Source organism: Armatimonadota bacterium (assembly GCA_028871815.1).
Taxonomy (GTDB): Bacteria; Armatimonadota; Chthonomonadetes; order Chthonomonadales; family Chthonomonadaceae; genus REEB205.
Genome location: JAGWMJ010000016.1, coordinates 1 through 49,986, shown reverse-complemented (window position 1 = coordinate 49,986; position 49,986 = coordinate 1). Strand labels below are relative to the sequence as shown.

Genomic DNA, 49,986 nt, shown 5'->3' with positions numbered 1-49,986 from the left:
TGCTGAGTATGCCTCCGACCCGCGGAGCCGGCAGTCCTGGCTGAAGCATATTCCGCCTCCGATGCGCTGCCGTCCCGCACGCGAAGCGCATTGCCGTGCTGTTTGCCACACCAAGGTTGGTTTCCTGCGCCGATTCCGTCATCCCGCTGACTTCTATCAGCGCCCTACAGGCACGTGAAGCGCCTGATTGCACGGGGCTGACCGCACATGCACAGTTCGCATGTGTGAGCACGAAAACCACAATTAGTTGGTCGGCGCCTGCGAACACCGGTTTATTAATCATCTAAAAAGCTTGTGATTTTGAGATCGTTTTCTTTTACGGCCAAGACGTATCGCCACAGAGGCGTTCGCATCGGCATAATCGCATTCAGGAGGCGTACCACTGATCCGGACCCCCAAATCACGCGCGCGCCGTGAGCGCGACACGGGCAATAGTCCAGCCTCCGCGGTAGCCGATGAGCGGCCGCCGATTGCTGCAAGGGACCCTGTCGACCCCGTTGACATCGAGGCGGACTCTCAACATATTGACGAATTCGACGCGGACGACCTGGACTTCCTCGCGCCCGCCTCGCCCGAGTGTGTCGGTGATGACGCACTGCGGCGCGTTATCCAGGAAGGCATCCGGTACCACCAGGCGGCAGCCGTGATGCGGCACGTCGCGGGTTGTGAGTTTTGTCAGCACGAATACCGTGAGATAAACAAGCTGCTGGCGCTCGGCGCCGAGAACCGGCTGCGAGAGTCGATCGCGGCCGGACCAGAAAAGATCTTTTCGATCATCCGGACTACCGGTCGAGGCGAGCGCCGTCGCGAGCGGACACGCCGCCTCGGGCAGGCGCTCGGCTACGGTGTGCTGCTGGTTGCCGCCGGCGGCACAGCCGCGCTGTTAGCTATTCACACGTTCCGCGCTCAAGCTCCCGTTCTTCCCGAGACATCCCTGCTGCCCTCCCAGCCATCCGTTTCACCGCTGGTGACCAGGGCGCTCTACCACGCGGAACCGGCGGCGCAGACCGGTCGCGGCATGTCGGTTACGCCGGGTCTCTCGCTGTTCGCCGCGTCACCCAGCGGCACGGCCATCCTAACTACACAGCCTGAGTTGATTGCAACGGCGCCGAAAAAGGCGCCGTTGCTGTTCGTGCTGGAAACACTGCGCGGCCAGCATTGGGAGGTGGTTTTGCGCACCACGTCGGTATCGCACACGTTTAAGGTGGCCACGCCACTCGCCCGCGGCGTCACTTACCGATGGTATGTCCGGGCCGCGAACGGCCAGCGTTCCTCGGACGCCACATTCCTCGTCCTCGACTCGGCCGCTGCCTCAAGAGTTCAGGAAGCCAGGGCCGAAGAGGCAGCGAGCTCCCTACAGATGGCGCTCCTCTATACCTACTATGGCCTCGCAGACGATGCAATCGCGGCAACGGAGCATCCCGGACTGGATCCGACCGCGGCGAGGAACGTAGTCGCCTATGTGCGGCGCCATTTCCACACAAACCTGCCACCTGCTCCTCAGCCACAGGATGAGCCTGCCGGTATTGGGCAGGCGCAACAGCCGCCACACGACACCACCGTACCTCCAACCGGCCAACCGACTCATTGAGCGCGATGGCGCTTCTGAGGCCTCGCCCTGCCGTTCTCGCGTGCGCGGCCAGCCCGATCCACGGCGCCTACCGCCTATAGGTCACAGAGGTCCCAAAGCGCAGAGGTTCAGGCTGCAGCCGCCGCGCGGCCGCAAGCCGCAGCCCGAGGTGCGCGTGAGGCTCACCATCCTTCCAGGCATGCGCGGACTTCCGGAACTGCAGCCAGGACTTGACGTGCCCTCATGACGCCGGATCGAATTGTCGCCGGGTTCATAGGGGGGTTCGCTTGGAGTGAGATCTCCTGGCAGGTCATTTCATAGACTACGTTCCAGGTTAACCACTGGCGGTAGGTCGGATTCTTTATATGAGTGGCTATCAGCTGGACGACTTCATCTGGGTCGGTTTCCTCGCACCGTCGCAACCACCTGGCAAAGTCAAGGGCTTCGAGCCCCTCCGGGCCCAACTCAGCAATCGCGCAGACGCACTCGCTGTGATTCCACTTTTTGTTGGCCCGTGCCGCAGCCGACCGCACCCATCGGCGAAAGTCTACGGTCCAGATGGTCACGTCCAACTGGCGGCTTACCCTTCGGTCCGCCCACGATTGCCAGCGAAGCACCTCGTCGCCGATCCACTCCGCGTGGGCATCCTGGGACCAGCTGACAGATCCGGAGTACGGCGAAAGAATCTTCGTGACGCGCTCCTCGACCGACTTCCAGCCATCCTCGCGCGCGCGCGGGTCGCCGTCACACCACCTTGCCACGAGCGCATTCCAGGCCTCCCATGTCGCCCGACGCTGCTGGTCCTGTAATGTCATGCTGGCCATGCTCCGCTCCGATCGCCTGGCCGCCGACGGACGTACCAGGCCGAGTTGGTCCCACATATAGAAGAAGTCAGCGCGGCGCGCGGGTGTTGCAGAGTCCTGGTCGATCTGCAAATTCGGCGGCGGCGGGCGAATCGGGCTGCTGCAATCGTAACGAGAACCGCAGCACGGGTGGAAGATCAAAGTGCGCTCGCGCCGGCTCACGCGTCACGCGGCGCGGGACCGGAGGGGCCGTGGGAGCGGTGCGCCACTCGCGCCGCGCCGCCGCTGGTCGGCGCGAGACGGGCCGTAACTCGGAGTTCGCCTCCGACAGCCGATCCGCAACCACGATGCGTGCCCGCTCTATAACGCGAGAGATTGCGCTTTGCGAAAGGCCGGCCTCTTGTGCGATCTCGCGGAGCGTCCAGCCCTCTGTTCTCAGAAGCAGCCATTTCACCGATGGCACGCTCTGAGCCAGATCGTGCACCAGTTCGGCGTCCAATGCCATCCGGTCGGCAGCCGGATCCACGTCGTGTTGGCGGCAGCGGTCGTCCATCCATGAGTTAAGGTGTGCGTTCACGAACTCAATGCGCCGCGAGGCCCTGAGCGCGCGATGCCGAACCCAGTTGTCGAAAACCGCCGACCAGGGGTTTACCGGCTTGTCCTTGCGAATGCGCGTGAGCGCCCAGATCACAATCTCCGAGGCGCAATCGTCAATCAAATCGCGCAGTGCCGGCGCTGGAGCTTTGCTGCCGCCAAGGTTCAGGGTACGCGCAGCGATCCGGCGCACACGGCGATCAATGCGATGAGCGACCTGCTCAAACGCCGAGTCGCTGCCCGCTCGGGCACGCTGCAGCAAAACGTCCCATTCGATCTGCTCGGCTGAAGGGGTGTGAGACATTTTCCCGTCCCTGCAAAACCGATCTCCCGTCCGACGCTCAGCGGCCGGCCATAACGCGTCGACCGCAAACTGCATCCCTTATTATACCCCCGTAGTCGATACTCCTACAGAATCTGGCGATAGACCCGCGCGACACAGTCCGACCACGGGCCTATCGACCGGGCTTGACACCAGCCAACCATGCCCGCATTGCCAGCCTGGCGGCAGCGGCCAGGATCGCCCCGACCAGAACGTAGACAACGGCGGCAGACACGATCGACAGGCTCATGGGGAAGCCATGATCCGAGGCAAAGCCGACTGCGACTGTGCCAAGGCCGCCTCCAAACCAACCGATCATGTTCAACAGCCCAACGCCGGCGCCGCGATCTCCGGGTCGGATGACATCAAACAGACCTGCCCATATATTGGCATCATAGCACCCTTTGAAGAAGCCGAAGAGCGTGAGCGCAAGCACAAGCACGGGCACCGATCGGGTAAGCCCTGCCAGCGCAATGAACGGCGCTCCCGCCAACGCAGCAACGGCCTGCCAAGCTATACGGCCGCCGCGATGACGCATCTGGTACCTGTCGCCTATCCAACCGCCGAATGCGCTGCCAAACATACTGCCGACCTGGAGGAACAGCACCGCGCCGATGCCCGCGACCGCGAGGTTGAGGTGAAACTTGTCGTGTAAAAAGGTGGGCATCCACACCAGGAATATGAGCGCCACCAGATTTGCGCCGAAGAACGCGGCTGCCAGCAATGCGGCCGCCAATGGAAGCAGCGTGGCTGGCTCGCTTTGCGCCGTTTCTTCCCACCGGCTTTCCGCGGGCGCCGCCCGGCTGGCTCGGACGGGTTCGAGCAGCATCCTCGCCAGCAGTATGCTGAGAATACCGCCGGCGAACATCAGCAGGAGAAATGGCGAGCGCCAACCGTAGTGCAGCGCCATCCAACCGGCCAGGCCGCCACCGAGGACGGTGCCGGCATAGACACCCGTCTGGTGGATACCCATCGCGCGCGATCGCGTTGAGGTGGGGTGGTAGTCGGCGAGCATCGACATCGACGCCGGAAAATAGAACGTCTCCCCCAGCGCTTCGGCGCCACGAACCACAACAAACTGCCAGACCAGCCGGCACGAAGCCGTCGCGCCGGTTATCGCGCTCCAGATAGCCAAACCCAGAAGGATGACCGGCTTCCGCGCTACGCGATCCACTACCACCCCGGCCAGCGGCGCAGAGAGCGCATAGACCCACATGAAGGCGAGCGAGATGAGACCCAGCGACGACTTCGAAAAGCCGTACCGGGACTCCAGCAGCGGATAAATAGCAAATAACGCTTGACGATCTGCATAGTTGAGCACGCAGATCAGCCACAACATCGCAACCACCATCCACCGGTAGCGGCGATCGCCGCCCAGGCGCATCATCTTGCGCGCGATGACCGGCGGCTAAGGCTCATGTTTCTGCAAGAGCCACGCCTCCGTGAGGCGGACGTGCTTGATCGATTCACCCGCGGGCTTTCCGGTCGCCTGGTCAATGCCCGGCGCATAACTGTACGTTACGTCGATCTGCCCATCACGTTCCTGGATAATCGACGGATAGGAGTACGATCCAGCTCCGGTAGCGCGCGTGTCGTTCTCGATGTGACGCATCACCGGCCACGTACGGCCCTCGTCGTCGGAGACCCACACGGCAAGGCGCCGCCTCGACTCCTGCGTGTCGTTACCCACCAACAGCCACCTTCCGCTCTTCAGAACCACCACATCGAGGCCCGAGCCCGGATTTGGCAGCGATATATCCCGTGGAAGAGTCCAGGTCTCTCCGTCATCCTTCGATTCGCTCATCTGGATGCGTTGAGGCGGAGGTCCGTTGTCGCGCATAAAGGCGACCAGTGTACCGTCCTTCCGTTCAGCAATGGCCGGCTGCACGCCACCGGGTCCGACCAGGGGTTCGCTGTTGTGCCAGGTCAAGCCCCAGTCGTCGCTGATCGCCATCATGGAGAAATCAAACCCATCGGAATAGAGTGGCACGATGAGTCGTTTTCGGTTGGCGACAAACGGATGCGCGCGGCCCATCCAGCCCAGCCGCCGGCTCAACATATTCCCGGCCATGGCGTGGTGCTCTGCAAGATACGTATCGATGCGGGCTTTGTCCCGCGCGTCAGCCGCGGCGCGGTATGGCGCCCATTGAGCGTCAAGGTGAGCCGCAACTGCAGCCTGGAACCGGGGGCCGGGGCGGGTCAGCACGTTCTGCTGCCACTGCCACTTGGGCGGACCACTCCGCTGCTGATAGTCGTCGCTCCACTCCTGCTGCAGCAGAGCGTGCTCCCAGTGGTGATCCAGTATGATGTTCCAGAATAGGTGAAGCCGCCCGCCGGGATCGATGATCATGCACGGGTTGGTGTCAGGGAATCCCGCTGTGTCGGCCATAACAAACGGGGCGGACCAACGCTGACTTCCGGCATGAAGCCGCGCGCCCATGATCCGCACGTCGTCGGCCTCGCGTTCGCCGCTACCACGGTACCAGCAGCAGAGCAGATCGCCGTTGGGGCACTGAACCACGCAGCTGGCATGATTGTGCAGCCGCTGCAGCGGAAATATAAGTTGCGATTGCAGACCGTCAGGCTGAGGCAGCAAAGCGACGAGTACGGCAAACAGCAGCGGCATTCACAGGAACCTCCGTAAAGAGTGGTTCCCGCTGAAGCCCATCAATTCCTTGACCGTGTCGCCGACGCGTCGCCTGGCAGACAACCAGAGCGGCCGGCGGTAAGTAACGGCCTACCAGAAGCCCATATCCACCGTTGGCAGCGCATCCATCTGTGCCGCCTTCAACTCGTGCATCATCGCAATCTCTTTATCGATAAGCTTTCGCAGCGCCTCGTCGATCCGGCCTTCGCGCAGCGCGCGGATAATGTTCAAATCGATCCGGCGCCAGCGATTATCCAGGTACAGCGCCAGGTATTCGGCCGGAGTCTCCGGATCAATGCCGGAGCGCGGGCGTTCCGTGTAGGCGCCACTGCACATCAGTCGTGCACGGTGGCCGCGATAGGTTATCTCCAGGCTCAATCTTACAGGTTCCTTCCACTGGCTTGCCGCGTCAGGGCAGCCCGCTTCCGCCGTGGCGCTTCAGCACCTGGCGCCGGCTCCGTATGGTTACCTGCGATGTGCCGCGGGTCTCGCGCGTCGTGCAGGGTCGCGCTCGGCAATCGCCAACCCGCCTGCGGCCGGGCTACGGTACAGGCGGCTGTGGCGCACCTTCGCTGCCGTGATCCATGCGACCTCGGCGCTTGCTGCCACGAAACAGGAGCGGAAACACCAGCGCGCAGATGACGGTCATGGCGCAGGGAATGAGGAAAATGGTGCGCCAATCGGAGACTTGCTGCATTTTACCGGCGACTAGCCTGCTGTGCGTGAACATGCTCTGAATATTGCCGGCAACAATACTGCCAACGAACATGCTGCCACCAAGCACTACGACGGCCACCAGGGCCTGCGCCGACGCCCGGATATCGGCCGGCGCCACCTGATCCACATAGATGTAACCTACCACGAAGAAGAAGACGTAGCAGAGCCCATGCAGCGCCAGGGCCGGAATCACGAGCCACGGGTACGGGAAAAACGCAAAGATGGCGTAACGGATCGGCCATGCCAGAATACCGATCACGAGCGTCTTCCGTACGCCCCATTTCCGCAGGAACAGCGGTAGGAGCAGCATCACGGTAAACTCGGCAGCCTGGGCCAGGGTCATCACCATCGGCACGAGGTTGGCTGCGATGCCCACACCGTGCTCCGCTCTCGGCGCCCCAAGAAATGGCGATGTGAGCAAGTAGTAGAACATCAGTTCCGTACCGACCACGAATGAGATCGCCATAAAAATCGCGAAATCCCAGTCCAGGAAGAGCGTGAGCGCTTTGAGAAAAGCAAACGGGTCGGTGCCTTCGCCCTTCGGCGGTGTCGCCGGCAGAAACAGGCAGAAAACCGCGAGGACCAGCGCCAGCACACCCGCGAGATAGAATACATCGCCGTTCCCCGATATCCCACTAATCGTTCGCCATCCGGTGAGCATCCAGCCGGCCAGGATCCAGCCGATCGTACCGCCGACCCGGATTCCGCCAAACTCCCGCTCGCTGCTGGAAAGGTGCGAAAAAGTGATCGAGTTGGTCAGCGCGAGGGTTGGCGCGTAGAATATGGATGAAAAGAACATCAGCGCGGCCAGTGGGCCAAAGTGGCGCTCACTTCCCATTACGATGAGCGCTACACCTGCCATGACGTGGCAGAGTGCCAGCAGCCATTCCGTATTCATCCACCGGTCGGCAATCTGCCCGGCGAGCATCGGAGCAAAGATGGTGGCGAGCGGCAGCATACTGAATATCAGGCCGACCTGGGCGCCGCTAAGCCCCAGGCCATGGTCCCGAATAGCGCTGGTCAGGTACAGGCCGCCCGCCGCGGACCATGCGCCCCAAATGGCGTACTCCAGCACCATCATAACGGTAAGCCGCAACCGGATGCCGATGTTCACCGCTAGCTCCTTGTGCCCGTCACTAAGCGAGTGCCCCAAGTCCGTGCCTGCTTTCGCCGGCGCAGTTGTCGCTTCCTGCCGCACACGGTCATCCCACAGTGAGATTCCTCTATGAATGTGATTCTGGTCAGCATGGACACTACCCGCGCCGACCGCCTCGGGTGCTACGGTTACGCGCGGGCTACTTCGCCCGCTCTGGACGCGGTCGCCGGCCAGGGCGCCGTCTTCCAGAACTTTTTTAGTCCATTCATCCCAACGTTTCCCGGCCATACCACGATGTTCACCGGCAAGGATATTTACGCGCATGGCGTCACCTGCCAATCGATCGACCACAAGCCAAGGCCGGGAGTACGGACCATCGCGGAGCTGCTGGCCGAGCGCGGCTACTTTACTGCCGGGGCCGATAACCTTGGGAACTGGTTTCAGCGCGGTTTCCGGCATTACGAAACGTACGAGTGGGAGCGCGCGGTTTCGGGTGGATGGCGTAAGGCCGAGGCGGTGGAAGCTGCCGCCACTCGCGTCGCCGGGCGTATCGCCGGCCAGAACCAGCCATTCTTCTTCTTTATTCACTACTGGGACCCGCACACGCCGTATCTGCCACCGGCGCCGTTTGACCGGTGCTTCTATAACGGTGACGAACATGACCCGGCAAACCACAGCATGGATCCAGTCTGGCAATTTGAGACATTCAAGAACTACTTCGCCGAATGGATGCCCGGGGTGACCGACATCGAGTTTCCGAAGGCACAGTACGATGCCGAAATCGCCTACATGGATGCCAGCCTCGGGCGTATTATCGAACTCTGCAGGACGCTGGGGCTTCTCAATGACACGTTGCTCGCAATCACGGCTGATCATGGTGAAGAGCTGGATGAGCACAGTTACTGGTTCGATCACCACGGCCTGTACGATACCAACCTGCGCATACCACTGGTACTTTCCGATTCCGGAGCGCGGATCCCAGGCGGACGCCGGGTGGCTGCGACTTCAAGTATGCTGGACATCGCACCCACCGTTCTGGACTACTGCGGAGCAGGCGATCTTGCTGCGCGCGAAGGACTGCCCGGTCGATCCCTGCTGCCCCTGTGCAGTGGCGATGTGACCGCCGACACCGCGCCATTCCTGCACATCACGGAAAACACGTGGATGAAGAAGCGCGGGCTTCGAACCGGCCCGTGGAAGTTTATCGTGCCGTTGGAGGTTCCGGATATGCACGGAGCGCGAGACGTGGAGCTATACGACCTGAATGCCGATCCGGGTGAGAGGCAGAACCTTGCCGCTCAACGCCCGGAGATGGTGGCGCGCCTCTCCGCCCAGATGCAGGAGCATGTTGCGGAGCGACTGGAAGCAACCGGACTACCCGACCCTCTGCCGCGGCAGCCGATTCCGCTTCGGTATATTGGCAGCCTGGCTACGGCGGTGCCGCACGATGAAGGACTGCTTCGGGAGCGAGCCAGCATCCTGGATGAGAAGCTCCCAGGCGGCGACTTCATCGGGTACGAGCGCGATGACGAGAACAAATCGAATGCTGGAGGTACGGCGGAATGACGGCTGACAAGCTGCGTTGGGCAATACTGGGCACCGGCCGCATCGCCAACAAGTTTGCGGATGGCGTGGCGCGGTCGCTGACCGGCGAAGTTACGGTGGTCGGCAGCCGGACCGCTGCGAGCGCCCAGGAGTTCGCCTCGCCGCGCGCGATTGAGCATGCTTATGGAACCTACCAGGAGGCGGTTGATTCCCCATACGCTGAGGCCGTCTACATCTCGCTGCCGAACCACCTTCACGCCGAGTGGAGTGTGGCGGCGGCGCGGGCAGGAAAGCACGTGCTGTGCGAAAAGCCGCTGGCGATGAATGCCCAGGAGGCCGAAACCGTGATCGGCGAGGCCCGGCGTGCCGATGTCTTCTTTATGGAGGCGTTCATGTATCGCTGCCACCCACAGATCCACAAGTTGTGGCAGTTGATGCAGGAAGGCGCGATCGGTACGCCACGAATGATACAAGCCACGTTCTCATTCCACATGCGAGACAGGCAGGATGATGTGCGCCGGCAGGCAGCCATAGGCGGCGGCGGCATTATGGATGTAGGCTGTTACACCATGAGCCTCGCCCGCCTGGCAGCCGGCGCCGAGCCGGAATCGATCGCGGGCCACGCTGAGTTTGGACCAACTGGCGTGGATGAATGGGCCACGGCGTCCGTGAAGTTCGCCGGTGGCTGCCTCGCGAATCTTGCGTGTGGGATGAGCGTTGGCGCGGACTCTGAATTTCGCGTGTGGGGCAGCGATGGCTGGATCCGGATACCGCACCCCTGGCTGCCCGGCGAGCAGGGCGAAACGCTCACCGTGATGCGCCTTGGCGCTTCTGCCCCGGAGACACTGGCGGTGGACTCCAACACCCACCTCTTCGCCCTTGAGGCAGATGCCGTTGCGACGCATCTGAAAGACCGGCAGGCGCCTCGCCCGTGGATGAGCTGGCAAGACTCTCTGGGTCAGGCGCGAGCATTGGACTGGTGGCGCCACTCGGCCGGCGTGCTCTGGCCCGGCGAAGCGCCGCACCGGTAGTGGCGGCTCACGCGCATGCCTGGCGCCTCTGGTACCCGATGCCCGCCGAGCAGTGGCTGGAAGCGCTGCCTGTGGGAAATGGTCGCATTGGCGCGATGGTCTTCGGCGGTGTTGCTCATGAGCGGATCGCGCTGAACGAAGAGACTGTTTGGGCGGGCCGACGCAGAGTCCCGATTCGGCCCGAGGCTCGGACGGCCCTCGAAACGGTAAGGGACCTGCTGCGGCAAGGCCGACCCCAGGATGCCGAGGAAGCGGCACGCGCCGGAATGCTGGGTGATCCGCCGGGTGTCGATTCGTACCAAACGCTCGGCGACCTTGAACTTGACATGGAGCTGACGGACGGGGTCGCAGACTACCGGCGCGAGTTGTGCCTGAACACCGGAATCGCTGCTACCACCTTCACAATCGCCGATTCCCGGATCGAACGCGAGACGTTCGTCAGCGCGGAAGCCAACCTGCTTGCCGTTAGGACGAGCACCGGCGGCACGCAGCTACCTGCGCTTGTTGTACGCCTGAGCCGGGCGCGCGATGCGGAGGTGACTGCCGATGAGAACCGGATCTGGATGATGGGCACGGTCTGCGGCCGCAACGAGCCGGCGCCGCCAGCCGATGCCGTGCGCTTCGCAGCCCTGGCTGCCGTGAACACGGACGGCGCCGTGGAGCGGTTCGGTGGCGGTCTCCGCGTCACAGAGGCCACATGGATCGAAGTGCTGGTGGCTGCGGGGACGAGTTTCCGCGGCGGCAGCCCAATCGAGATGTGCATCCAGGCCGTGGAAGGCGGCGCATCACTGGGATTCAGCGCCATCCGGGATCGGCATATAGCCGAGCATCGCACGCTCTTTGATCGTGTGGATCTCTTCCTGGAAGCGCCGACCGGTCGATCCGTACCAGAGATTGCGGCAGACGCCGCCGGGAGCGGTGCGTTCGGGTATCTTGCGGCGCTCTACTTTCAGTATGGGCGGTATCTGTTGATGGCAAGCAGCCGTCCAGGCAGCCTCCCGGCTAACCTGCAAGGCATCTGGAACGAGCACTTTGAGGCGCCATGGAACGCCGACTACCACACAAACATCAACCTGCAGATGAACTACTGGCCAGCTCTGCGCGCCAACCTCGCCGAGTGTGCGGCGCCGCTCGGTGATTTCATCGAGTCACTGGTTGCGTCCGGCGCGGAAACGGCTCGTCGGCAGTACGGATGCCGCGGCTGGGTGGTGCATCACCTCACCGATATCTTCGGCTATACGGCTGCTGCGGATGGGGTGTGGGGCGTGTGGCCAATGGGCGCAGCCTGGCTGTGCCGCCATCTGTGGGAGGATTGGCAATACAGCCAGGACGTGACGCTGCTGCAGCGCTACTGGCCCACCATTCGGGGCGCGGCCGAGTTCATGCTTGGCTTCCTCGTGGAAATGGACGATGGCCGCCTCGTCACCTCCCCATCCAGCTCACCGGAGAATGCCTATCGGCTGCCGGACGGGCGCGCCGCGTCATTTACCATCGGCGCCACGATGGACCTGGAGATCGTGGGCGATCTCTTCACTATGACACTGGCCGCCGGCGAAGTTCTTGGGCGGGATGAGGCGTTCCTCGGACAGGTGCGGAGCGCGCTGCGCCGTCTGCCGCCGCTGCAGATCAGCGCTCGAACGGGCCGCCTGCAGGAGTGGCTGGAGGACTTCGATGAGGTCGAGCCTGGGCACCGTCATGTCTCGCACCTCTACGCGCTCCATCCCGGTGAGCAGATTGAACTGGAAAGTCAGCCGGAGCTGGCGGAGGCGGCCCGCAAATCGCTGGAGTGGCGTCTGGCGAACGGCGGCGCGCACACCGGCTGGAGTCGTGCGTGGATGATCAACTTCTTCGCCCGCCTGGCCGACGGCGACAGCGCCCACGAGCACTTGCGTCAGCTGCTGCTGGCAAGTACGGCGGCAAACCTGTTTGATATGCACCCTCCGTTCCAGATTGACGGCAATTTCGGTGGATGCGCGGGCATCGGCGAGATGCTGCTCCAGTGCCACGGCAGCATCATCCGGCTGCTGCCGGCGCTGCCGGAAGCATGGCCGAGCGGGAGCGTTCGAGGTTTATGCGCCCGCGGCGGCTTTGATGTTTCAATCGGGTGGGAGAACGGGCGCCTCACAACCGCGGAGATACTCTCTCGTGCCGGCAGGAACTGCGTGGTGTGCGCCGACCGCTGGCTGACCGTGCGTCGTGCAGGAAGTTTGTGCCCGACCCACCACTTTGCAACAGGCCATAAGATGCGGAGCTGCGCAACGGAATTTGCCACTGCAGTCGGGGAAGCCTACGTCTTGACGCCAGATCCGTCCGGCACGGCGGAAGCGACACCGCCGCGTTAGTCCGTGGCACGAAACGCCGCCGCCTGGTAACTCGTAGTGCGCGGTAGTGCGGGAACGGAGAATCTATGAGCGCCCAGGGAAAATCTCGAAGCAAACGATCGCGGCCGGCCTGCTGTTCGTGCCTGTTCTGGCTCGTGCTGCTGTTGGCAGGCTTCTATGGCGGAATCCGCGCCACAATTCATACCATCCGTCGTGGGCCAGGTTGGGCTCGCCGCACACTGCACATGGTTGAACCAAACAGCGCCCGGCTCGAAGTACGACATGTTCCGCCGAGCAGACCAACTGCAAGCCCCCAATAGCACAGCCAGTTTGCTGCCGACAACGAGGAAGCTACTGCCCGCGATGGATTCGAACCATCAACATTTCGGTTAACAGCCGAACGCTCTACCGTTGAGCTAGCGGGCAACAACCGCGCCGCACCAGGGCGGCAACAGGGTAATTTAGCACGGTCAGGGACTGGTTGTCAACACGTGGCGCTGCCTCACCTAGATCCTGACCGAGGGCCCAACAGTTTTGTGGCCTTTCCGGAGGAATTACGAGGCAATCGATGAGGCAGCGCTCGAGGCGCGTACGTATGTGCCTGGCTCCGAGGATGCCGAGGTTACGTGACGGCCCGGAGCGCCACGGCAGGATGAGCGTCTCTGCAGAGCGGGCCGCGCGGCGCGCACCCGCCTGGATCGGACAAGAGCAGGCTGCAACGCCGATCAGCACCCGGCAGCCAGCGCGCGTACACCATCGACCGCTCTTGCTTGGTGTGACCATTTACTGAACGTCTATCCAGTTTCCAGCGGTGTTCTCGAACATACCGCCTACGATGCAATTCACCGCACTCTGCACGCACCGTGGGCAGCCGAGGGTCGCATGTGCCGGATTGCCCTTCCTTTTGCCCGCCTCCGGCGGGCCGTGGATACCCGTATGCCGATCTAACCGCGGCTGCCCGCAGTGACCAATCGGAATGAACCACGAACCTCCACGGCGGGGCTTCGCGGGGCCCGTCCTGATCGGCGGGTCCATCGGCCAGAAGCCGGGCCGTAGTACCGATAGCCGAGCAGTTGTAGGCCGGTTTCTGTGTCGCGATAGGTCCAATATTGTGAGCCGAAGCCCCTCGCATTGGCTGCTAACTCCGCGCCTATTGTACCAGTGGCTATGCCGTGACGCCCTCCAAGGGAGGCGGCTCGACGCCGGGCGCCAACCACTCGATGAACCCGCTGTTGTCGTAGGCCCCAAAATAGATCGCGCAGACCGATGTTGTGAGCACCCGAGCGTCCTCGGCGTCGATCTCGGCGCCAACAGCAGCCGCCGGCGCGCGCACGGATATCGGCGGCGCCGAGAGCCAGAAATGCCAAGCTGGGAAGCCCCCCACGGGCCACTCAACCAACATACGCAGTTCCTCGCCGTCGTCAGGGTCGGAGGCCGTGAGATACCACTCTCCTTCGTGGCGCCAGAATTTGCCGCGGACCCTTCCGGCGACCTCGTCGGGCGCAGGCACCGGCGGACACGTCGATCCGTCCTCCCCAACAACACGAGCCGAGCGGCCAGGATAGCCGCCGTCCATGCACGCAGCCGCCACCCAAGCTCGATTGCGGCGCAGGTGGCCCGCAAGCAGCGTGACGAGCAAGTCATCTTTGTGGCCGGGGAACACGTGGTCATCGCGTTCGGCAGGCGTGAGCGCACGCCCAATCACCTTCTCGGGGCTAAATCCGTCGCCAAACCACCAAGCCACGGGTGGCAAGGTGGGCGACCGCAGGTAGGTGGCAAACTGACCGCGGTCCAGAGGCGCGCGCCGGAGTATCTCGGCGGAAAGTGAAGACCCAACGCCGTCCTCGTGGATCGCTTCGTACAGCCAGCCGATCGCGTATAGGTTCAGCGGGTGGCGATAAATTGGTAATCGAACCATGCCATCGTCCTCCGGCGTCGTAGGCGCACCACCCCGTTTGAGGCTCCTCGTCGCGGCGCACCGCGCCGGATCCGGGGACCGTTGGCAGATCCGCGGCAACGGTACGTGTTACTCCGGAATCCACGATCCTTCCTTGTACCACCACCCGCCGTCCGGGTACATCCGCCCAACCCATTTCCTGCCGTTCTTCCTGTCGTAAAAGCAGACGACCCAATGCGGGTCGTCTTCGTGCTCCCCGCCGACGCCGTCAGGAAACATCCACATATTGCCGTCCGGCGACCACCACCTGCGACCCGGTCCTTTCCGGTACCACCCAGGGAACGGCGGCTCATCAGGCTCATTTGGATCGGGTAGCTCCGGACCCGGCAGCAGCGACCCGCGCGGACTGAAAAGATACGGCGGACGCGCCCCGTGCCGATGCTCTGGTGCTCTCGGAAAGACCTCTGGGTCGAGGTCGGAGAAGGGCAGACTTGGCAGCGGCGGATCGTAATCCAGCCCACCATCACCGTCCTCGCCCCCCGGTCCATCTGCACCAAGACCATCGTCCGGTTCGACATCCTCTGCCTGCGTGCCGCGACCGTCCACGAACACGGGCGGGTCGTTACGCACATACCCATACACATTCACCCCGCCGGCCATGCCGATGGGGTCACGGTTTACAAACCGGCCCTCTGCCGGATCGTAGTACCGGTAACCGAGGAGCTGCAGGCCCGTTTCGCTGTCGCTATAGTACCCATATTGCGAACCGAAGCCGGAGTACGGATCGGTTGCCGTACCGGAGATGGAGCGGGCGCCGCGTCAGGCGGCTGGGAGCAGGCGGGCGTCGAGCCGCGAGATGAAGGCAGCCGCCTCGTCTCGAACAACCTCCACATTATGCGTTTCCATAATGCGCGAAGCACGCCGGCGAAATCCGTCGTAATCCTCCTGGCGGACGTAGTCCGCAAGGTCAAAGTTGAAGATGTTTGACAGTATCGACCTGTCACCGCTGCGCATAGCGTGATGCAGTCGGCGCCGCGCGGCGCGGTCACCGTACGTGTAGAGCCCAATACTGATACCGATCCGGGAAAACGCGTTGTGTTCGCGAGCGAGTGCCTCCACCAGCGCTCGGTGCGTGTGCTTCGCGCGTACGGCGACCAGCGCTGCGGCAGCGTTGCGGCGGACGATCGGTGCGCTGTCGTACCGCAGCGCTGCCTTCAAGGCCGGCGCCGCGGACCTGTGCCCGATAGTGCCCAACGCATCCGCGGCCGACGACCGCACGAACCATGACGGGTCGCCGGCGAGTGCGATGGTTAATCGGATTATATCGCGCCCGTCGCGATATAATCCGATTGCATCTGCGGCGGTTGTTCTCACATGTTTGTCCGGATCCGTCATGGCTGCGCGCATAAACGCGCGAATCGCGGGCGTGTCTTGCCGTTCCAGCGCGCACACCGACCGAGCCCGGACAAAGTCATGTGGGTGCTCCAGGAGCACCAGCAACCGTTCCGGATCATCCAGCGATCCGAGGGCAAACTCGTCCACCATCGCCACGCGCTCTGCCTGGGTCGCGGCCTTCCACACCTCCCGCGGCCAGATCGAGTACGTACTGGGCTTAGCCATGGAGATTACCTCGGACTCCTCTACCCGGTCACGGCACCGGCGCCGGCACGCGCGGAGACTCGCCGGCCGGTAGCGTCCATCGTATCGGCGGCACGTCCGGCGAACCTCCGCGTCCAATGAGCTTACCGATTGCCGCGCAGGCTTCAGGCCAGAGCTCAGGCCAGAGCTCGGGATCTGCTATGATGAATATAGGGCCGCCGATGACCTCGGGGGTCTCGTCAACCAGCGGCGGATCATACGGGGCCTTGTCCATGGGCGGATGCTTCACCGGCTCCGGTACGCGGACACGCGCACGGTTGCCCGGGCCCTGGCCGCCCGGCTTCTGGCACCAGTACTTGTAGAAGGCCTTGAGCGCATCTTTACGCGGTCCCGCTGGCAATGTGTCAATAAACGCCCTCAATGCTGCGCAATCGGGGTGCGGTTTCATCTACGGGTCGTTGCCCCTTCCGGGTTGTCTCCCCTCCTTACGCCCGCTACCCTTGCCCCGGCTGTCCTTACTCTGGAGGCCCGTGCCGTCGAAAGCATTCCCCGCATCATTCCCCACGTACCCATAAACATTCACCCCGCCGGCCATGCCGATGGGGTCCCGGTTTACAAACCTGCCCTGCGCCGGATCGTAGTACCGGTAACCGAGGAGCTGCAGGCCTGTTTCGCTGTCGCTATAGTACCCATATTGTGAGCCGAAGCCGGAGTACGGATCGGTCGCTGTGCCCGAGATGGAGCGGCTGCCGAAGGCGTCGAAAGCGAAAGAGGCAAGGACGGTGTCGCTGGAGTTGATTTCTTCGGCCGCGTTGCCCTGCGGATCGAAGGCTCGAGGATGTTGTTACGGCCCAAGTTCATCTGATATAAACGCGGGCACCGCCATCGTTGGGCCTAGCCAGACAGCGATGCCGCACTGATCGTACACGCCAAGCAGCAGGGCTTGTGCATTTCTTGTAATCTCTGCGATGTACGACGACGAGCCATGGGCTATACGGTCCAGTGGCAAGACATCCTGGCAGTCGCACTGCGACAGAACCACGAGCGCGTTATTCGTTCCGAACTCCACATCTCGGTATTGGTATTCGCATCCCTCGGCGGATGCGCGCTCGCTCGTCATCACGTACAGGGTTTCGCCCGAGACCTGCCATGCGGCTATTCCATGAGCGGCGACCCTGGCATCGACGCCCGGGCCGTCCCATGTCGTGGCCCTTCCATCGCCAACCGCCACGGCACGTGGATCCTCCTTCAGCCAACTCGCCTCCCAGCGAAACACGGACCCCTCCTTCGCGATCTTCTCGTGCTTCAGGCGCAAGTCGCCACCGTGCTCCAGTTGGTCCCAGTCAAAGAAGTCGTAGAGTCGCTCAGCGGAGATCGCGTCGGAACGCGCGTACGTGAACCAACGGCCGGCCTCGAGATTGACGCCCGCGTGAACCGCACCGGCGAACACGCTGCCCCAATCACTGCGATACGTTTCTAGCCACAACCGGCAGTACGCATCGGCCCGACGGTCCAATTCGAACCAGCGTATCGACACGCCGTCAGCGCTCGGTGATGCCGTGGGCTCGTTATTTAACTTCATACCGTCCGTCCGGGCCGAGGTGCCAACCACGGGTACCTTTCTGGTCAATGTCCCAATGGAACGGCCACCCGTGGTGTCGCTTAACGTCGTCCCTGTGGATCGAGCAACCCGAGGGCTCGTGGAACATGTTGCGCCCGCGCCGCTCCCATGGGCCGCCCGGAAGCGGCGGAGGCGGCGAGTTGGGGCCTGTTACGTCGATCGGCCGGGCGGGCGGATACGGATACGCCTCGCGGCCGGGCCGCGGTCTGAGCTGCGGCGGGTTGAGCTCCGGTCCGCCCCCAGGACCCGGAGTGAAGCCGATGCCGCCAGGATCACCGTCGCCTTCACCAAATCCCGCTCCGCCACCGCCTGCCTCCGGGTCGCCGTCTCCGATGAGGAGCTGGTTGTGAATTGTACCGACAACCACGCCACCCTTGTACCACGGGTCCTCCGGGTCCACGGTAGAGGGGTAGACGCCGATGGCAGTCCGGATGACTCCCGTCAGACCGCCGGTGAGTGTATCGCCCCATCCGGCGAAGAAGTTCGAAGCGTTGTCAACCCAGTCGAGGCCGAGCGGGTCCGCCCCGGTCAGTGGGCGGTTTAGCCCGTACGAATAGAGGTTGACCGAAACGCGGATCGGATCCCGGTTTACAGACCTTTCCTGCGCCGGATCGTAGTACCGGTAGCCGAGGAGCTGCAGGCCCGTTTCGCTGTCGCTATAGTACCCATATTGCGAACCGAAGCCGGAGTACGGATCGGTTGCCGTACCGGAGATGGAGTGGCTGCCGAAGGCGTCGCGGCTTGGCGCCGGCGCCCGCTGCCGCTATTGTGACCCCCAAGTACCGGGCATGGGCGGTTTCAGCGCACGGCTGGCCGTCGCACGGGCTTAGGCGCAGCCGGAAGCGCATCAACAGGGACCAGCGTCGCCCCGAAACTCCGCAACATTACGATTACTTGCTTCTGATCGTACAAGTAGCGACGGCGCGACCGGTGGTCCCAGTCCGATGGCGAGCCGTCGTATCGCGATCTAAGCGCTGCGGTCAGCGGCGTTTCGCCACACCGGGAGAGGTTCGGGCTGGCGCCACGCGCCAGCAGCGCGGCGACCGAGGCGACGTCGACATTGGTAGCGGCCCAAAAGAGCGCGGTGCGCCCGATTCCCCAAGTCGCCTCTGTGCTCAGGCTATTCGGGTCCGCGCCGTGCCTGAGAAACGCCACGACAAGCTCGGGATTGGCGTCGATCGCGGCACACACAACCAGCGAATCCTCCACCTGCCTAGGCGGGCTCACTTTGGCGCCGGCCCGCAGGAGCGCAAGCGCGGACGAGGTCTCGTTCCAGTCCGTCGCGTCGGTCAGCGGCAGGTCACCGTCTGGCGTGATCACGTTTGGATTGGCGCCATGGGCCAATAACCACGCGACCATCGCTGGGTCCTTGCCTTCAATGGCCCGGCAGATGGCGGCGGACGCTCCAGCTCCGTCCATGCGAGCGCCGGCAGCAAGCAGGGCTCGAGCATCCGAAACGTCGCTAACCCATGAAATTGGTGTGTAGCCATTGCGGTCAACGTAGTTTGGATCGGCGCCGTCCCGCAGCAGCTTCTTGACCGCCCTCGAGTTAAACTCCGCGAGGGCATCCACCAACTGTTCATTAAGGCTGCCGAGCCGGGCGTCGCGCGGCCCCTTAGGACGTACAGCGTGGCCTGCTGTCCCGATGCTGACGCGGATCGCTGAGTGCGTGGCACGGCACGCAGCGACGCCGATGCACAACAACAGAGCGCAGCAAACGGCGGCAGAGCGAGCGAGTGGACTTGGCATGCGCGCCGGCCTAATTCACGATCAGCCATTTCCGCCCAGGGCCGCGGTTATGCCGGATGATATCAACCAGGCGGTTCTGGTCAGGCTGGTTGAGGCGCAGGCAGCCGTTCGTGGGGTCACAATAGCTCCTACGGCCACCGTGGATCCTGCAGAGGCGAAGCTCCGGGAGGGAGCCAGGGAGGCCGGCGGCAAGTGAGGCGAAACGTCGAGGCATCACACCACTAGCTACTGGGGCCTTACTCCCCACCCCCGTAGGCAAGAAGCCACGTCAAATGATCGCTGCATACCGGTCACCTGCCGTTTTCCGCGGCGCAACGCCGCAACGCAATGCCGTTCGAACCCCCACCGCATTCCGGCGTGTACAACGAACGCCGAAACCGGGCACAAAGTCATTATATCAGACCACTGCGAAAAATGCAATAGCGAAACTGTATCTGCCGGAACTACGACGAGTGGGCGATAGAGTTTGCCGCCGGTGTGCAAGACCGACAGCCGTGCCGGCCTCCGGGCAGCCTCTACAGCCTGGTGTGGCGGCCGGTCAACTTCTTCCAGCCATCGCTGATGTTGCGGGAGAAACCCCGCCGAGCGGCGCCGACGTGGCAAAGCGGCGCCGGTCGGCAGACGGCGCGCTGCCAGGCGCGGAGCAGTCCACTCATGTCCTGCGAACGTCCGATTCTTGCCTGAGGCGGCGAGTGCACGAAAGTCGGATTCCTATGCGAGGCAACACGCTGATTCGCGGTCAATGCGTTCTCTGGCGTCAGCTTGATCCCGGCCGGCCGGTTCGTTCGGCCGCTTACATTCGAGTCCGCGCCGGAGTTGTATGGAACCGGGCCACGAATCCCTTGCGTCAGCTTGCTTCGCGCCAAGCGAGATGCATGTTTCAGCCCGGCCGCCCACTACGCCACCCGGCCGCTCCCTGTTTCGACGCGCCTGGCTCCGAACGGCGCCGGCGGACTACCCGCTGGTGCGACGAGCATGTTGTCGATGAGGCGGGTTGAGCCGATCCTGGCGGCGATCGCGGCGAGAGCGGTGCGGTTCGCCAGCGTGGTGACGTTTTGAAGGCTGCCGGGGTCTGCCAGGACGACGTAATCCGCCGATAACTGGCCCGATTCCGCGAGCAGATTCCGCATTGCCTCAATAACCGTTTCCGGGTCGGTTTCGCCGCCGTGGACCATCTCTGAGGCACGCATCAGCGCACGATGTATGTCCGGCGCTACCTGACGCTGTTCCGCTGTAAGGTAAGCGTTACGAGATGAGAGCGCCAGCCCGTCGGCTTCACGAACAGTGGGCGCCAGCGACATCGTTGCATCCACATTCAGGTCTGCAATCATCCGGTCGATGATCAGCGCCTGCTGGTAGTCTTTCTGGCCCATGAATAGCCTGTCCGGAGTCGCAATATTCAGCAGTTTCAGCACCACGGTGGTGACACCGGCAAAGTGATGGGGACGCACGGCGCCCTCCAGCAGTCCGGCAAGCTTCGGCACGGTCACTACCGTCTGGAAGCCGGCCGGATACATCTCCTCGACGGATGGCGTGAATACGGCGTCGACGCCGGCGTCGTTGGCAAGTCGGCAGTCACGCGCAATATCGCGCGGATACTGCGTATAGTCCTCGCTCGGTCCAAACTGCGATGGGTTGACAAAAATGGAGAGGACCACGGCGTCACACTCGGCTCGCGCCTTCCTCACCAGCGAAATATGCCCATCGTGCAGAGCACCCATTGTGGGCACGAGGCCAACCGACCGGCCGTCGCTGCGAAGACTGGCCAGGTGGACGCGCAGCGAGGCCACCGTGTCAAAGGATCGCATGGGTCAGACGTAGTTCTCCGGACCCGGGAAGGTCTGGTCACGCACTTCCTGCGCGTACCGCGTTATGGCCTCTTCCATCTCGCGGCCCAGTTCCGCATACCGGCGGGTATGCCGAAAGGCGCGCCCGGGCGTGATACCCAGCATATCGTGCCACACCGTCACCTGGCCATCACAGTACGGCCCGGCGCCGATCCCGACTGTGGGAATGGTCAGCGCGGCCGTCACCTCACGCGCGAGCGCTGCGGGAATCGTCTCGAGCACCACCGCAAACGCGCCCGCCTGTTCCAGCGCTCGCGCGTCGTCGATGATGCGCTCGGCCTCGGCAGCGCCGGCGCCCTGAAGACGATTGCCGCCCATGAGGTGGATAGATTGCGGAGTGAGTCCGAGATGCCCCATCACGGGCATGCCGGCCTGCGTCAGCCTCTGAACCGTGGCGGCAACCGGCGCGCCGCCTTCCAGTTTTACCGCAGCCGCCCCAGCCTCTTTCATCAGGCGTGTTGCGTTGCGAACCGCATCTTCCGGAGAGGCCTGGTACGAACCGAAGGGCATATCGGCCAGAAGCAGCGCTTTGGCTACGCCGCGGCGCGCTGCCTTGACGTGGAAGATCATCTCCTCCATGGTGACCGGTATGGTGGTATCGTAACCCAGAACCGTCATTCCAAGCGAGTCGCCCACAAATACGATATCCACGCCGGCGCGGTCGGCCAGGCGTGCGCTCGGGTAATCGTAGGCCGTAAGCATCACGATCTTGCGGCCTTCCGTTTTCCAGGCCAGGAGGCCCGGCGCCGTTACTTTGGCGCGTGTGGACGTGGTGTTTTCCATGGGTGGTTCAAGAAGGGCCGGCGCCCGCTTGCCTGCGGGAGTCGACGGCGCTATTCTACCTTTTAGGCACCGGTTTATGACCCGGGCTGCGCGGCGGTACACTGATTACCCAGTTGCGCCGTCAACCGCCGTAAGCCGAGCCACGCAATGAGCGACAGTCACCCACCCGCCCCTCGTACCGCACTCGTCACGGGAGCCTCCGTCGGTATCGGCGCCGCTATCGCACGGCGCTTTGCTGCGGCAGGCATCCGCACGGCAGTGCACTTTAACCGCGGCCAGGCAGAGGCGGCCGCGCTGGTGCAGGCGCTTCCCGGCGCCGGGCATATCGCCTGCCAGGCGGATTTTAGTGATCCAACCGCAGCGCGCACCCTCGTGGATCAGGTAGCCGAGGAGTTCGGCGCAATCGATATCCTGGTCAATAATGCCGGCGTCTACGAACTCTCCCCCTTCGGCACCGTCAGTTTTGAGACATGGCAGAGCGAATGGCAGCGCATTCTGGACATCAACCTGATGAGCAGCGTTCATGCTGCCTGGAGCGCGATCCGCCATATGCGAGAGTCCGGTGGAGGAAAGATCATTAGTGTGGCGTCGCGGTCGGCGTTCCGTGCCGAAACCGATGCTCCGGCTTACGCGGTATCCAAGGCCGGTCTGGTGAGTCTCACGCGATGCCTGGCGCGTGCCGAGGCGCACAACGGCATCCTCGCCTACTGCATTGCACCCGGCTGGGTGGAGACTGCGATGGCGCGAGAGGGTATGGAGGCGATGGGAGCGCAAATTGTGAGCGAGATACCCCTCCGCCGAATTGCGAGCGTGGACGATGTTGCCGGCGTCGCGATGTTCCTGGCCTCCGCCGATGCGGATTACCTGACCGGTGTGACAATCGACGTCAACGGCGGATCGTATCTGCATTGAGACCGGGTCCTGCCGCATACGGTTTGACGCCTTGAAACGCCCGCAAATGTCCGCGCTTGAGGGTCTTCCGCTCCTGGAGACGCACGACCGAACCGGCGTGCCGCTGAAGATTCGCATCGCGTTACAAAGCGAGGCTGCCACGGTGATGGCGGTGATGACGCGCGCGTTCGCAGTGTACGCCGGACAGCTTGAGCCGGAGCCGGGCGCGCTCCGGGAAACACTGAAGGATGTAGAGCTTGCGATGCGCGAAGGCGGTGCGATTCTGGCCGAATGCGCCGGCATCCATTGCGGCTCAGCGCGTTTCGCGGCGGAGGCCAACCACCTGTACACCGGGCGCATCAGCGTTCTGCCGGAGTTCCAGCACCGGGGTATCGCAACGCGTATGCTGGAGTATCTGGCAACTGTTGCGCAACGGCTCGGTCTGCAGGAGATACGGCTCTCCTCACGGAGCACATTGCCGCAGAACGTGGCGTTCTACCTGGCCCGCGGGTTTGAGATTGTGGAGCGTGTGCCGCACGATGCAGCGCCACACGTGGATGTGGTGAAGTTCCGCCGGCGCCTTACGCCAGAATAGCCGCCGGCGCCTCCAGAAGCTCCCGGATGCGCTGCAGGCATCTGGCGGCCGGCGCGCCATCCACAATCCGGTGGTCAAAGCTGAGCGCAAGATACATGGTGGTCCGCACTACCACGGCGCCGCCACGCACCACTGCGCGCTCCGCCATGCGCCCGATTCCAAGGATGGCGCACTGGCCGGGAGTGATGATGGGATTGAAAAACTCGACACCAAAGCTTCCCAGATTGCTGATCGTAAAGGTACCGCCGGAGGTATCCTCCGGGCGGATCCGGCCGGACCGGCAGCGATCCACGATCGTCTTCAGCTCAGCGCTCACCGCGCCAACCGACTTGATGTCGGCATCGCGGATCACCGCCGTCACCAGCCCACCCTGCGACATGGCCTCCATGCCGGGCTCCGCGGATGGATCCAGCGCGACGGCGACACCGATATTGCGATGCGCGTGCAGCGTGATCTCCGAACGGGACAGTGTGGAGTTCAGCCAGGGGTGCTCCACGAGCGCTACCGCACACGCTTTGACGACCAGATCGTTGTAACTGAGTTTCGAGCCGTAGCGCAATTCGACCACCGGAAGCAGCTGCTTTCGCAGCGCCACGGCCTCAGTCATATCAACTTCCGTCGCCAGAGTCACGTGGGGAGCGCTGAAGGCGGAACCCGCCACATGGTCTGCGATACTCTTTCGCATGGCGGAGAGCCGGATAACAGTTTCCAGCGGTCCATCTGCTGAGGGAGAAGAGGCTGCCGCGGCGCGCACCTCATCGCTTCGAATGCGGCTTCCGGGCAGCCCCAACTCCAGGCGACTCAGGTCAAGTTGCAGATCGGCCGCCATCCTGGCTGCCAGCGGTGTGGCGCGGACGGCGCGCTCAGTTGGTTCGGCGCCGCGCTCCGCCACGAGGGCAGCCACATCCTGCTCCACGATCCGCCCGTTCGGACCGGTACCACGGCCCGCCAGCAGCTCCGGCGGCACGCCGGCCGCTTCGGCCGCGCGGCGCGCCCTGGGCGAAAGCCTTGTCGATGAAGCAGCTGTGGGCCGTGACCCTGTGCTCGCCGACGTATCCGCGGCCGTCACCTCGCCCGCCTCGCCAATGATGGCGAGCGTGGCGCGGACCGGCATCGTGGTGTCGACCGGCGCCAGAATCTCCAGCAGGACACCATCTGCCTCCGCCTCCACCTCCATCGTGGCCTTATCGGTCATGATCTCGAGCAGCACCTCGCCCGCGCGCACACGATCGCCTACGGCCTTTCGCCATGCGACCACCGTGCCCTCCTCCATCTCCGTTCCAACCATAGGCATAATTACCGGTGTTGTCATAAACCGTCGCTTCTCCCCATACCCGCTCCGCAGTTGTCCGCGGTACGCCCGCTCATCAATCTCCCGTGGAAGTATGCGCCTGTGCAGCTGCCGCGGGCTCCCGGCGTGCTGCGCGTTTATCGATGCCGCCACGTAGATACCCAACCACAAGAAGCGCCATGCCAATGGCGCCAATCACGAGTCCGAACAGCCAGACCGAGCGACGTCGGGTCAGCGCGGCGATGGCTGCCAGCGCGATGGCGATCTGGGTGAATGTAACGCAGATTGCGAAGAGTTCGTGACGTGAGACCAGCCTGGCCGCTTCACGGTTCGCCCGGTCGCGTTCGGATTCGTATCGCTTCGCCACGCCGGTAATCGATGCCTGCTGCTTGCGGTACTTCGCGGCATCCGCTTTCCACTTTGCCGCTCGGGCCGCGCCGCCGGGAACAAGTGCAAGGAGGTCGGCTGATTGACGTGATGTGTTGTATTTAATGCCCTTGGCCTGATAGTACGCCCATTGATCCGACGCTTGAGCCTGGCTCAGCACGGCCTCATTCTTGGCCAGCAGCGCCTCATTGATAAGCTGGCCGGAGTGAAGCGCGGCCACCGCTGCAACCACGGCCAGGAGTGCGGTGGAAAGCGATACCCATCGTACCCAGCCGTACTCCGCCTTCTCCTCGCGCTGCTCCTTGCGAATCTCATCGACCTCGTCCTGCAGATCCTGCGTCTCGACCTCGGTCTCTTCTGGCATGTGTCACTCCAGCGTACAGCCAAATGGCATGCTGCGCCAATTGTACACTGCACCGCGCGGGTTTCGGCGCGAACGGTGGCTGCGGTGGGCAAGGCTTGACATAGGGGCATCTCCCGCCCATAATAGCGATTGCCGCAGCGCTCTTACCGAGGCGCCGCATCTGTGAGGAGCCTTGCAGTATGAACCTGGATATTTCCACACTGGAAAGCACCGACCTGTTCCGCACGCTGCCGCAGGCAGTGCTGCAGAAGATAGCCGCCACGGCGCGCGCTCGCACCTACCCAGCCGGCGAAGCCATCGTTCACCAGGAGGACCCTGGTCAAACGCTCTACGTGGTGTTGAGCGGCACGGTAAAGGTATCCACCACGCTGCCCGATGGCAGCGCCGTGTTCCTGGCGCTGCTGGCCGCCGGCGACACATTTGGCGAATTGAGCCTGATTGATACCGGCGGTCGCTCGGCCGATGTCGAGACGCTGGAGGCATCGTCGCTGCTGATTATTGACAGCCGCACTTTCAACGAGCTGATCGACACCACACCGGCATTCACGCGCAACCTGCTGAGTGTGCTCTCCCGCCGGCTGCGCCTCGCCAACGTGCGCATCCAGGCTCACTGCACGCTCGATGTGTATGGCCTGGTGGCGCGGCAGATACTGGAGTTTGCCGAACTATATGGGCGCACCGAACCGGATGGCAGCATCTACGTGCCGATCCGCCTCACGCAAGGTTCCATGGCTGACCTGGTTGGAGCTTCCCGAGAGCGCGTGAACCAGGTGATGGTATCGTATCGCAAGAGTGGCCTGATCACCGTGGATACCGGCTACCGGATCACGGTTTTGCAGCCCGAAGCGCTGCGCCATCGTACCGAAGCTTGATACGGCCCTCCCAACCACGACGGCCGCGCCGGTTGGGCCGCCGACCGTGACGGTTTCGGTGGACGACGTCGCGGCGCACTCCTCATTGAAACTCTCCAGCGCCGCACCGCGTGGACGATACGCCATCCTCACCTGGGGCTGCCAGATGAACGAAGAAGACAGCGAACAGATGTCGCTGTTTCTTGAGGAGATGGGCTACCGTCGCACCGATGACACTTGCTGCGCCGACGTCGTGCTGCTGAATACCTGTTCGGTGCGCAGCAAGCCCGAAGAGAAGGTTTGGAGCGAACTTGGACGACTGCGAGGCATCAAGCAGCAGCGGCCCGGCATGGTCATTGGCGTGTGCGGCTGCATGGCGCAGGTTGAGAGCGCCGAGATCCTGCGGCGGGCGCCACACGTGGATCTGGTGATGGGCACCGGCAATCTGGCGATACTGCCTACCCTGATTGAGCGCGCGGCTTCCGGCGCCGCGCAGCAGAGCCTGGCCCCGCGCGCGGCGACAATCCCGCTTCAGCTGCGCGAGCACAGGGCGCCGGTGTTGCGGTTGGACCTGCCCGCACGTAGGGGCGCGGTGGTCACCGACATTCCTGGGCGCAGTACGCGACGGCGTCCCAAGCTGAAAGCCCACGTTCCGATCATGTATGGGTGCGACAAATTCTGCGCCTTCTGCATTGTGCCATATACCCGCGGCCGGGAACGAAGCCGGCCCACCGCGGAGATTGTGGCGGAAGTGGAGATGCTGGCACAGGGCGGCACGCGCGAAATCACGCTGCTGGGGCAGACCGTGAACTCCTATGGCAAGAACCTTGCGGAGGGGCGTGTGCCGTTTGCTCAGTTGCTTGGGCGGTTGGACAGTATTCCGGGCATCCAACGGATACGGTTCACGTCGCCATATCCGCGAGACTTCCGGGACGACCTCATTGAAGCGATCGGCGCCCTGCCGAGCGTATGCGAACACGTCCACCTGCCGCTGCAGGTGGGGGATAATGAGCTGCTTGCGGATATGGGACGCGGCTACACGGTGGAGCGATTCCTGGAGATTGTGGAGCAGCTTCGGGCCGCGGCGCCCGGAATATCGATCACTACCGACATCATGCTCGGGTTTCCGGGCGAGACGGATCAGCAGTTCCGCAACACTCTGGCTGTTGTGGAGCAGGTGCGCTTCGACTCGGCCTTCATGTTCGCTTACAGTCAGCGGCCCGGTACGAAGGCGGCGAGCCGCGAGGACCAGATACCCCATCGGACCAGAATCGATCGGTTGAATACGCTCATCGCGCTGCAGAACGCCATTACCGTTGATGTGAATCAGGCATTGGCCGGGCGCCGATTTGAGGTACTGGTTGAGGGCCGCAGCCCCAAAGACCCAAGCCGCCTGACTGGCCTTACCCGCACCAACAAGACGGTCAACTTTGATGCGCCCGTAGATTCGCCCGAGGCGGACTCTCTGACCGGAAAACTGGTAACGGTAGAAGCGTTGGAGGGCCACCTCTGGGGCTTTACCGGGCGCCTGAGCGACTAGGCCGCGCAGCCGATCCCCAAAGCATCAAAGGTACCGTCCAGGTTCCGCAGATGATGATCCAGGTCGAACACGGCGTCGATCTCTGCCTCGGTAAGGTTTGCATTGACCTCGGAGTCGCCGCGTACGGACTGCTCGAAATCGGCGCCATCCCACGCCGAAGCAGCATTCCGCTGCGCCACCGAATATGCCGCCTCGCGTGACATGCCCTTGACGATCAGCGCCATCATCAACTGCTCGGAGAAGACCAAACCGCCCATCTGCTGCAGGTTCCGGCGCATGTTCTCGGGGAAGACCACCAGGCCGGTAACGATGCCGGTGAACTTCGCCACCATCCACTCCACCAGAATGGTAGCGTCGGGAAGGGCGATGCGCTCCACGCTGGAGTTGGTCAGATCGCGCTCGTGCCAGGTGGCCATGTTCTCGATGCAAGGGATCAGGTAGCCGCGCACCACGCGAGCCAAACCGCAAACGGTTTCACTGTTCCATGGATTCCGCTTGTGCGGCATGGCAGACGATCCTTTTTGGCCGGCGGCAAACCGCTCTTGTACCTCGCGGATCTCCGTTCGAGCCAGATTGCGAATCTCGGTGGCGAACCGCTCGAGCGATGCTGAAAGGATCGCCAGCGCGGCCATCAACTCGGTGATGCGGTCGCGCGCAACGATCTGCGTGGAAAACCGCGCCGCCGAGAGCCCCAGTGAGCCGCAGACCTCGGCCTCAATCTCAGCCGTCACGTTGGCATGCGTGCCAACCGCGCCCGAGATTTTGCCTGCAGCAACGGCAACTCGCGCTCGGGCCAGTCGCTCCACGCTGCGTTCCAGTTCATCGATCCAACCCGCAACCTTGAAGCCGAACGTTATCGGCTCGGCATGGATGCCGTGCGTGCGCCCAATCATCACGGTTCCGCGGTGTTTGGCCGCAAGGCCGCGCAATACGGCGATCAACTCTTCCAGCCGGGCCAGAATCTCACCGGCTGCGTCGCGCAGCAGCATGGCCAGCGCCGTATCCACGATGTCATACGAGGTTACGCCGTAGTGGACAAACCGCCCCTCTGGCCCGAGGTTTTCGGCGACGTTCTTGACAAACGCCATCACATCATGCCGGGTCTCCTTCTCCAACTCGGCAATTCGCGCCAGGTCAAAACGTGCCCCTTGCCGGATGGCCGCCGCCGATCCCGCCGGGATTCGGCCATGCCGTTCCAGCGCGTCGCATACCGCCAGCTCCACATCGAGCCAGCGCGCCGTTTTGTTCTGCGCGCTCCACAGCCAGCGCATCGCCTCACTGGAATAGCGGTCGATCATGTCGTGCGCCTCAGCACGCTGCCCGCGCGCGTTCCGGTCAGATTCCCCTGCTCCAGCGCCGGCCGGCCGTTTACCAACACCATCGAGATTCCCTGTGCGTACTGGTGCGGCTCATCGTAGGTTGCAAGATCGGAAATAATGGCGGAGTCGTAAACGGTGATGTCGGCGAAATAGCCCGGCGCGATGCGCCCGCGATCCTTCAGACCAAGGCGGTCAGCCGGCAGACTGGTCATGCGGCGGATCGCTTCAGGCTCGGTGAGCACACCCAATTCGCGCACATATCGACCCAGTACGCGCGGGAAGCAGCCATAGGCGCGAGGATGGATACGGTCATGCGACGCGGAACCGCCGACATGCGTTCCCACGCCATCCGAACCGATGGAGGTAAACGGATACTGCATCACAGCGGCAATGTCTGCCTCATCGATAGCGAAGTTGATGGCGCTGATGAATCCCTCCGTTTGTGCGAGCAGTTCGAGCACGTAGGAGATCGGAGCGATTGACGCATTGCGAGCAAGATCGGCGATCGACTGACCCTGCAGTTCCGGGCGCGCCCGCACCACGCCAATACGAATCGCCTCCCAGGCAGACCGATCATTCGCGTCGTCCCACTCCGGGTGCGCGTGCGCCATCTCTTTCGCCATCCGGTCCCGCTGCGCGGGGTCACGCAGCCGCGCCAGCGTATCCTCCTGCGATCCGTTCAGTGCCCATCGCGGCAAGGTCTGAACCGCCAGGCTGGTCATGAACGCCGTGTAGGGATACTGATCCAACTGCACATCCATGCCGTCGGCGCGGGCAGCGGTTACCATCGGCAAAGTGATGCCGACTTTGCCCCAGTTGCGACGCCCTTCGGCCTTATGATGCGAAAGCTGCAGCGGTATCTCCGCGGTCCGCGCCACGTTCAGCGCTTCCTGAACCGCTTCCTGCAGCGTGTCGCCCTCGTTTCGCAAGTGCGTGGCATAGATGCCCGCGCTCAGCGCCACCTCCAGACAGAGCTCAACCAGCTCCGCTTCTCCCGCGTGAGACGACGGCGGGTACTCAAGGCCGGATGAGAGCCCCCATGCGCCGGCCTCCAGCGCCTCGGCCAGCAAGAGCCGCATCTCACGCATTTCGGTCGCATCGGCCGGCCGATTTTCCATGCCGACTACGCGTTTTCTCAGCGTTCCATGCCCTGCCAGCGGCACGTAGTTGGTTGCCGGACCCAGATCCTCGACGGCGCGGAGGGAGCCGGCAAAGTCATCCCAGTCAAGGCGGCCACCGTGAGCCTCAATTGCCCGCTTCTCAAAACCAAATAGCTCGCGGTTTTGAGCGAAACCTACAGACAGACCGCAGTTACCCACCACCTGCGTGGTCACGCCCATTGCGATGGCGCTTCCCTGCCCAGGATCGTACGGCACGGAGATGTCGGAGTGCGTGTGAATATCAATAAAGCCTGGCGCCAATGTCATCCCAGCTGCATCCCTCTCCTTCACCGCAGTTGTGTCGCCAAGGTTCCCAACCGCGCTGATTCGGGTGCCGGTTATCGCTACATCTGCGTGAAATACCGGGCCGCCCAAGCCGTCTAAAATGGCAGCGTTGCGAATAATCAGGTCGGCGCGCGTGGTGGAATCTGGGTATCGCAATGGCAGTGCTCACTCCATTGTAGTCGGTTCCAGGGCCGCGAGGCAAGCTCGGCCGAGCTGCAACGTTTCAGGCAGCAGCTCGTTATATCATAGTGGGAAGCCGGCCGTAACGTGTACTTGAATCCAGGGCCACGAGGCAAGCTCGGAGTACTGCAACATTTCAGGGGGCCGCAACCTATTTAGGGTATGGGAAGCTGGCCGTCACTCAGTCGGCACAGCAGCCCAAAGCCTGGGAGAAGGAGAGGGTATGGAACGAGCAACTCGGCTCACAAGTCCAACACCGGCACCGCCGTCGCCAGCCGAAAGCGGCCCGGTAGCGGTTCCAAGCGAGGACATTGTCCAGCATCGCGTGCGCGCTGAGCATGTCATGCGCGAGGTCGTGGACAAGAATCTGAAAGGCATCGATCAATCGCGGCGCTCGATCGGACGACAGGCCCCCGGCGAGTAACCAGAGGTCGCGCGCGGCGCTCGGTGGCTGACAGATGGGTTGGATGTGGTGTGCGGCCGGACCGCTGAGCGGGCCGGCCGCACATGCCGGTCCGGCTGCAGCCCACTACTGCAGCGGCTCACGCCGAATGGCCGCAGCGCGCGTCTGCGCCTTGCGGCTCTATCGCACAATAGAGGCCCCCGTCATCACTGACCTGGCATACTCCCTCCACCTCGGTCTGAATGGTTGCGTGGCCGATGTTGAACTGATCTGCCAACTTGAGTGACAGATCCGCTACCACAGCAGCGCATGTCTGCACATCGGAGTCATACGGCATCACCACGTGGCAGCTCAGGCACCGGACACCATCGCCAACCGTCCAGATGTGGAGATCGTGGACGCCCGAAACGTGCGGAGCAGCGCGAATCGTTCCGACCAGGGCGTCAACATCCACGTCTTGCGGAGTGCTCTCCATAAGAATGCCCGTGGCTTCCACCACGATTCCCCACGCCGAAGCGGCAATCAGCACGCCGATGAAGATCGACGCGACCGCGTCCGCCGCCGCCCAGTTCGTCCACCGCAGCAAAACGCCCGCTGCAATGAGCGCCAGGCTGGAGCATGCGTCACCCGCCGCATGGAGCCAGGCCGCGCGTGAGTTGAGGCTGTGGCGTGCATCACCAGCCAGCGCTATGGTAATACCACTGTTAAGCAGGAGCGCGGCGGCAGCAACGCCGATCATAAGCCCCGAGTTGGCCGCTTGTGGATGAACCAGGCGTGACCAGGCTTCGAATCCGATTGCTACCGCGATTACAAGCAGGATCGTTGCGTTTGCCAGCGCCGTCAGGATGGCGACACGGTGGAAGCCGAAAGTGTGGCGCGCCGTGGCGGGACGGCGCGCTACCGAGACGGCCCATGCCGCAAGTCCGAGGGCCAGAGCGTCACTCAGGTTATGGCCTGCGTCGGAGATCAGACCGAGCGAATGCGCGAATCCACCCGCGGCTGCTTCGGCTGCGGCAAACACCAGCGTAGCGCCCAACGCCAGCCAAAGCTTTCGGCCTGCGGCTGGTCCATGCAAGTGCGGCATTCAGAAACTCCGCGGAGGTTTCGTCCGGTACGACGCCGCTTCGGCGGCCGTAAGCCTGCATCCGGTCGCCAGTGTACCGCCAAAGCGGACCCGGGAACAGCAGGCTGCGACGCCTTGCACAAAAGCTGACCCGGAACTCAAAGGCGTTTGCAGGATTGTGCCGAAACCCGAGGCAGCAGCCGCAGATCACGAACGCGGGTTGACTTAAGCCCAGAATGGGACCGACGAAGCCTTTGCGAGATATCACAGGCGTTCGCTCCGCCATTGGCCAGGGCCACACCCACCGGCGAAAAGCAGTCAGCGGCCAATCCGGCCATGTGTCGTAAGGATCCTATTGGTCCGACAGCGCAGGCATGCAGGTTGCGCTCGCAACACTGCCAACCGAGAGGGCCGCAACGGAGACGGAGTGCTCAAACCGGACCGTCAGTCCGCGGCGGCGCCCATCCGGAGGCTGTTGGCATGGCAGATGGCGATCGCCAGCGCGTCGGCGGCGTCATCCGGCTTAGGCGCGGCTTTCAGGTTGAGCAGCCGCGCCACCATGTACTGCACCTGCTTCTTATCGGCCGCGCCGTAACCGACCACGGCCATCTTCACTTCGTTTGGCCGGTACTCGCTCCAGGCGAGGCCGCATTTGGCGGCCGCGAGCAGCACCACACCAATAGCTCCGCCAACTTGAAACGCCGTATTGACGTTGTTGCTGAAGAACAGCCGTTCCGTGGCAAGTACATCCGGTGAATGCTCTGAGATCAACTCCAGCACGCGATCGTGGATGGCGGCGAGCCGGTCGGGCATCGGTGAAACGGCCGACGTGCGAATCACACCGCTGCAGATATGCACAAGGTTTCCGCCCTCGCGCTGGATGACAGCATAGCCCGTGGTGGCCGTGCCCGGATCGATACCGAGGATGCGCATCGGTATGCTCACAGCCCGGTCTCACCGGCCCCAAGCGCACGCGGCGGCTGCGCCCGCCCAATCACACTCACCAGCGCCAGAATCGTCATGGCGTACGGAACACTATCGAGCAGATAGGGGCTGGTCCAGTTGATACCCAGCCACACCAGATGCGTCCCGGCAATCTGCAGCTGCGTTTGCAGCGCGTAGAAAAACCCAAAGAAGAGCGCCGCGGCCGCAGCGCCGACCGGCTTCCACTTTCCGAAAATGACGGCGGCAAGCGCCACATAGCCTTTACCGGCAGACATTCCGCTGGAAAACGTGTGCGCGTCTGCCATGGAGAGATACGCGCCGGCGAAGGCGGCCAGAACACCGGAGATGGTTACCGCCGCAAGTCGCACCCGAAGTGTTGAGACGCCAGCCATAGCCGTGGCCATTGGATCTTCTCCCGCGGCGCGCAGTCGCAAACCGAAGCGAGTGGCATGCAGCATAACCATCACAAGAGGCGGGAGTACCAGGGCCACGACGATCCACGGAGTAACCGCGAGGCCAGCCACCCGCATGCCCTCCGGGAACAAGACCAGCGCCAGGAATCGAGTGCTGCCGGCGGCCAGCAGGTTGATGCCCAGGCCGCTGACCACATGATCCATGCGCATGATCTGTGTGAGATACGCATGCAGCAGGCCGATCGCGGCGCCCGTCGCGACTACCGCGGCGAGGCCCACCAGCCACGAAGCCTGGCCCGCCCACGCGCCGGCAAACGCTCCGGCGAGCATGAGGCCCTCCAGAGCAATGTTCACCACACCGGCGCGTTCGCACAGTACACCGGCGACCGCAGCGATGGCAAGCGGCGCAGCGCCGGTGATCGATGCGGCGACCAGTGCGCGCAGCGCCCCGCTGCTAACCAGAAGCATGAAGTGATCCTGGTGTTTCGGCCGGCACACGGCGCGCCGGGCGCAAACCGCCTCCAGGCCGTACAGCTACCATCAGAATGACTGCAGCCTGCACCACGGTAGCCACGGCATCCGGCACGCCGACTTGCAGTTGCATGACGGCCGCGCCGTTAGCGAGAGCGCCGAAGAAGAGAGAGCTAACGATCACACCAGGCGCTACAATCCCGCCGAGCAGCGCCACCGAGATGCCATCGAAGCCAAAGTTACCGGCAATACCCTCCACGTAGCGATGCTGAACGCCGAGCACTGCCAGGGCGCCGGCCACACCCGCAAGGGCGCCTGAAATCGCCATCGCCCATGTTGTGGCGCCTGCTATCGAGATTCCGGATGCCTCGGCTGCGCGCGGATTGGCGCCAACAGCGCGGATGGCAAAGCCGAGCGACGTGCGCTGCAGCAGCCAGCCGGAGCCGGCTGCCAACAGCAGCGCCAGAATCAGGCCGGCATTCAGGTTGCTGCCGGTTACCCAGGCGTGCAGGTGCGCAGCGGCTCCTATGCCTGGCGTCTGCGTGGCCATGCTATGTGGGTCACGAAGCGGTCCGCTAGCGATATAGGTGCAGATATTGATCGCGATAAAGTTCAGCATGATTGTGGAGAGCACCTCGTGCACGCCCCGCCATGCCTTGAGTAGAGCCGCTACCGCTGCCAGTGCCGCGCCGGCCGACGCCCCTGCGAGCAGAGCCAGGCAAACCCACGGCGCGCCCCAACCGCTCCGCGGCGCCGCCAATCCGGCAATGCCGGCCGCAAGAGCTCCTAGCGCCATCTGCCCCTGACCGCCGATATTGAACAAGCCGGCACGGAATGCCACAGCCACGGCCATGCCGCAAAGTAGGAGCGGAACAGCCTGCGCCAGAGATTGTGCGGCGTTGTAGAGGTTGAATGAGGGTGCACCAGCGTTGTGAAAGCGCAACCCGCTCGCGCCGGAAAACAGCCACTGGAAGGCATGAAGCGCATTGAACCCGGCTGCCTGCATGATAATGGCTGCCAACAGCAGACCCACACCTACGCTCACCAGCGCCTGCCGCCATGAGATTCGGTTCGATATCAGGCCGGTAAGCATCGCGCTAGCGCACCATGCCGGCGCGTTGACTTGCGCCCGGTGCCTCAGTCCCGCCGGTCATGAGTGTGCCGACGCGCTCAGGAGTTGCGGCCTCGCCTTCCAGCAAGCCGGCAATGCTGCCGTCATACAGCACGGCAACTCGCGCTGCGGCCGCCAGCGTTTCGTCGATTGGCGGCGAAACCAGCAGCACCGCTGCGCCGCGGTCCGCGCACTGCTCAAGGCGTCGCATCAAGGCGGCCGTAGAGCGATAATCCAGTCCACGCTCCGGCCGCCCGGCGATCAGCAGGCTTGGTTTCGCCTCCATGGCGCGCGCAACCATGAGCTTCTGTTGGTTGCCACCGGAAAGTGCCCGTACATGCGTGGTATCGGGCGGCATAGCTCCTTGCACCGCGTAATCCTCGACCACCTGCTGCGCGTGCTCTCGCGTCCGCTTTCTGTCCAGGATGGCGCCACCTCCCCACGCGGGATCACGCTCGTGCCCCATCAGAAGATTCTCGCTCACCGACAGATCCAACGCCAGACCTTCGCGGTGACGGTCTTCCGGTATCCACGCGAGTCCCATTTGCCGGCGGTGATGAATAGAAAGCCTGCGGCAATCGACGCCGTTCAGGAGTATTCGGCCGGCACACGGCGGCCGCAGCCCCACGATGGCCTCAACCAACTCGCGCTCTCCGCTGCCCTGAATCCCGGCAAGCGCCACAATCTCGCCTGCGCGCGCCTCCAAGGATACGTCACGAATCGCCAACTCACCGCGATCGCCGCGAACGCTCACGCCATCCAGATACAGCACCGGTCCAGCGTTGGTGGGTTGGGGACCGGCGTCGCGGTATGGCGCCTCGATGTGCTGCGATCCCACCATGGCAGCCAGCAGTTGGCTCGTGTCGGTGCCGGCGACCGCTCCAGCAAAGACCACCCCACCGGCGCGCATGACCGTTACTGCATCGCACCACTCCATCACTTCCGGCAGCTTGTGCGTCACCAGGATGATGGTCGCGCCCGCCTGCTGCAGGCCGGCCAGCGCTGTGAAAAGTGTCCGAGCCTGTTCCGGCGTCAGTGCCGCGGTCGGCTCATCCAACAGCAGGATCCCGGCGCCGCGATAGAGCGCTTTTAGCACCTCAAGCATCTGGCGCGCCGCAACATCCATCCGTTCGACGGGCACGTCCAGGCGAACCGCGTGCAGGCCCAGCTTAAGCCGCAAACCCTCCAGCTCGGTGCGCGCTTGCCGGCGGTTCAGCAGGCCCAGCCGTGAGCGCTCGACCCCCAGCATTCCGTTTTCCAGGCCGGTGAGGCCAGGTACCAGCGCAAAGTGCTGACTGACGAGCGCAATACCGGCACGGATCGCGTCTGCAGGATGCCAGTGGCGCAAATCAAGCGGACGCTCAGCCAGTTCCAGCGTTCCCGAGTCCGGCTGGATGAGACCATACAGCACGCCAAGGAGCGTCGACTTGCCGGCGCCGTTTTCGCCGATGATGCCGTGGAACGAGCCCCTGGCGACCGTGAGGGTCACGTCTCGGTTCGCCGTTATGCTGCCAAACCGTTTCGTAATTCCGCGCAGCCGCAGCGCGGTTGCCCGCTCCTCACCCATCAGAAGGTCACGGCGCCGTCGGACGCGGATCGGACGGTGCGGGCATAACGCGCAAGTACGCCGCGTGTTTCGCGGATATCCGGCTTCCGCCACTCTCTCCGCCGCTGCTGCAGTTCGGCATCCTTCAGGGCAACGGAAAGTGTGCGGGCATCGCCGTCAATCGTAATTACGTCGCCATCACGCAGCAGCGCTATCGGACCGCCTACCCATGCTTCCGGGGCAACATGCCCCACCATCAACCCGTGGGTCGCGCCGGAGAATCGCCCGTCCGTGATCAGACCCACAGTGTCGCCGAGGCCCTGGCCCACCAGCGCTGCGGTAACCGCCAGCATCTCACGCATACCGGGCCCACCAACCGGTCCCTCACCACGAATCACCACTACGTCGCCCGCGCGGATGCTGCGACTCCGAACCGCTGCAAAACACTCCTCTTCCGAATCGAACACGCGAGCCGGGCCCGTCATCCTCCGGACCTGGAGGCCCGCCAGCTTCGCCACGGCGCCCTCTGGAGCCAGATTTCCCTTCAGTATGGCGATATGGCCGGATGGGTGAACCGGCGCCTCCAGCGGCCGCACAACCGATTGTGTGCGGCTGTAGACCGATGGCGTCCATTTGAGGTTCTCCGCCAGGGTTTTGCCGGTAACCGTTATACAATCGCCGTGAAGCATTCCCGCATCCAGGAGCGCCCGAAGAACGGCCGGTACGCCACCGGCACGATGAAGGTTGTACATGACGTACCGGCCAGCGGGCTTGAGATCGGCGAGGTGCGGCGTCTTCAGGCTGACGCGTTCAAAATCCTCTTGCGTCCAGTGTACGTCGGCCTCGCGTGCGATGGCGGTAAGATGCAGCACAGCGTTGGTTGAACCCCCGAGCGCCAGCACCACAGTCCAGGCATTCTCGAGCGATTTCCGCGTGACGATGTCGCGAGGCTTGATTCCACTCTTGATCAGCCCCACCAGCGCCTTTCCGGCAAGGAAGCTCTCGCGCTCCTTGGCCGCCGAAACGGCAGGAAAGCTGGCGTCCGCAGGCAGCGACATGCCCATCGCCTCAATCGCCGAGCTCATGGTATTGGCGGTGTACATTCCGCCGCAGGCGCCGGCGCCGGGGCATGCCTCACACTCCACCTCATGCACCTGCGCATCCGTCGCAGTTCCGGCCTGGTGCCGGCCGACCGCCTCGAAAATCGACGCGATGTCGATATCGCCGTCCGGTCCGTCGCCTGGCAGAATCGAGCCTCCGTAGACAAAAACCGAAGGGATGTTGAGCCGAACCATAGCCATCAGACATCCCGGCATGTTTTTGTCGCAGCCGCCAACAGCCAGCAGCCCATCGGAGTTCATACCGCCGGCAACAATCTCAAGCGAATCGGCAATGACCTCGCGTGAGACCAGGCTGTATCGCATGCCCTTGTGGCCCATCATAATGCCGTCAGAGGCGGTCGGTGCGCCAAATGTCTGCGGCACGCCCCCAGCCGCGCGTATACCTTCAGCCGCTTTGCGAGCTAACCGATCGAGATGCGCATTACATGGGGTGATATCGCTGTGCAGGTTTGCCAGGGCGATCATTGGGCGGTCAAAGTCGTCATCCAGAAAGCCCACAGCTCGAAGCATTGCGCGGTTCGGCGCACGTTCTATTCCCCAGGTCGTTTGGCGGTGCAGCGGTTCGGAGTCGGTCACGGGTTCTCCCTCATACCGGGATCGCGACGCCCGGGGACGCCGATCCGGCCCTATGCTATACTTCTGCTGCGTACAGGCGCTTAAAGTATAGACGCTGGCGCGCGCAAGGCACCCGGCGACGCCGGCAGCCGTGGGGATGCATGATCTTGAGTTCAAACCCGCTGGTTGGCGTGATTATGGGTTCGCGTTCGGATTGGGACACGATGCTCCACACGGTTGAGGTGCTGGAGGCACTTGGTATTCCATTTGAGCAGCGGGTTGTTTCGGCGCACCGAACTCCGGATCTTCTGCTCGAATACGCCGCAACCGCGGCCGATCGCGGTCTGCGGGCCATTATCGCCGGCGCCGGCGGTGCGGCGCACCTGCCTGGCATGACAGCGGCCAAAACCGCCCTCCCGGTTCTTGGCGTACCGGTGGAATCGAAGGCATTGCGGGGCATGGACTCGCTGCTCTCGATCGTCCAGATGCCGGCTGGAATTCCCGTGGCCACATTCGCCATCGGCCGTGCCGGCGCCGTGAACGCGGCTCTATTTGCCGCATCGCTGCTCGCGCATGAGTTTCCCGAAGTAGCCTCCGCGCTTGCGCGATATCGCGCCGACCAGACTGCAGCGGTGCTATCCGCGCCGGACCCGGCCTCTGCTGCATGAAAATCGGCATACTGGGGGCCGGACAGCTTGGCCGGATGCTTGCGCTTGCGGGGCTGCCGCTGGGCATGGAGTTTCGATTCTTCGACCCGGAGCCCCAGGCTACGGCAGGCAAATTGGCGCCGCTGGTTTCAGCCGACTGGCGCGACCGTGATGCCTTGCATCGATTCGCGGAGGGAGTTGACGCCGTTACCCTGGAGTTTGAGAACGTGCCGGTTGAGACCGCGCTTCTGCTTGCGGAAGCCACACCGGTCTATCCGCCGCCTGCCGCTCTGGCCGTGGCGCAGGACAGGTTGAACGAGAAGAGGCTGTTTCAGCAGTGCGGTATTCCGACGCCGCAGTTTGCCCCTGCCAATTCTCTGGCGGAACTGAAGGAGGCATTGGAGATAACCGGACTGCCCGCGGTGGCAAAAACCCGCCGCTTGGGCTACGACGGCAAGGGCCAGATGGTATTGCGCGATATGAGCCAGGCCGAGGCGTGCTGGGCCGAGCTTGGCGGGCAGCCGCTGGTTATTGAGCAGTTTGTTCCTTTTCTGCGGGAGCTCTCGCAGGTTGTCGCGCGTGGCCACGATGGCTCGATCGCAGACTGGTCGATCACCCGCAACGTACACCGGGAGGGCATGCTGCGCTTGAGTGAAGCGGGACCGGAGACTGCCGCCGGCACGACCTCGGATACCGCGCGTGAATATGCATCTCGGCTGGCCGTGCACCTTGAATATCGCGGCGTACTGGCACTGGAGATGTTTCAAACGGAGCAGGGGCTGATGGCGAACGAGATCGCGCCGCGTGTCCATAACAGCGGGCACTGGACACAGGATGGAGCCGAAACGTGCCAATTTGAGAATCACCTTCGCGCGGTGGCTGGTTGGCCAATGGGAGACTGCAGCCGGCGAAGCTTCAGCGCGATGGTAAACCTGATCGGCGCTGTACCCGCACCGCAGGATGTGCTCCGATGTGCCGGAGCGCACCTCCATCTTTACGGTAAAAGCGCGCGTCCCGGGCGAAAGCTGGGGCATATTAATGTAACTGCGGAGAGCGCCGTGGCGCTGAGGGACCGCCTGCGACCGATTGCCCGAATCACCCCATGCCCGGATTTTGATGCGCGTTAGCGGTAACCATTCTGCAGGGGATGCGACGTACAGTGCGGTGGGCCGCGAAACGGATACGACACGTTGAGGGAAAGAAGACGATGATGAAGTGGAAAGTGGTTGCGGTATTGACGGTGCTGGCGGTTTTAACGCCGCAACTCGTGGTTGCTCAGGCACCAACCGCCGGCTTATCGGCTGCGCAGAGGCTGGGTGGCGCGCTGGTTGACCCAACCCACAGCAACGCATGGTTGTTGCTGAACCGTACCGACGTTCAGCGCGAACTGGCGATAACCGACCAACAGCGCCAGGAGGAGCGAGCGCTGGTGCAGGCGACGCAGTCGGACCTGCATAACCGGATGATGAACTACTTCAAGTCGTTCCGCAGCAACGGTCAGACCACCTACTCTCCGGAGGTACGCCGCCAGCAGATGGCCGAACGGCGCAAACAGATGCGCGATATGATCGTCAACTGGCAGAGCGATGTTGCAAAACGGACTCAGGGCTTGTTGACGCCGGAGCAGAACAAGCGCTTGACTCAACTCGATTTGCAGTGGCGCGGACCGCTGGCGATGGCGAGCGAGGACGTGGCTTCTGAACTGGCGCTGGATGCCCAGCAGCGCCTTGCCGTTGCAAAGCTGCTGGCAACCTACCAGCGCGCGCAGCAGAAGGCGTTTCAGGCGGCGCAGAATCAGGAAGCGCCTTCCGCACCGCCGTCCGGTACTGCGCAGGCCCGGCAGAGCGGTGGTCGGCAGGCTGCCGTACAGCAGATATTCGCGGCCCGCGCGGCCGGGAATACCGGTGCGCTGCAGCTCCTGACGCCGGCACAGCGCAAAAAGTGGGACAGTATGGTCGGACGGAAGTTCGACTTTGCGGATTAAGCCGGCGGCCTACCCGTAGCAGCTTGGCGCAGGCGCGGCGGTAATTTGACCTGGGCAATAATCCGATCCACGCGCGCGCTCACGTCGCGCAGGTAGGCTTCGTCACCGCCAGGCAATTCGGTATTCATAAAGCCCGTGAAGCCTGTCTCAGCAAACGCCTGCCCCACCGCGGACCAGTTGACATCACCCTCCCACAGCGGCACAAACTGGTAGTCGCTGCGCTTGAAGTCCTTCAGGTGGACCTTGCGGATCCGCTTGCCCAGCGTACGAATCCAGTCTTCGGGCCAACCGAAGATCACTACGTTGCCCACGTCGAAGTACGACTGAATCAGTGGGTGGCGAAACTGATCGATGTAGTGCGTGTACTCGATCGGGCTCAGCAGGAAGTGGTTCCATACCTCCTCAATAAGGATCATCACGTTAAGTTTTTCGGCGGTATCAAGCAACCTGCGCACATTGGGAATCGAGCGGCGCCAGGCATCCACATACCGCACGCTATCGGTCACCAATGCCGGCACCAGGAGGATGTCGTCGGCCCCCACCCAAGCTGCAGTGTGCATCGCAGCCATCGCGTTCTTCAGGCCTAGCTGCACCACAGCAGCGTCCGGGCTTGAGAGTGGCGCATCCCAGCCACCGTATATGACCGACTGAATCCGTATTCCAGCAGCCGCGGCGGCCGACCGCATGCTTTCGCACTCAGCCCTGTCGCCTACCGGCGGTATCTCCACACCCGCGAACCCCAGTGTATGCGCCAGCTGGAATCGGTCCGTGACCGGCAGCGACGCAGGGAGCATCGTCCACATCACCGATTTCTGTGGTTTAGGCTTCGCGGATGCGTCGGACGCAAGGCCGCTGGTGACCGCGGCTGCGGCTCCGGCGGCAGAGGTTACAAGCTGGCGACGGCTGATTAACCTGGTCAAAGCGACCTCCGATCGGCACAACCGGGTCGGGCCGGTTTTCCAGCGGCGCATGCGCCCGAACGGACACTGCGACCCTGTTGCAGCCGGCGCCGCCAGCCTATAATGCAACCGTTTTGGGCAACTCTCCTTCCCAATACAGCGGGCGATGTGGGCAGTGCGCCTGCGTCGCCCGTTTGCTCGATCGTGTCACAACCGGCGCTCCGTGGTCGGTTGCAGCCTTGGCCGCCGTGTGTTACAATTGCGGCGGCTGTTTTCCTCCGCAGCTTGGGTCCGAGGCGAGGACCGGGGATCTGTATGTTGGCAAAAGCATGGGTCCGTTTCACGGTAAAGCACAGCTGGTTGTTCTGCGCGCTGCTGGCCGTTTGGAGTGCAGGGTCCGCCCGCTGCCAAACCGTTGCGAGCGATGGCGCGGTAGGTATTAATGCCCAGTGGGAGTTGGGTAAGAGCAGTACCTGGTGGATTGAAGAGCAGCGTATCGGCGCCGATTTCATAACCGCAGGGGTTGCCCAGGAAAACCCCAATCTGATCAAAGAGGGCGTGGTGATTTTCCATTGGGGATTCGCCCACCAATCGACCAACGGCAGCTTTCCTGGCACCGCCGGTGGCGTACTGGGCCCGATGTACCACAGCACGTCGCTGTTCGTGGAGGCCGTCGCACGTGCTGCGATCGCCCTGAGCGGCTACCATCCGGTAAGTTACACGCTGCCCGCCGGAACTTACAGCACCGACCTGACTTACTGGGCGCTGCACCTCACGCGCGCCTGCAACTGGCTGCTTCGAAGTACCGTACAGCCGAACGGCATCCTGTACGACAAGCCGTTCACGCACCGTCGCTGGCTTTTGGCGGCAGCGCTCGGCGAGAGCGGAGTATTCACGGGAAACGCCACATTCTCGGCTGCCGCCATACCGTACGCGGAGGATGGCCTCACGCTTCAGCTTGGCCCGGGCTGGCGGGCGTCGCTTCTGCCAGCATCAAACGGCGTTGTGCCTCCCGCCGTATTGGTTGCACCGGGAGCAAACCCGCCGGCGAACGCCACATCCACATTCAGCGCCGTAGGAGTCAATCCGGAAGCAAGCGGCTACGACGTCAGCTACCAGGCGGTGGGGCTCTTCTACGCGGCCGCCTTTTATACCGTATGCTCACGCGCCTCGCTGAAGCCCGAGATTGCCGGCATGCTGGAGCACGGCCTGGATTGGGAGCGCAGCCGTACGTCTACCGGAGGACTGGTCAACATCGTTGGCAGCACGCGCGTTGGTATTGAGAAGGAGCACGATGGCAGTTTGAAACCGATGGCCTATGCCACGGCCGAACAGGCTTATGCGTTGGCAGGCGAAGAGACTGGACTGGCCCGATTTGCGGTTGTTGACGAGAGGATGATCACACGCAACCGCGCGGCAAGTGCGTATAACCCGGCAGTCGATGGTGCTATGGCTGGAAACATCATCTGGGAACAGGGCAAAGCGAGTTCGTGGTCCATCGCGTTCCAGAAGCATGGCATCGAGTGGATCGAGGCCGGCATCGCCGATGAGAATCGCACCTACCTGGATAAAGGCATGCTGGCCTTTCGTTGGGCGTGGTCCCACCAGGCCACGGATGGCTCTTTCGCCGGTACATCCAGCCCGTGGTACTCCACCGCCGAGTTTGTGGAAGCTATTGCGCATGCCGCGCTGCTGCTCCAGAACTTCCACCCGGTAACGTTTACACCAACGCCCGGCTACTATGCCGGCTGGGCAGCGGAGTTAGCGAAGCATGCCCATCTGGCAACAGACTGGATGACGGAGCCGGCTATTGAGAACGCGGCATGGATCAACGACGCCCCCTACACCGACCGGCGCTTTCTGGTGGGCGCCGCGTATCAGCAGACGGCCGATGCCAGCGGCGACTCCACGCTGAACGGCCCGGCGGCGATGTTCGTGAAGGATGGCATTGCGCGTCAGTGGGCCAACGGCGTCTGGCCGGAGTCCGGTGCCGGTGACCCGGTGATTCAGATGCAGACGGCCGCGTATGTGGAGGATTTTCTCGTCGCTTCTGCAGACAGCGCTATCAACACGAAGACCGACCAGTCGCTCGCTCTGGCGATGAAGTGGGAGTACCCGCAGATGGACATCTACGGCACTCTCAAAGGCGTGTCACAGCCTCCGTATCGGCTTTTACTCGGCAGTTGGCAGGGCGCCGCGGCACAAACAGGCTCGGCGCTCGATGACGTGGTGGCGGCGAGAATCACCGCCTGGCACTAGACGGCTGCGCGTTTCAAGGCGAGCATGATGCATGGGCCCCCAGCCACAACCTGCATCGAGAACGCCTGCGCATAGTGCAAGGCCGCTAGCGAATCCGAACCGGGCTGCATCCATACGTACGGGATTCCGAGCCTGCCGGCGTCGATGAGCAGGCTCTGCGTTACCTCGGGCTGCGTCACGGTTACAAGACAATCAACCGGTCCCGGCAGCGTATCGAGCGACGGATAGCAGCTATCTCCATCGATGGTTTCGGCGTTGGGATTGACGGCGTACACCGTTCGCCCAGCCGCCTTCAGCACGGTATAGACACTGTGGCCAGGCTTGTCCGGATCTCGCGACGCCCCAGCCACCGCGAACCGTCGCTGCGCCAGAACCTGCTCCATCACATCTCGCATTGACACCGTGGTAAACTCCCTCGCCGCGCGGCTCCAGCCGCGGGCCACGCGCGATTGTAGCGGTATCTACGGACAGCGGTCAAGGAGCCGATGCGGCCCACCGGAAACCTGAGGGCGCCCCAAACAGTTTGCCGGCTTTCCTGAGAGATCACAACGGCGCGGACGGGCGCTCCGGACGGACGGCGGATTGCGCAGGATGTGGTGCGGAGGGAAAACGGCCAGGCGCGCGGGCAGATTCTCATCTCGCACAACATTCCGGGATGCCGCGTTGCAGAAGCACGCACACAACGGAAGGGAGGACCGCTGACGGAATGGAGCCCATTGCAAATATGGCAGGCTGCCGGGCCCGTCAGTGGCAGCACACGATTTCCAAGCTCCGCGAAAGTCGGATTCTCGCATGAGGCGATGAATGAGCGAACGTCAGATCCGTACGCCTCGCATCACGGGAGGTCCGTCCTGGAGCGCGTGACCATCATCGGCAGTTCGGGCAGCGGCAAAACCACGCTGGCGCTGACGTTGAGCCGGCTGACCGGCGCCGTATACCTGGATACAGACGCATTCCATTGGCTGCCGGATTGGCAGGAGCGGCCCCGAGATGAGTACCGCGCCCTGGTAGCTGAAGGCATCGCCGGGCCACACTGGGTTACCGACGGCAACTACAGCTCGATGCGTGAACACGTTTGGAACCGATCCGACACGATCATCTGGCTGGATTATGCAATGCCGGTGGTGCTGGCGCGCCTCACGCAGCGCACCTGGCGGCGGCTTGTGTTCCGCGAGCCATGCTGTAACGGCAACACGGAAACCGTGCGAAACCTTTTGTCTCGTGATTCGCTCTACCTGTGGGTGCTGCGCACACATTACGCCCGCAAGCAACGCTACCGTGATCTGCTCACCGACGCGGAAGCTTCCGGTAAGCGTGTGCTTCTATTCCGAAATCCGGCACAAACCAGACGGTGGCTGAACGAGGTGCGCGCGTTATGCGCAGCGGAGGGATCGCCGTGCTAAGCCGGTCCTATGTGCCGGTGCATCGGCCTCACGGCCCAAACTGAGAAGCCGAGCCCAGCGTAGAGCTGTTCGGCCGGGCTGCCGCCCTCCGCCATTAACCATGTGACCCGGCTGCCGGCAAGCTCGGGGTCTTCGCAGGCACGTCGCACCATTGCCCGAGCGATGCCCTTTCTGCGGCACTCCGGCAGCACGGCAACCGACTCGATCCGCGCCCAACCATCGTGGTCAATGCGCAGACAGGCGCCCGCCGGGCTGCCATTCCATAACGCCAGGTAGTAAACTGCTAGAGGCAGTGACGCCTCCTGCTCGGCCACGAATGCCGCCCACGGAGCTGGATCAGGATCGCCGGACCCGGCCGCTGCCACGTGATACCAATCGCGCATGCCGGGCTGCCCCGCTCGCAGAACCCGAATCTCGCAATCTGCGTGGCACGCAGGCGCGACGGCCGGAAGAGCCGCTAAGCCCATGAGCACCATCCGCCCCGTCACAGGCATCACTCCCCGTGAGCGAAGTGCAGCGCCAACACCTTGCTCTTCGGCAACCGGATCCACGTCTACCACCACCCTGCGGCCGAACGAAGAGAAGCAGCGGCAAATCTCGGCTGCGGCGTGGTGCGCCGACCCATCGACCGTCCGCGGACGAAAGGCGCGGTTCGCGTCCCCGCAATTCGGTAGCCGACCGTCGAACAGATAGTGGGCTTCCGGCCGGTCCAGGCTTGTTTGACACCAGCCAAAGCAGGTTGCCTCACTCTGGAAGACGCGCGGCCAATCAGCGGCATTCAAATCTGATCGGCCCGGCAGGAACCGCAGCACTCCACCATGCTCTTACTCTCTACTCTTTCCATCCTTTTAACCATGATTCCACCAAAGACCATCGCCCGGCCCACGCGGCCACAACTTGCCTGGCAGCGCATGGAGATGGGTATGTTCATTCATTTCGCTCCCAACACATGGCGCAATCTCGAGGGGGATGACCTGCAGGAACCTTTAGCCGACATCAATCCGGCCGGCCTGGATACCGACCAGTGGTGCCGGGCAGCGCGAGGGTTCGGCGCCAAATACGTGGTGTTTGTAGCCAAGCACATCGGCGGATTCTGCATGTGGCAGACGCATACCACCGACTATGGTATCCGCGAAACACCGTGGCGAAATGGACACGGCGACGTGATGGCCGACCTGGCCGCCTCCTGCGCGAAGTACCACCTGAAGCTCGGCTTTTATCTGAGTCCGCGTGACGACCACTTCGGCGCCGGCATAGGGGGCATTTGCAAAGACCCCGCGCGTCAGGCCGCATACACGCGGATCTACCGGGAGCAACTGAAGGAGTTGTTGACGCGTTATGGGCCAATTTGCGAGGTCTGGTTCGATGGCAACCTCAAGCTTCCAGTGGACGACATTCTGCGGCAGTATGCGCCGAATGCCGTATTCTTTCAAGGCCCGTTAGCGTCGATCCGGTGGATCGGCAACGAAGATGGGCTGGCGCCCTACCCCACATGGAACACCGTCGCTCCGGATAAAGCCGCAACGGGCGCAGCAACCGGCGCCGATGGCGACCCGGATGGCGCGACATGGCTTCCCGCCGAGGTGGATGTCTCGATCCGCCGGCCGTACTGGTTCTGGAGTACCACCAACGCTCAGAACCGACTGTCCACCGGGCAGCTCGTAGATATCTACCAACGTTCCGTTGGCCACGGCTGCAATCTGCTTCTGAACGTGCCTCCGAACACCGACGGACGGATTGATGCCGGCGACTTCGCAGCGCTGCAGGCGTTCGGCGCCGCGCTGCGCACTCTGTACGGCAAGCCTGTGGCGACCGCACGCGGGAGGGGGATGCTGCTCACGGTGCACCTTGCCCGGCCAGTCCGCATCGGCCGGCTGGTTCTGAAGGAGCGGATCGCCAATGGAGCGCGCGTGCGGGCATTTACCATCGAAGGTCAAACGCCGGCTGGTTGGCGGCAGGTGGCGGAGGGAACCGCCATCGGCAGCAAGCTCATCCTCAATTGCCCGCCCGTCGCCGTTACGAGCGTACGCTTGATAATCACCAGAGCCGAGGGCGTTCCTGAGATCGCCAGGATGGCCGTGTATGCGGAAGATGAGGCTGCGGGCAACAGCTCACCATAAAGAGCGCGGGCCGCGTACATGTGGCGCCGGCCAGGGCATGGCCGGTTGCGCCGCATCGGGCATCTGCTGCCACAAATACGGCTCCGGCTTCCGCAAGGCCGGAATGTCTGGCCCCACGGCTGGCAGCTCCACCGGCCAGCCGTCCCTAGGGCACACCGAGCTTCACTCGTTCGGCTCGTATCGACTACGCTGCGCGCGAACTTCTGAAATGCGCTGCCGCCAGTATCTACCGTTGAATTGACCGCGTTAGGCGCGACGTGCATCTCTTCAAGCGCTTCCCAATCCCCGTTCGAACGCAGTTCACCCGCGAAGCGCCGTTGCGTCCTCCTGCATCGCTGCGGACCCCAGCGCGACAGCAAGTCGACTACATAGGTCATACCTTGTCTCTATTGCTTGTGTCATTGGCGGGCCCCGTGTGCCTGCCGCGAGCCAGAGTTATCAGGCGACACAGGTAGGAGGCAGCCTAGCTGCACGGACACCGCAGCCACCGGGCCCGCGGGACACGCCGATTGTCAGAGACGCGCCTCCAGCGGGCCGGCGCGACATGTGATAGAATGGTTCTGGGCGGCACGAATGGAAATCGGCTTATCCGGACCGGCCGTGCCGCAGTTGTTTAGCCCAGTCACGAATATCCCCTCGCCGACACCCACGGAAACATTCAGCATCCCCGGCGACCTGACCGGAAACGACGGCATACCGCCGGACACCGAAGGCGCTGTCGGCAAGAGTTACATCGTTACCGGTCTGAACTATCTCGTCGTCGTAACCGACCGCGCCGGTAAGCTGATCAGTGATCCCGATCTGAATTCGTTCTGGCACGGGGTCACCGGACTGATTTTCAACTTTGTGACGGACCCTCACTTTCTGTACGATCCGTATACCGACCGGTATATCGCCGCGGCAATAGCGAACACAGACACCACGGCTCACCAGGCGAATGCGATGGTGCTTATCGCGGTGACGCAGAGTGACGATCCCACGCAGTTCTGGAACGGATGGGCCTACCGTGACGACCCCAGCGGAGGCGTCTGGTACGACTACCCGAGCACAGGCTTCAATGCCTCGTGGGTCGGCATTGGGCTAAACGTCACTCCGGTCGGAGGTGAGACCTTTACCAATTCGCTGGCGAATGCTCCCACCCAGGCCGGCGTCCAGTGGTGCCAACTTTCGACGACTGGCACGGTACAGCAGACCGGCATTCTGCAGGACCCCAACGGCGCCATCTCCTACGGCACCGGCAGTATCGCGGCAAACGCCAAAAATGAAAGGGGGTCCTCTTCTCCATCACCACCGCCAGCCCTGTCGCCTATACGCCGCTTCACATGTTCGCTGGCTACCTGGGTCCGAACAACCCGCTGAGCGACGGCGATAAACCGCTTGCCAGCCTGCTGGACGTGAGTGGCACGCTATACGGCGAGACCTACCAGGGCGGAGGTTATGACCTTGGCATGGTCTATTCATTCGACCTCTCGAATACTCTCTACACCCGCATGCATTCGTTCTCCGGGTTCAACGCGAACAACCCGGGTGCCAGCGACGGCTCGTCACCTTACGCCACGCTGGTGGAGGATTCCAACGGCCCGCTGTTTGGGACGACGGCCGCCGGAGGCGGCTACGCCAACGGCCTGGTCTACTCCATCACAAATACCGGTTCAACGATCAACTATCTCTACTCGTTCTCGTACTGACGCAGCGCCGTCCGCCTGCGCAAAGGGGGTTTCTCGTGCAATATCCACGGTTTGGTTCCGGGACTCGCTCGCGATTCGGCACGCTCATGCTGGCGTCGGTCGCGGCCATTGGCGCCGTTTGCGGCTGCGGCGGTAACGGCGTAAACGGCGCGCCGCCGTCGAGCGCGGCGGTAAGCTCGACGCCACGCTCCGCTGCCGGCCTGATTTTCACCGCTTCGGCGGACCACGCCGTCTATGCCGGAACGGCCCGGATCACGCTGACCTATTCGATAACCAATCCGGGCGGTATTGAGCCGACGGTATCCACGGGCGGTTGGTTCTTTGCCGACGCGACCGATGCATCTCAAACCGTG

49 protein-coding genes, 1 tRNA gene and 1 pseudogene are annotated in these 49,986 nt (G+C 63.2%); 19 read left to right on the top strand and 32 right to left on the bottom strand.

What is annotated here, in order from left to right; all coding sequences use genetic code 11:
* A partial coding sequence (locus tag KGJ62_15005; protein ID MDE2127887.1) for a hypothetical protein occupies nt 1-283 on the bottom strand: 283 nt, incomplete at its 3' end.
* Between the two features lie 363 nt (nt 284-646).
* Between KGJ62_15005 and KGJ62_15000 the strand changes: the two genes are divergently transcribed.
* A complete protein-coding gene (locus KGJ62_15000) occupies nt 647-1,591 on the top strand; it encodes a hypothetical protein (GenBank protein MDE2127886.1) in 945 nt (314 codons plus the stop codon).
* A gap of 161 nt (nt 1,592-1,752) precedes the next feature.
* Here KGJ62_15000 and KGJ62_14995 read toward each other — a convergent pair whose 3' ends face one another.
* The 6 genes from KGJ62_14995 to KGJ62_14970 form a co-directional block, all read right to left on the bottom strand.
* The gene (locus KGJ62_14995) at nt 1,753-2,385 is read right to left on the bottom strand and encodes a hypothetical protein (protein ID MDE2127885.1); all 633 of its coding nucleotides are present in this window, start codon (nt 2,383-2,385) and stop codon (nt 1,753-1,755) included.
* 76 nt (nt 2,386-2,461) lie between these two features.
* Nucleotides 2,462-3,271 carry a sigma-70 family RNA polymerase sigma factor gene (locus KGJ62_14990; protein ID MDE2127884.1) on the bottom strand — a complete coding sequence of 270 codons (810 nt, stop codon included), beginning with the start codon at nt 3,269-3,271 and terminating at the stop codon, nt 2,462-2,464.
* Between the two features lie 151 nt (nt 3,272-3,422).
* The gene (locus tag KGJ62_14985; protein MDE2127883.1) at nt 3,423-4,676 is read right to left on the bottom strand and encodes an MFS transporter; all 1,254 of its coding nucleotides are present in this window, start codon (nt 4,674-4,676) and stop codon (nt 3,423-3,425) included.
* A gap of 21 nt (nt 4,677-4,697) precedes the next feature.
* Nucleotides 4,698-5,915 carry an exo-alpha-sialidase gene (locus tag KGJ62_14980; GenBank protein MDE2127882.1) on the bottom strand — a complete coding sequence of 406 codons (1,218 nt, stop codon included), beginning with the start codon at nt 5,913-5,915 and terminating at the stop codon, nt 4,698-4,700.
* Between the two features lie 111 nt (nt 5,916-6,026).
* Nucleotides 6,027-6,314: a hypothetical protein gene (locus KGJ62_14975; protein ID MDE2127881.1), complete on the bottom strand. Its 288-nt coding sequence runs from the start codon at nt 6,312-6,314 to the stop codon at nt 6,027-6,029.
* Nucleotides 6,315-6,477: 163 nt separating this feature from the next.
* Entirely contained in the window at nt 6,478-7,806 is a 1,329-nt protein-coding gene (locus tag KGJ62_14970) for an MFS transporter (protein MDE2127880.1), read from the bottom strand.
* A 72-nt stretch (nt 7,807-7,878) separates the two neighbouring features.
* Here KGJ62_14970 and KGJ62_14965 point away from each other — a divergent pair, with 72 nt between their 5' ends.
* From KGJ62_14965 to KGJ62_14955, 3 genes are read left to right on the top strand one after another with little or no spacing between them, the layout of a single operon-like run.
* On the top strand, nt 7,879-9,315 hold the full coding sequence (locus tag KGJ62_14965; GenBank protein ID MDE2127879.1) for a sulfatase-like hydrolase/transferase: 1,437 nt from the start codon (nt 7,879-7,881) through the stop codon (nt 9,313-9,315).
* Nucleotides 9,312-10,325 (top strand): Gfo/Idh/MocA family oxidoreductase, encoded by a 1,014-nt coding sequence (locus tag KGJ62_14960; protein ID MDE2127878.1) that lies wholly within the window; start codon nt 9,312-9,314, stop codon nt 10,323-10,325. The genes KGJ62_14965 and KGJ62_14960 overlap by 4 nt, the downstream gene beginning before the upstream one ends.
* Nucleotides 10,226-12,667 (top strand): glycoside hydrolase family 95 protein, encoded by a 2,442-nt coding sequence (locus KGJ62_14955; GenBank protein MDE2127877.1) that lies wholly within the window; start codon nt 10,226-10,228, stop codon nt 12,665-12,667. Before KGJ62_14960 ends, KGJ62_14955 begins: the two co-directional genes overlap by 100 nt.
* Nucleotides 12,668-13,000: 333 nt before the next feature.
* Here KGJ62_14955 and KGJ62_14950 read toward each other — a convergent pair.
* The 10 genes and pseudogenes from KGJ62_14950 to KGJ62_14905 form a co-directional block, all read right to left on the bottom strand.
* A tRNA-Asn gene (locus KGJ62_14950) sits at nt 13,001-13,072 on the bottom strand.
* Nucleotides 13,073-13,811: 739 nt separating this feature from the next.
* On the bottom strand, nt 13,812-14,564 hold the full coding sequence (locus tag KGJ62_14945; protein ID MDE2127876.1) for a hypothetical protein: 753 nt from the start codon (nt 14,562-14,564) through the stop codon (nt 13,812-13,814).
* Nucleotides 14,565-14,672: 108 nt separating this feature from the next.
* The gene (locus KGJ62_14940) at nt 14,673-15,347 is read right to left on the bottom strand and encodes an RHS repeat-associated core domain-containing protein (protein MDE2127875.1); all 675 of its coding nucleotides are present in this window, start codon (nt 15,345-15,347) and stop codon (nt 14,673-14,675) included.
* 15 nt (nt 15,348-15,362) lie between these two features.
* On the bottom strand, nt 15,363-16,163 hold the full coding sequence (locus KGJ62_14935) for a HEAT repeat domain-containing protein (protein ID MDE2127874.1): 801 nt from the start codon (nt 16,161-16,163) through the stop codon (nt 15,363-15,365).
* A gap of 28 nt (nt 16,164-16,191) precedes the next feature.
* On the bottom strand, nt 16,192-16,590 hold the full coding sequence (locus tag KGJ62_14930) for a hypothetical protein (protein ID MDE2127873.1): 399 nt from the start codon (nt 16,588-16,590) through the stop codon (nt 16,192-16,194).
* Nucleotides 16,591-16,941, bottom strand: coding sequence for an RHS repeat-associated core domain-containing protein (locus KGJ62_14925; GenBank protein ID MDE2127872.1), 351 nt, complete (start codon nt 16,939-16,941; stop codon nt 16,591-16,593).
* A 45-nt stretch (nt 16,942-16,986) separates the two neighbouring features.
* Nucleotides 16,987-17,724: a hypothetical protein gene (locus KGJ62_14920; GenBank protein MDE2127871.1), complete on the bottom strand. Its 738-nt coding sequence runs from the start codon at nt 17,722-17,724 to the stop codon at nt 16,987-16,989.
* Nucleotides 17,711-18,163, bottom strand: a complete 453-nt coding sequence (locus KGJ62_14915; protein MDE2127870.1) for a hypothetical protein — start codon at nt 18,161-18,163, stop codon at nt 17,711-17,713. The genes KGJ62_14920 and KGJ62_14915 overlap by 14 nt, the downstream gene beginning before the upstream one ends.
* Nucleotides 18,164-18,268: 105 nt before the next feature.
* Nucleotides 18,269-18,478: pseudogene (locus tag KGJ62_14910) on the bottom strand (hypothetical protein).
* 83 nt (nt 18,479-18,561) lie between these two features.
* Nucleotides 18,562-19,335, bottom strand: a complete 774-nt coding sequence (locus KGJ62_14905) for an ankyrin repeat domain-containing protein (GenBank protein ID MDE2127869.1) — start codon at nt 19,333-19,335, stop codon at nt 18,562-18,564.
* Nucleotides 19,336-19,456: 121 nt separating this feature from the next.
* On the opposite strand from KGJ62_14905, the gene KGJ62_14900 reads away from it, so the two are divergent.
* On the top strand, nt 19,457-19,708 hold the full coding sequence (locus tag KGJ62_14900) for a hypothetical protein (protein ID MDE2127868.1): 252 nt from the start codon (nt 19,457-19,459) through the stop codon (nt 19,706-19,708).
* 700 nt (nt 19,709-20,408) lie between these two features.
* On the opposite strand, the gene panC is transcribed toward KGJ62_14900, so the two are convergent.
* Complete coding sequence (gene panC / locus KGJ62_14895; GenBank protein MDE2127867.1) at nt 20,409-21,320, bottom strand: pantoate--beta-alanine ligase; 912 nt, start codon at nt 21,318-21,320, stop codon at nt 20,409-20,411.
* Nucleotides 21,321-21,323: 3 nt separating this feature from the next.
* Complete coding sequence (gene panB / locus KGJ62_14890; GenBank protein ID MDE2127866.1) at nt 21,324-22,142, bottom strand: 3-methyl-2-oxobutanoate hydroxymethyltransferase; 819 nt, start codon at nt 22,140-22,142, stop codon at nt 21,324-21,326.
* 147 nt (nt 22,143-22,289) lie between these two features.
* Between panB and KGJ62_14885 the strand changes: the two genes are divergently transcribed.
* Together KGJ62_14885 and KGJ62_14880 are read left to right on the top strand one after the other, a co-directional pair.
* Nucleotides 22,290-23,054: an SDR family oxidoreductase gene (locus KGJ62_14885; protein ID MDE2127865.1), complete on the top strand. Its 765-nt coding sequence runs from the start codon at nt 22,290-22,292 to the stop codon at nt 23,052-23,054.
* Between the two features lie 31 nt (nt 23,055-23,085).
* On the top strand, nt 23,086-23,628 hold the full coding sequence (locus KGJ62_14880) for a GNAT family N-acetyltransferase (GenBank protein ID MDE2127864.1): 543 nt from the start codon (nt 23,086-23,088) through the stop codon (nt 23,626-23,628).
* Here KGJ62_14880 and KGJ62_14875 read toward each other — a convergent pair.
* Nucleotides 23,615-24,940, bottom strand: coding sequence for a 2-oxo acid dehydrogenase subunit E2 (locus KGJ62_14875; protein MDE2127863.1), 1,326 nt, complete (start codon nt 24,938-24,940; stop codon nt 23,615-23,617). The two genes, KGJ62_14880 and KGJ62_14875, sit on opposite strands and share 14 nt — an antisense overlap.
* 55 nt (nt 24,941-24,995) lie before the next feature.
* Complete coding sequence (locus KGJ62_14870; protein MDE2127862.1) at nt 24,996-25,670, bottom strand: DUF4337 family protein; 675 nt, start codon at nt 25,668-25,670, stop codon at nt 24,996-24,998.
* Between the two features lie 179 nt (nt 25,671-25,849).
* Between KGJ62_14870 and KGJ62_14865 the strand changes: the two genes are divergently transcribed.
* Both KGJ62_14865 and miaB read left to right on the top strand, forming a co-directional pair.
* On the top strand, nt 25,850-26,542 hold the full coding sequence (locus tag KGJ62_14865) for a Crp/Fnr family transcriptional regulator (protein ID MDE2127861.1): 693 nt from the start codon (nt 25,850-25,852) through the stop codon (nt 26,540-26,542).
* A gap of 46 nt (nt 26,543-26,588) precedes the next feature.
* Nucleotides 26,589-28,061: a tRNA (N6-isopentenyl adenosine(37)-C2)-methylthiotransferase MiaB gene (gene miaB, locus KGJ62_14860; protein MDE2127860.1), complete on the top strand. Its 1,473-nt coding sequence runs from the start codon at nt 26,589-26,591 to the stop codon at nt 28,059-28,061.
* Here miaB and purB read toward each other — a convergent pair.
* Both purB and KGJ62_14850 read right to left on the bottom strand, forming a co-directional pair.
* The gene (gene purB / locus KGJ62_14855) at nt 28,058-29,359 is read right to left on the bottom strand and encodes an adenylosuccinate lyase (protein ID MDE2127859.1); all 1,302 of its coding nucleotides are present in this window, start codon (nt 29,357-29,359) and stop codon (nt 28,058-28,060) included. The two genes, miaB and purB, sit on opposite strands and share 4 nt — an antisense overlap.
* On the bottom strand, nt 29,356-30,981 hold the full coding sequence (locus tag KGJ62_14850; protein ID MDE2127858.1) for a D-aminoacylase: 1,626 nt from the start codon (nt 30,979-30,981) through the stop codon (nt 29,356-29,358). Before KGJ62_14850 ends, purB begins: the two co-directional genes overlap by 4 nt.
* 247 nt (nt 30,982-31,228) lie before the next feature.
* Between KGJ62_14850 and KGJ62_14845 the strand changes: the two genes are divergently transcribed.
* Nucleotides 31,229-31,429, top strand: a complete 201-nt coding sequence (locus tag KGJ62_14845) for a hypothetical protein (GenBank protein ID MDE2127857.1) — start codon at nt 31,229-31,231, stop codon at nt 31,427-31,429.
* A gap of 118 nt (nt 31,430-31,547) precedes the next feature.
* Here the strand turns inward: KGJ62_14845 and KGJ62_14840 are convergent, their stop codons facing one another.
* From KGJ62_14840 to ilvD, 6 genes are all read right to left on the bottom strand, one after another.
* On the bottom strand, nt 31,548-32,492 hold the full coding sequence (locus tag KGJ62_14840; protein ID MDE2127856.1) for a cation transporter: 945 nt from the start codon (nt 32,490-32,492) through the stop codon (nt 31,548-31,550).
* Between the two features lie 423 nt (nt 32,493-32,915).
* The gene (gene ruvC, locus KGJ62_14835) at nt 32,916-33,404 is read right to left on the bottom strand and encodes a crossover junction endodeoxyribonuclease RuvC (GenBank protein ID MDE2127855.1); all 489 of its coding nucleotides are present in this window, start codon (nt 33,402-33,404) and stop codon (nt 32,916-32,918) included.
* An 8-nt stretch (nt 33,405-33,412) separates the two neighbouring features.
* On the bottom strand, nt 33,413-34,297 hold the full coding sequence (locus KGJ62_14830; GenBank protein MDE2127854.1) for an ABC transporter permease: 885 nt from the start codon (nt 34,295-34,297) through the stop codon (nt 33,413-33,415).
* Nucleotides 34,284-35,393, bottom strand: coding sequence for an ABC transporter permease (locus tag KGJ62_14825; protein ID MDE2127853.1), 1,110 nt, complete (start codon nt 35,391-35,393; stop codon nt 34,284-34,286). The genes KGJ62_14830 and KGJ62_14825 overlap by 14 nt, the downstream gene beginning before the upstream one ends.
* A gap of 4 nt (nt 35,394-35,397) precedes the next feature.
* On the bottom strand, nt 35,398-36,978 hold the full coding sequence (locus KGJ62_14820) for an ABC transporter ATP-binding protein (GenBank protein MDE2127852.1): 1,581 nt from the start codon (nt 36,976-36,978) through the stop codon (nt 35,398-35,400).
* Nucleotides 36,978-38,588, bottom strand: coding sequence for a dihydroxy-acid dehydratase (gene ilvD, locus KGJ62_14815; GenBank protein MDE2127851.1), 1,611 nt, complete (start codon nt 38,586-38,588; stop codon nt 36,978-36,980). Before ilvD ends, KGJ62_14820 begins: the two co-directional genes overlap by 1 nt.
* A gap of 212 nt (nt 38,589-38,800) precedes the next feature.
* Between ilvD and purE the strand changes: the two genes are divergently transcribed.
* From purE to KGJ62_14800, 3 genes are all read left to right on the top strand, one after another.
* Nucleotides 38,801-39,301, top strand: a complete 501-nt coding sequence (purE, locus tag KGJ62_14810; GenBank protein ID MDE2127850.1) for a 5-(carboxyamino)imidazole ribonucleotide mutase — start codon at nt 38,801-38,803, stop codon at nt 39,299-39,301.
* Entirely contained in the window at nt 39,298-40,407 is a 1,110-nt protein-coding gene (locus KGJ62_14805; protein MDE2127849.1) for a 5-(carboxyamino)imidazole ribonucleotide synthase, read from the top strand. The genes purE and KGJ62_14805 overlap by 4 nt, the downstream gene beginning before the upstream one ends.
* 80 nt (nt 40,408-40,487) lie before the next feature.
* The gene (locus tag KGJ62_14800; protein ID MDE2127848.1) at nt 40,488-41,264 is read left to right on the top strand and encodes a hypothetical protein; all 777 of its coding nucleotides are present in this window, start codon (nt 40,488-40,490) and stop codon (nt 41,262-41,264) included.
* On the opposite strand, the gene KGJ62_14795 is transcribed toward KGJ62_14800, so the two are convergent.
* Nucleotides 41,261-42,184, bottom strand: coding sequence for a sugar phosphate isomerase/epimerase (locus tag KGJ62_14795; protein MDE2127847.1), 924 nt, complete (start codon nt 42,182-42,184; stop codon nt 41,261-41,263). The two genes, KGJ62_14800 and KGJ62_14795, sit on opposite strands and share 4 nt — an antisense overlap.
* 294 nt (nt 42,185-42,478) lie before the next feature.
* Between KGJ62_14795 and KGJ62_14790 the strand changes: the two genes are divergently transcribed.
* A complete protein-coding gene (locus KGJ62_14790) occupies nt 42,479-44,422 on the top strand; it encodes a hypothetical protein (protein MDE2127846.1) in 1,944 nt (647 codons plus the stop codon).
* Here KGJ62_14790 and KGJ62_14785 read toward each other — a convergent pair.
* Nucleotides 44,419-44,823: a CoA-binding protein gene (locus tag KGJ62_14785; protein ID MDE2127845.1), complete on the bottom strand. Its 405-nt coding sequence runs from the start codon at nt 44,821-44,823 to the stop codon at nt 44,419-44,421. The two genes, KGJ62_14790 and KGJ62_14785, sit on opposite strands and share 4 nt — an antisense overlap.
* 399 nt (nt 44,824-45,222) lie before the next feature.
* Here KGJ62_14785 and KGJ62_14780 point away from each other — a divergent pair, with 399 nt between their 5' ends.
* Nucleotides 45,223-45,825 carry an adenylate kinase gene (locus KGJ62_14780; GenBank protein MDE2127844.1) on the top strand — a complete coding sequence of 201 codons (603 nt, stop codon included), beginning with the start codon at nt 45,223-45,225 and terminating at the stop codon, nt 45,823-45,825.
* Here the strand turns inward: KGJ62_14780 and KGJ62_14775 are convergent.
* Entirely contained in the window at nt 45,822-46,607 is a 786-nt protein-coding gene (locus KGJ62_14775) for a GNAT family N-acetyltransferase (protein MDE2127843.1), read from the bottom strand. The two genes, KGJ62_14780 and KGJ62_14775, sit on opposite strands and share 4 nt — an antisense overlap.
* 36 nt (nt 46,608-46,643) lie before the next feature.
* Between KGJ62_14775 and KGJ62_14770 the strand changes: the two genes are divergently transcribed.
* From KGJ62_14770 to KGJ62_14755, 4 genes are all read left to right on the top strand, one after another.
* Nucleotides 46,644-47,945 carry an alpha-L-fucosidase gene (locus KGJ62_14770; GenBank protein ID MDE2127842.1) on the top strand — a complete coding sequence of 434 codons (1,302 nt, stop codon included), beginning with the start codon at nt 46,644-46,646 and terminating at the stop codon, nt 47,943-47,945.
* Nucleotides 47,946-48,518: 573 nt separating this feature from the next.
* Entirely contained in the window at nt 48,519-49,304 is a 786-nt protein-coding gene (locus tag KGJ62_14765; protein ID MDE2127841.1) for a hypothetical protein, read from the top strand.
* On the top strand, nt 49,268-49,633 hold the full coding sequence (locus tag KGJ62_14760; GenBank protein MDE2127840.1) for a hypothetical protein: 366 nt from the start codon (nt 49,268-49,270) through the stop codon (nt 49,631-49,633). The genes KGJ62_14765 and KGJ62_14760 overlap by 37 nt, the downstream gene beginning before the upstream one ends.
* Nucleotides 49,634-49,668: 35 nt before the next feature.
* The coding region (locus KGJ62_14755) for a hypothetical protein (GenBank protein MDE2127839.1) at nt 49,669-49,986 on the top strand (318 nt) is incomplete at its 3' end.

Coding starts and splice junctions, on each gene's coding strand:
- KGJ62_14995 (MDE2127885.1), bottom strand. CDS start 2,385: ATGACATTACAGGACCAGCAGCGTCGGGCGACATGGGAGGCCTGGAAT.
- KGJ62_14870 (MDE2127862.1), bottom strand. CDS start 25,670: ATGCCAGAAGAGACCGAGGTCGAGACGCAGGATCTGCAGGACGAGGTC.
- panB (MDE2127866.1), bottom strand. CDS start 22,142: ATGGAAAACACCACGTCCACACGCGCCAAAGTAACGGCGCCGGGCCTC.
- KGJ62_14800 (MDE2127848.1), top strand. CDS start 40,488: ATGATGAAGTGGAAAGTGGTTGCGGTATTGACGGTGCTGGCGGTTTTA.
- KGJ62_14805 (MDE2127849.1), top strand. CDS start 39,298: ATGAAAATCGGCATACTGGGGGCCGGACAGCTTGGCCGGATGCTTGCG.
- KGJ62_14945 (MDE2127876.1), bottom strand. CDS start 14,564: ATGGTTCGATTACCAATTTATCGCCACCCGCTGAACCTATACGCGATC.
- KGJ62_14900 (MDE2127868.1), top strand. CDS start 19,457: ATGCACAACAACAGAGCGCAGCAAACGGCGGCAGAGCGAGCGAGTGGA.
- KGJ62_14960 (MDE2127878.1), top strand. CDS start 9,312: ATGACGGCTGACAAGCTGCGTTGGGCAATACTGGGCACCGGCCGCATC.
- panC (MDE2127867.1), bottom strand. CDS start 21,320: ATGCGATCCTTTGACACGGTGGCCTCGCTGCGCGTCCACCTGGCCAGT.
- KGJ62_14830 (MDE2127854.1), bottom strand. CDS start 34,297: ATGCTTCTGGTTAGCAGCGGGGCGCTGCGCGCACTGGTCGCCGCATCG.
- KGJ62_14985 (MDE2127883.1), bottom strand. CDS start 4,676: ATGATGCGCCTGGGCGGCGATCGCCGCTACCGGTGGATGGTGGTTGCG.
- KGJ62_14885 (MDE2127865.1), top strand. CDS start 22,290: ATGAGCGACAGTCACCCACCCGCCCCTCGTACCGCACTCGTCACGGGA.
- KGJ62_14965 (MDE2127879.1), top strand. CDS start 7,879: ATGAATGTGATTCTGGTCAGCATGGACACTACCCGCGCCGACCGCCTC.
- KGJ62_14780 (MDE2127844.1), top strand. CDS start 45,223: ATGAATGAGCGAACGTCAGATCCGTACGCCTCGCATCACGGGAGGTCC.
- KGJ62_14930 (MDE2127873.1), bottom strand. CDS start 16,590: ATGAAACCGCACCCCGATTGCGCAGCATTGAGGGCGTTTATTGACACA.
- KGJ62_14865 (MDE2127861.1), top strand. CDS start 25,850: ATGAACCTGGATATTTCCACACTGGAAAGCACCGACCTGTTCCGCACG.
- KGJ62_14845 (MDE2127857.1), top strand. CDS start 31,229: ATGGAACGAGCAACTCGGCTCACAAGTCCAACACCGGCACCGCCGTCG.
- ilvD (MDE2127851.1), bottom strand. CDS start 38,588: ATGCTTCGAGCTGTGGGCTTTCTGGATGACGACTTTGACCGCCCAATG.
- KGJ62_14920 (MDE2127871.1), bottom strand. CDS start 17,724: ATGAAGTTAAATAACGAGCCCACGGCATCACCGAGCGCTGACGGCGTG.
- purB (MDE2127859.1), bottom strand. CDS start 29,359: ATGATCGACCGCTATTCCAGTGAGGCGATGCGCTGGCTGTGGAGCGCG.
- KGJ62_14770 (MDE2127842.1), top strand. CDS start 46,644: ATGCTCTTACTCTCTACTCTTTCCATCCTTTTAACCATGATTCCACCA.
- KGJ62_14820 (MDE2127852.1), bottom strand. CDS start 36,978: ATGGGTGAGGAGCGGGCAACCGCGCTGCGGCTGCGCGGAATTACGAAA.
- KGJ62_14840 (MDE2127856.1), bottom strand. CDS start 32,492: ATGCCGCACTTGCATGGACCAGCCGCAGGCCGAAAGCTTTGGCTGGCG.
- KGJ62_14790 (MDE2127846.1), top strand. CDS start 42,479: ATGTTGGCAAAAGCATGGGTCCGTTTCACGGTAAAGCACAGCTGGTTG.
- KGJ62_14760 (MDE2127840.1), top strand. CDS start 49,268: ATGTTCGCTGGCTACCTGGGTCCGAACAACCCGCTGAGCGACGGCGAT.
- KGJ62_14765 (MDE2127841.1), top strand. CDS start 48,519: ATGGAAATCGGCTTATCCGGACCGGCCGTGCCGCAGTTGTTTAGCCCA.
- KGJ62_15000 (MDE2127886.1), top strand. CDS start 647: ATGCGGCACGTCGCGGGTTGTGAGTTTTGTCAGCACGAATACCGTGAG.
- KGJ62_14935 (MDE2127874.1), bottom strand. CDS start 16,163: ATGGCTAAGCCCAGTACGTACTCGATCTGGCCGCGGGAGGTGTGGAAG.
- ruvC (MDE2127855.1), bottom strand. CDS start 33,404: ATGCGCATCCTCGGTATCGATCCGGGCACGGCCACCACGGGCTATGCT.
- KGJ62_14990 (MDE2127884.1), bottom strand. CDS start 3,271: ATGTCTCACACCCCTTCAGCCGAGCAGATCGAATGGGACGTTTTGCTG.
- KGJ62_14875 (MDE2127863.1), bottom strand. CDS start 24,940: ATGACAACACCGGTAATTATGCCTATGGTTGGAACGGAGATGGAGGAG.
- KGJ62_14980 (MDE2127882.1), bottom strand. CDS start 5,915: ATGCCGCTGCTGTTTGCCGTACTCGTCGCTTTGCTGCCTCAGCCTGAC.
- KGJ62_14825 (MDE2127853.1), bottom strand. CDS start 35,393: ATGCTTACCGGCCTGATATCGAACCGAATCTCATGGCGGCAGGCGCTG.